Here is a 57,671-nt window from a genome sequence, read left to right as displayed (position 1 = left end):
AGTCTGGGGGACTGCACGCGTGGTTGAAGGAGACGAAGGACTAGAGCAGCTGCTGCGCGATCCGGCTTATCCCGGCAATGTCGAGCGAGCGATCTTATTTACCGTCGAAGCCTGGGACATCAACTGCCCTCAACATATTCATCCCCGGTTCTCGCAGCGTCAAATCAAACCGGTCGTAGAGCAATTACAGGCACGGATCGCCGAATTGGAATCCGAGGTCCAACGCCTAACAGCCAACCCTTCCGCGCACGATCAGCCGTAGTTGAAGTTCCGTTGACAGCCGATCTCAATCAACTATCCGTAGCTAGTTTTCCCCAAACCGCGGAATGACCGATTGAATCGACCAGAGATCAGAAGCGTGTTCTGAAACAAGCGAAGCGGCATGTTTCCCACCCCTGTTTCGGTAAGACATCGCACCTTGAGACGTCGCCCCAGCCTGTTGGAAGCGGATTGAGGAAAGCTCTTCTAGAATCGTTCTCGGTCGCAGCGGCGAGCCTCGACTAGAATTTTGGAAACCTAATCCAAGTTGCGGTGTTCAACCAGCACGGGGATCCCCGCGCTCTAGGCGAGGAAACCAGAATTGCCTTCCGCGTTCCGACAAGGAAATCATTGCATGAGATCGCTTGCTTTTTTACTGACACTGACGGTTTGCAGCTCGAATGTTTTTGCCGAAGCGGCCAAACCGTTTGATTGGCCGCAGTGGCAAGGCCCAAACCGAGACGCGATTTCCCAAGAAACCGGGTTGATGCAGCAGTGGCCCGCCGCAGGTCCGGCGTTGGCCTGGAAAGTGACCGGACTGGGAGGAGGAGACAGCACGCCGTCGATCGCCGCTGGACGGATCTTCGCGATGAGCATTCGCGGCGAGGACGAAGTGGTCTGGGCGTTGTCCGAAGCGGATGGCGAAGAATTGTGGGTGACGCGTCTAGGGCCCGCTTACGCACAGCGCATGCCGCAATCCAAAGAAGGCCCCGGCGCTTCTCCCACTGTCGACGGTAAGCTGCTCTATGTCATCGGCATGGCGGGGAACGTCGCTTGTCTGCAGGTCGACGATGGAAAGATCGTCTGGCAACGCGACTTGAAGACCGACTTCGGCGGAGCGATCCCGGCTTGGAGCTATCGCGAGTCGCCGCTAATCGACGGCGACAAACTGATCTGCACTCCTGGCGGCGACGAAGCGATGATCGTCGCGCTGAACAAAATGACCGGCGAGACCATCTGGAAAAGCAAGCTGCCGGAAGCGGTCGCAGCGCCGGCGCCGCGCGAACCAGAAAAGACAGAAGGCGAATCGGGCAGTCCCGGTCGCGGTCGGCGCGGCGGTTTTGGTCGAGGTCGCGGCGGCCCCAGCGCCGGAGCCGGCTACGCATCGGCGATCGCGATTGATGTAGCAGGCGTGCGCCAATACGTGCAATTCACCGCGAAGGCGCTGATCGGCGTTTCTGCAGACAACGGCAAACCGCTCTGGCGGTATGACCGGCCTGCCAATGGAATGGGAATCAACTGCTCTACGCCGATTTATCAAGACGGATTGCTGTTCGCATCTTCGGCCTACGGCACAGGCGGCGGCGCGGTGAAACTGCTCAAAAAAGAAGACGGCACGTTTGAACCGGAAGAAGTTTACTTCACAAGCAGCATGCAAAACCACCACGGCGGCATGATCGTCTATGACGGCTGTCTGTATGGAGGTAACGGCGGCAACGGCGGCGGATTCCTCGTTTGTCTTGACTTCGCGACCGGTGATATCCTGTGGCGCGAGCGGGATGCGCAAAAGGGATCTCTCACCATGGCCGGTGAGCGACTCTATCTTCGCACCGAAGATGGCGCCGTCGTCCTGATCGAGCCGAATCGCGAGAAGTACATCGAGCGCGGCCGCTTCCAACAGCCCGACCGCAGCGAGAGTCCCGCTTGGGCTCACCCAGTGATCGCCAACGGCAAGCTTTATATCCGCGATCATGACGTGCTGTTTTGCTATGACGTCAAAGCGCAGTAGATAGGCTGAAGCGCGAGGTTTTGAGGTTGTGCGATTGGAAGTCGCCGGCGCCTATCCCTCTTCGTAGCCCGAAGCGCGAACGAGGAAAGTTAACTTGCCGGCGACTTCACGGCGTCTGGGCCATTCTGGCTTCTAAAGCATCCATCCGTTGTTGCAGCGCGAGATCGAAAATCCGCGGAGCTGACTCCGGCCCTGCCGTTTGAGCCCGATCTGCACGTACTTGTTTCGAACCGCTTCAATCATCACTTCATGCGTCGCCGCGTGGGCCATATCGGGGCCTTGAAGGGAAAACGCGGCCGCGGCGAACTCTCGCCGGAGAAGCCTAGTGATGTTTGCAATCTTCATCGCGGTCCGTATTTCTCGAAACACGCAGTTCACCAACTGCTTTGGTAGCACATTGCTGATCGAAGCGCAACTCTTTTGAAGCACCGCGTATTTGCGGTGAATTGGTCGGTGCAGCGACGACTTTCGTTTCGACCCTGCGCGTACGGATTCCAGGAGATTGACCGGCAATCTAGAGAAAAACAGAAATTGATAACATTTTCTCGTTATGAATCGAGAATTTTAGCTAACTCCTAGTAGCGACTTTTATGATGAGCGGGGAATCGCATTCGATACACGGTCTTAGCTTCTGTTGCGCCCGTCCTGTCATTAGAAATTGGAGTATTCATCATTACCCAACATCGCGACCAACGATTGACGGAAGCGGGGACGGAGCTTCAGCCGCAACTCGCACCGACCAGCAGTGAGCGGGACGAAGAGTTCGTCGCGTTAATGGCGCGACATCAGCTCCCCCTGACCGCTTTTCTAAGGACGTTTCTCCGGTCGCCGGCGGATGTGGATGATGTGTTGCAAGAGACCAATCTGGTCTTGTGGCGCAAGCGGTGCGAATACGATCCGGATCGCCCTTTTGCAAGCTGGGCTTGCCGGATCGCCCAATTGCAAACCATGGCGTTTCTCAAATCGAAAGGTCGGAAATCGCTGATCTCGTTAAGTGAAAACGTCATCGAAGACTTGGCCAAACGGGCGACGCTGCAATTGAGTCAACTCGACCAGCGTGCAGAAGAGCTTCGAAATTGCGTCGCTAAATTGCCATCGGCGCAGCAGTCCATTCTGCAATCCCGATATCAACACAACGTCTCGGTCAACGAATTGGCGAAACGCTTAGGGCGCCAGCCTCAAGCGGTTGCGATGACGCTTTACCGGTTACGAAAGTCGCTAAAAGACTGCGTAGAGCGCGCTTTGAGTGCGGAGGCGCTGCAATGAGTGATCAAGTTCCAACAGAATTGCGGCTCGAATTCGAGCAACTGATCGTTCAACTATTTAACGAGAACTTGACGGCCAGCGAAGATGCTCGCTTGATGGAAATCGTCGAAAGTTCGCCTGAACTTCGCCAGCTGTATGTCGATCAAATCTTGTCCGACACGCTTCTTCAGTGGACGTACGCCGATTGCTCAGAAGCGGCCGCTGAATTGATTCCCGATTTTGTCTTCGAAGAGCCCGTCGAGTTGGCGCAGCGGCAAACGCTTGTTTCGGCCAATCAAGAATTCCGTCGCTGGTTTGGCCCCGTCGTTTCGATCGCCGCGTTGCTGGCGATTGCTTGTTGCGCAGTATTCCTATGGCCAACCGGGAATAAGCATCCTTCGACTCCTGACCTAGTGTCGGGATCTCCGCCGCCGGCAGTCGTGGCGATGCTGATCGATAGCGAAGACGCCGTCTGGGCTGATTCGATTGGTGAGCTGAAGTATGGCATGTCGTTTCGAGAGGGAGAGCGTCTCGCCTTAGATTCGGGGCTCGTGCGGCTCGCTTTTGAATGTGGGGCCGGAGTTACCCTGAAAGGCCCCGCAATTCTGGAACTCAGCTCCGCGTGGAAAGCGGTTCTCCATCGAGGCAAGCTGGCTGCGGTCGTTCCGGAAGATGCACGGGGATTCACCGTGCTGACGCCCGACATGAAGATCGTCGATCTCGGGACGAAGTTTGGAGCCGAAGTCGATTCGACTGGGCAAGCCAAGGTTCAAGTTTACGAAGGGGAAGTCACCGTCCGTTCCCGCAAAGCCCCTGCGGCCGAAGAGGCGCTGCTGCTTAGCTCCAAAGTCCGATCGCACTACTCTCAGTCGCCTGCTGACTTTACCGACATTCACTTGGCGAGCGTTGACTCTAGTGACGTCGTTTCTCTGCCATCGCTGGAGCAACTTCAGCTAGTGCGTACCGGTCAGTATCCTCCGGCGATCCAATCGATGCCGCTTTCCGAAGCGCTGTCACGCTTAGGCGCGTCGGCGACTGCGGATCGGCGCCCCAATTTTTCGCGAGCCTGGTTGGCGGAAGACTTTTCCCCCTTTCAACACGCCGATTCTGACCAAGCGGGTCTCCACCCTTGGATTGTCGACGGAAAATTTGCCCGCGTCACGGTCCTCGATACTCCCCTGCACTGGCAGTCGATCTCTGGCGATCCCTACGTGATTGAAATGGATGGTCGTGATCCTGCGTTTCCCTCGCTCTGCAATCGCTTAGAAACGCGGCTGCCGGGACGAATCTCGCAAGATTTTTACTTCAGTTTTCTCGGCAGATATCAGGGACTTGATCCGAACGATTTCTTCGCACTCTGGTTCGACAACTCACTCGACGTGGGAGTTAGCCACTCGGCGAAACCGAATGCGGGAATACGTTTCGGAGATTACTTTGCGCGAATCAAGTTGGACCATCAAGATACGCGTCCGGTGCTGGGGAACGACGTTCGCTTCTTTCTCGTGGGCCGCGTTCGCAAGTCCAATCAAGGAAAATTCAATCTCCTGGAGTTGTGGATCGATCCCGATGTTAAATCGATCGGTCCTCCTGATCTCCAGGTAAGCCTTCCTCCCGATCAGGGCGCAGAGTCGCTATCGACGCTGGGTTTCCGGATGGGAAAAGATACCGAACCGCAAGACAAACTCTGGATTGATCGTCTGCTGGTCGATTTCAGTCTGCAAAACGTTCTGTAGGCGAGACCAGCGACCGAAATTTCTCCCCCACAACCTGCGATCTCTCTTAGCAAGCGGAAAGACTTGGATCCATGAAATTGCTGAATTCACTTCCCCGAATTTTGCTCTCGTGTCTGCTGGGACTCGTTGGTCCAACGTTGCCGTTGGCGGAACTGTTAGCGGCGCCCTTTCCGGTCGTCTCCGATCGCTTTGCTCCCTCCACCGAGCTTGCTGTCGAAATCCTCGCCACAGAATTGGTCGATGGTTGGCGCGGCGGCTGGAAACTGTCGAATTTCTCTCCCGCAGCCTACGACCCCGCGGAGCCTGCCGATTGGCCGCCGGTTGTGATTCGCGGCACCGGCCAACGCAACAACCCGCTGCGTCGTCAGCTTAGCCGCGTTTACTCAGAGGACGAACTGTTTGTCGGGTTTCGCTTTGTTTACCAGCCCAATCCGTTGGCGACAAAGCAGGATCCAGAATTTTTCGTCCTCTGGCTCGATCGTACGGAAGGCAGCGATCATGCCGTCCACAATTTTGGGGTTCCCAACATCGGCATTCATCAAGCCGATCGTGGGGTCAGCAAAGGCCGAAACGTTTTTATGCTTCGGTTCGGTTCTGGGCAAACGGCCTGGAGTCAGCATGAATTGGAGCCGGGAAAAACCTATCGGTTGATCGCGCGTCTCTCCAAAGAAACCCCGGGTGAGCGCAACGACTACAGCCAAATGGAACTCTGGATCAATCCAGAACCAGAATCCCGAGAGCAGCCAAATCTAAAGATCAACCGTCAGGCCGGCGTGCATCAGATTCACTGGATCGGCTTTGCGACTGGCGCAAAAACCGAAGCCGAAGATCGAATTCGCGTTGGCGACCTGGTTCTCTCCTCGAGCTGGGAAGAAGCGTACCAGTTTCTCTACGCTACTCGGCCCAACGCGAACGATAAGCAGCAAAAGCCTAAATTCGCTTGGACAGAGACGGTCAGCTTCAAACGTGATATCTACCCGCTGCTGCAGGAAAATTGTTTCGAATGCCATGCGGGCGATTTTCCTGACTCGGGGTATCGACTGGACGTTCGTAGCGAACTGCTCGGCCACAGCACAGGGCATGCGTTGGCCGTCCCCGGCGACAGTCGCAATAACCCCTTACTGCACGTCCTCACCTCGAACTCTGATACCGAACGGATGCCGCCCGATCGAGAATCACTCTCGGAACAGCAGATCGCTTTGATCCGAGCTTGGATCGATCAGGGGCTAGACTGGGACGACAAGCTGCTTCCCGAACCGCGCGTCGAATCGCAGCACTGGGCCTTTCAACGGGTCGAACGCCCTGAAGTGCCGCAAACGGATGGAATAGCGCATCAAAATCCGATCGACGCCTTTGTCGCAGCTCGACAACAAGAGCTGGGACTGACCTCTTCCGAAACCGCAGATCGCCGAACCCAGATTCGCCGACTCTACCTTAGCGCGATCGGCTTGCCGCCGACGGAATCAGAGACGGAACAGTTTCTCAAGGATCAATCGCCAGAAGCTTACGCCCGACTCGTCGATAACGTGCTGGCTTCTCCGCATGCCGGCGAGCGCACCGCGCGGATGTGGCTCGACCTGGTTCGCTGGGGCGAGAGCGAAGGGCATCAACACGATATTCCGCGTCCCTTCGCTTGGCGGTATCGAGATTATGTCATTAACAGTTTCAACAGCGACAAGCCGTACGATCAATTCCTCCATGAGCAACTAGCCGGTGACGAACTGCAGCCCACTACCGACGAAGCGGTGATCGCGACCGGATTTCTCGCCGCGGCGCGGATCAGCGGCAACCAGATGGATAAGGGTCTGCAACGTTCGGATGTGTTGTTCGACATCGTCGATAACACGGCCAGCGCCTTGCTTGGTCTGACAATGGAATGCGCCCAATGCCATAACCACAAATTTGAGCCGATCACGCAGCGAGATTACTACCGCTTCTACGCTTTCTTCTCGCGCGGACAGATGGGAAATATTCGTCTGTTGAATACGGAGAACCCCGCGGCCCAGGAGATCCAAGAGTGGTTCACCAAGGGCTCTTACAAGTTCTATCTGAGCGAAGCCAGAAAGCTCAAGATTGATCCTGCCGAGTATCCTGCGCATACATGGGGCTATTACTCACCGGTGACCGGAAGCCAGGATCTGGAATACTTGCCGGTAGTGAATCGATCTCCCCTACCCTACTCGCCCGAATTTCTCAAACGTGTCGAAACCCATATTTTGATTCGCGGCGACGTGAGAAGCCCCGGTCTGCGCGTCGAACCTGGTTGGCCCGCGGTCTTGGGAACGATTCCTTCCGAACTGGTCCCCACTCCGCGCCAGGCGCTGGCCGAATGGCTGGGCAGTCGCGACAACCCGTTGGTCGCCCGGATTTGGGTTAATCGACTTTGGCAAATGTACTTCGGCCATGGAATCGTCGCGACCTCCAGCGATTTCGGAACCCATGGCTCTCCCCCCAGCAATCCCGAGTTGCTGGACTGGCTCGCCGTGGAATTGATGGAGAATTCGTGGAGCACCCGACATGTTCAACGGCTAATCCTCACCTCCAACGCCTATCGCCAAAGTGCGACGTTCAACGCCGAAAATTATGCCCTCGATCCCGAGAACATCCATCTCTGGCGCTGGCCGCAACATCGCCTCCAGGCCGAAGCGATTCGGGATTCTCTGCTGGTGGTCACCGGAGAGCTCAACCGGAAAGTTGGCGGACCCAGCGTCGCGCCTCATCATGACGAACAAGAGCTCCGCCGAACCATCTATCTTTCGCAGCGGCGGAGCGAACTGCCGGACGTGATGCGGATGTTTGACGGGCCGGAAGCGCTTCGCAGTTGTTCTCGCCGAGAAACTTCGACCGTCGCGTTGCAGCCGCTCTATTTGCTCAACAACCCCTTTGTCGTGAAACGAGCGACATTGCTGGCCGATCAGATCGGCGACAAAGCAGGCTCAGATCACCGCCGGCAGATCCAACTTGCCTTCTCACGAGTTCTGGGACGAGCGCCAACGCCGTCCGAAGTCAAACGTTCTCTGGCGATGCTTGATTCGCACGCAGCGGACGCAGAAAGCGAGCGACGAACGCTCACGCAGTTCCTGCACTCTCTGATGAACCTGAACGAATTTGTTTACTTGCCTTAGTTCTTCCGATTGAAAGCGCCGCCTGTGTTTGACATTTCCATGAATCGTCGAGTTCTGTTTCAGGACGCCGGTCTCGGATTCGCAGCCATGGCTCTGAATTTACTACTGCAACAAGATCACGCATGGGGATCCCCTTCCTCTTCTAGCGCCACGCTCAAGCCGCACTTTCCGCCGACCGCCAAGTCGGTGATCTTCCTGTTCATGTCAGGCGGGCCGGGCCATGTCGATACTTGGGACCCCAAGCCGCAGCTCTCGAAAATGGATGGAGAGCCGGTGCCGGACAGTATTGTCGCCAACGTTCCTAACATTCCCCGATCCGGCGTAAATTCGAAACTCATGGCCTCGCCGTTTGGCTTTCAGAAGTACGGCCAGAGCGGCATCGAAGTTTCGGAACTGTTGCCGCACACAGCGCAGCACGTCGATGATATCTGCGTATTTCGCTCGCTCAATCATCGCATTCCCGTGCATGGTCCAGGAGAATGCTTAACGCTAACCGGTTCGGGCTTGGGCGACCGCCCTAGCATGGGATCTTGGGTCACCTATGGACTGGGAAGTCCGGCGCAAAATCTGCCTGGATTTGTGATGCTCTCCTCGCAAGAGACCGGTCCGGCCGCCCAGCGCCCCGGCTGGGCGTCTGGATTTCTGCCGGCGCGATACCAGGGAACGGTGCTCGATAATCAGCAGGGAATTCCCTACTCCGAAATGCCGCCGCTCTATTCCGAGCGCGATCGTCGGAAGCAGCTTGATTTTATCAACTGGATGAATGAGCGGCATCTGGAAGAGCAAACGCAAAACTCCGAACTGCTAGCGCGTATCGAGTCGTACGAACTTGGTTTCCGCATGCAGATGGAAGCCCCGGAAGTGCTCGATCTTTCGACCGAATCGGCCCACCTGCAAAAGGCCTATGGGATCCACGAAAAAGCGACCGCGGCCTTTGGACGACAATGCCTGCTGGCGCGACGGCTCGTGGAACAAGGGGTTCGCTTCATCCAATTGCGCAATGGAGGCTGGGACGCGCATGGCGCTTTGAAATCGAATCACATCAGCCGCTGCAAGGCCACCGATCAGCCGGTGGCGGCGTTATTAGCCGACCTGAAGCAACGGGGACTCTTGGATGAAACGCTGGTCGTCTGGGGAGGTGAATTCGGTCGTACGCCCACCACCGAAGGGAGCCGCAAGGGAGATTCCCGCGGACGCGATCATTCGCCAGCCGGTTACACCATGTGGCTGGCCGGCGGAGGCATCCAAGGCGGACAAGTGATCGGTGCGACCGATGAACTTGGCTTCGTACCAGTCGAGCGCCCGCTCTCTCCGCACGATCTGCACGCGACAATTCTGCATACGCTGGGGATCGACCAACATCAATTGATCTATCTGCACAACAACCGTCAAGAAATCCCCACCGTCCTCGGCGGTGAAGTGATTCATGAAGCGCTGAAGTCCGGATGATTTTCGGACTTCGTTTTGATTCCTTTCCAGGCGTTCTGCCTGCTCCTTATCATTTTGTCTTTTCGAGGGTAAATACCAATGACAAGTCATATCGCGGAGAGCAAACGGCGCGGCGGATTCACGCTCGTCGAACTCCTTGTCGTGATCGCCATCATCGGCGTCTTAATCGCACTCTTATTGCCGGCGGTTCAACAAGCGCGCGAAGCGGCGCGGCGGATGAGTTGCGGGAATAATCTGAAGCAAATCGGCCTTGCTTTGCACAATTACCACGACGTCTACAACACGATGCCTCCCGGCGGATTTCGCTACATAAGCGACACGCCGTCCAGCACCAACGAAAACACCGCGTTCGGCGCGACGTCGCACAGCTATTTGGTTGCGATCTTGCCATATGTCGAATTCTCGGCGATGGCCGACCAGTTCAACGACATTCAGGGATGGCGCGGACAGCCGAATCGACGCGTCGTGATCGCCGTCCCCCAGTCGTATCAATGCCCTAGCTCCACACTGCCGCGTTCCGATCATGCCGACGAAACGCTGCTTGACTCCGGCAGCACCGTCATTGGTCAGATGTACGCCGGCCATTATGTGGGCAATATGGGGCCGATTGGATCGGGATACAAACTATTTTGCAAAAAGCCAGCCGACAGCGGATCGGCCCCAAACTGCAACTCTGGTAACGAAGTCTCGGATCAGGGGATTCTGGGTGCGAACAGCAAAATTGGATTTCGAGATATCACCGATGGGACGTCCAACACGATCATGGTCGGTGAACTTTCGACCAACAACTATCCAACCGGAGAAGCCGCGCCCCGCGCTTGGTCGCGCGGATGTCCTGACCACTCTTGCGGCATGGCCAAGAACGTCAAGTTCGGGATCAACATTCAGGGATTTGTTTCCGGCAACTTCAATAACATGAGTTTCAGCAGCATGCACAGCGGAGGCGCCCAAGTGCTGATGGCCGACGCCAGCGCGAGGTTCGTTTCGGAGAACGTCGACATGGACGCGTACCTGGCGACCGCTAGCCGTAATGGTGGTGAAGTCAGAACGGTCGAATAATCGCGCACTTCGTTTTCCGAGGAAAAATTTTCCCTCCATTTCTCTCGTTATTGCAGGATCATCGAATGCTTCGCATCCTCCCCCATGCGCCCCTGTTTTCGCTGCTCGCCGTCGCTCTGGCGCTCTCCATGAGCGGTTGCGGAAAAGTCGAAGGACCGCCCCGCTACCGAGTTTCCGGCCACGTGACTTTTCAGGGAAAACCGGTTCCAGGCGGTTCAATTATTTTCACTCCCGACACGCAGAAGGGGAACGCTGGCCCTCAAGGAACCGCTCGCATCATCAACGGCAGCTACGACACCACCGAGGCAGGACGCGGCACGGTGGGTGGCCCCCATCAAGTGCATGTCATTGCGACCGACTCGTCTCTCGCCGAAGACGCCGAGCTGGTCGGGCCCCTCGCGGAACACACCTTTGACATCGAGTTTCCACAGGAAGCGACGGTCCAGAATTTAGAAATCCCGAAATCCAAAAAGTAGAAACGCGGGCAATCATTGAAGTCGCTCCCACTAGCAGCGACTGCCAAGCCTCCGTACCAATCGAGAACAATCGGCCCCGCCAAATAGCAGACCTCGGCGCGGCTCTTTCTCGGTCAGCGTTGGCGGCGTTAGCCAAGCGGCTTTCGCTTTCCGCCGCATTTCAGAGGCAGATTTTCTCGCCCCCGTCGCCCCCAGGAATTGACTCTTGAAATCGGAGAGAAGAGACTGGGGAAGTGACCGCTGAGCCCCCGCCCTTCCAAGAAAGGGATTCGACATGAATCCATTCCCCCATCATCTAATACGCCGCATCAAAAAGCTCACATTCGCCGCTTGCGCCGTACTCGCCGCCCAACTTATTATTCCCACACAACTGCAGGCCGAGTCAGGCGAGCGTCCCAACGTCATCTTCATCTTGGCGGACGACATGGGCTATTCTGATCTTGGTTGCTACGGCGGCGAGATCGCGACGCCCAATCTAGACAAGCTGGCCGCTGGCGGATTGAAGTTTACGAACTTTTACAACACGGCTCGCTGCTGGCCGACGCGCGGGGCGCTGCTCAGCGGCTACTACGCGCAGCAAATTCATCGCGACACGTTGCCCGGTTTGGGCGGCGGCGGCAAAGGAGCGCGCCAAGCGTGGGCGCGACTGCTGCCTGACTTTCTTCGTCCGCACGGCTATCGCAACTATCACAGCGGCAAATGGCATATCGACGGCAAAGTGTTGGCCGCCGGATTCGATCGTTCGCTCGATCTGCGGAACCAAGGGAACTTCTTCACGGCCAAGGGAAACTTTGAAGATGACAAACCGGTCGTCCCGGCCGCCGACGAGTCGGACTATTACGCGACGACGGCCGTTGTCGATCATGCGGTCGATTGTCTGCAAGAGCATGCCGACAAATACGCCGATCAACCCTTCTTCCATTACGTCGCGTTCATTGCGCCCCATTTCCCGCTGCATGCGCCGCCAGCAGACATCACCAAGTACCGCGACGACTATCTGAAAGGTTGGGATAAACTGCGCGAAGAACGCTTCGCTCGTCAACAGAAACTCGGCTTGCTGCATACGACCTTGTCGGCGCTCGAGCCCGATGTCGGTCCTCCCTACGCGTTTCCCGACGCGATCAAAAAGTTAGGCCCCGGCGAGGTCAATCGCCCGCTTCCCTGGACCGATCTGACCGACGAGCAGCGCCGCTTTCAGGCGACCAAGATGGCGATCCACGCCGCGATGGTCGATCGCATGGACCAAGAGATCGGCCGCCTGATCGAGCAGTTAAAAGCGATGGGCGAGTACGACAACACGCTGATCTTCTTCGCCTCCGACAACGGCGCCAGCGCCGAGATCATGGTGCGGCACGGCGGACATGATCCCAGTGCGGCGCCCGGCAGCGCCGCATCTTATCTGTGTCTTGGCCCCGGTTTCTCCAGCGCCGCCAACACGCCGTTCCGCCGCCACAAGACATGGGTGCACGAAGGAGGAATCAGCACGCCGCTGATCGTCCATTGGCCCGCCGGAATCCAAGCGCAAGGAGAATATCGCCAAACCCCCGCCCACGTGATCGACATCGCGCCGACCATCTTCGCCGCGGTCGGCGTCGAAAAACCCAGCACCTGGCAAGGCGAACCAATTCCCGCGGCGCCCGGCAAGAGCTTGGTTCCCGCTTTCACGCAAGATGTAACGATCGATCGCGACATTCTCTGGTGGTTGCATGAAGGGAACCGCGCGATCCGTGTCGGCGACTGGAAACTGGTCGCCGCCCAAGGAGACTCGTGGGAACTGTACGACCTGAGCACCGATCGCGCCGAGGCGAACGACCTAGCGAAACAACAGCCCGAGAAGGTGAAAGAGCTAGCGACGCTGTGGAATCAGCAGCTCGATGCGGTCAGCGAGCTAGCGGAGAAAACGGTGAAGAAGAAGTAGCGTCGCTCCCACGCGAACCCCGCAATCGACCACGCGACGGGCTGGCTCACTCGGCGGAACTTGCGTTCGCCGAACGACTTACCTGCTTTTTGGCGGCGTTCCTGCGGGGGCGTTATCTCGACAAGGTGGAAAGCAAAAATTTGTCGGGAACTTGCCGGTTCGGTATCGGCGGAATATGCTTAGAGACGTCGTCCATCGGATTTTAATGGTTACCCATGCTCCGCTATACCCTGGCAATTTTGCTTTCGATGTCCATTACCCTCAATGGGTTTGCGGCGTCGCATTGCCATTCGGTCGCGGAACATGGCTCGAACAGTGATTCGTCGTCCCAGGCGCATCTACATCTGGGTGGGCATCATCATCAACATTCGGCGAATGCTCTTTCACACGCTCGAGCGACCGAAAATACCACTCGCGTCGAGAGCCAACTTACCGGCGAATCAGACGAAGAAATTGTCGTTTTCGTCTCGGGCGATTTTGCGACTGACGCAGGCGTTCAAGTCTCGCCTTCCCTGGACGCGACATCTTCTTCGCTTTGCCTAACGAGCGAGACGCCCCCCTCGCAGCCGGCGACAGGATCGGCGTTCAGGTCGTTTTCGCCTCGATTGCCGAGCCTTTCTCCGTTGCTTGCTGCGCATTCTCTGCGCCTCTAAATCTCCTTGCGCGACGTTCGCTGTTCGCGCCTGCGGTACGTTTACTGCGGTCGTTTTTGCTGATTGCTCTTCTCTCGAGCATGGCATGCGGTTGGAGATTCTCACGTGGTCAAGTATTTCAAAATCGTTTCGCTGCTCGTCATCATCGGCGGCATCATTGGGTTGGCCCTGACGCACGAGCGCTGGGTTCCGCTGCTTTCGTCCCCGCAAAACAAAGCGGAAATTGCTTCGGACGCGTCTGAAGCTTCGGCATCACCGCCGAATGAACAAGTGCTGCTGTCCAAGCAGGCGCAACAGAATCTTGGTCTAAAGTCAAAACCGCTGCGCCCGACCAGTTATTGGAAGACGATCGACGTGCCGGGGATGATCGTTGATCGACCGGGGATCAGCGACCGCGGGGTCGTCGCGCCGGTGACCGCGATCGTGACTGCGATTCATCACTATGCCGGCGATACGGTAGAGACGGGGGACGTGCTCTTCACGCTCAGACTGGTCGGCGAGTCCTTTCAGACTTCGCAAACCGAGCTCTTCAAGGCGATCAAAGATCGCGAAATCGCCCAGGAGCATATCGATCGATTGGACAGTCTAGTCAAAGCCGGAGGAGTCGCCGGAATACGGATTATCGACTTGAAAAACGAGATGCGCCGTCTGGACGTGACGATCAACGCCTATCGTCAAGACTTGCAAATTCGGGGTCTGACGCAAGCGCAAATCAATGCGGTGGCCAGCGGTGAGTTGATCTCCGATGTCGTGATACGCGTGCCGGCCGTCACATCGTCCGTCGACTCGCCAGATACGGCGACGCTTGAACCGGCAGTCGTCGAGCGATTGCCGTTCTTTGAGGTGCAGGATGTCAGCGCTCAACTAGGACAGCAAGTTCAAGCAGGCGAAATGCTCTGCACCTTATCGCATCATCAGTCGCTGTTCATCGAAGGACACGCGTTTCGGCGAGAATTGCCGCTCTTACAAAAAGCGGCCGAAGCGGCGCTGCCGATCACGCTGGAACTGACGGAAGACGCTCAGTCCGATTGGGACTCGCCCCTTCCCACGACCACGATACATCACATCTCCAACACGCTCGACACGAAAAATCGGACCGCGTCCTTCTATTTAACGCTCGAAAATCAATATCGAAATTATCAGCGGGACGGCAAGCATTTGTTCATCTGGCGATTTCGACCTGGCCAACGCGTGCGTCTGCGAATCAATACCGAGCAATTAGAAAACGTGTTTGTGTTGCCGGCCGACGCGGTTGTGCAAGAAGGCGCCGAGTCCTACGTATTTCGACACAACGGCGACTTGTTTGAGCGGCGGCCAGTGCGGGTCGTACAACAGACGCAAGACGAAATGGTGATCGCCAATGACGGCAGCGTGCCGCCTGGCGTCTACATCGCCCAGTCAGGAGCGGTGCAGTTAAATCGAGCGTTAAAATCGGCGAGCGGCTCGGCGCCAGCCGGCGTGCATGTGCACGCCGACGGTTCGGTCCATTCCAATCACTAAGGAGCCGCTATGTTAGACGCAGTCATTCGATTTTCGCTGCGGCATCGGCCGCTTATCTTGGTGCTGTCGATCGCCGTCATGATCTATGGCGGCTATTTGGCGACGACGATGCCGATCGACGTATTCCCCGATCTGGATCGCCCGCGTGTGGTGATTTTGACCGAGTGTCCCGGCCTCTCTCCGGAAGAAGTGGAAACGCTCGTGACGCAACCGATCGAGCAAGCCGTGCTCGGCGCTAACGGCGTCGTCTCGGTGCGCAGCCAGTCGAGTACGGGACTGGTCGTCATCTACATCGAATTCGCGTGGGATACCGAGATCCGTGCGGCTCGCCAGGTTGTTCAGGAACGCCTGGCGATGGTCGCCGGCGTCATGCCGCAGGGTATTCAACCGTTGCTCGCTCCGCCCACATCGATCATGGGGCAAATCATGCATGTCGGCGTGCATCGTCAAGTGGGACCCAGCGGCGGTAAATTGGCCCCGCTCGGCGAGACAAAGTTACTCGCCGAATTGCTCCCCAGTGGGCGACTGAAAGCTTGGCGCCCCGTCGATCGCCGCCAACCCCAGAACTGGGAAGAGTTGCCGATCGACTCTTGGGGAGAGGTCGATATTGCCTCGAACGTCCTGGGCGAAGAAACGACGCGCCGCTTTCGGGTTGTCGTCGCGGGAGAGACGTATAACGTTCCGTTCCTTTCCGACTTTGAACAAGCGATGCAATTGCGAACCATCGCCGATTGGGTCGTGCGGCCGCGGCTATTGCAAATATCAGGCATCGCCGAAGTAATCGTACTGGGAGGCGAGAAAAAGCAATATCAGGTCGCAGTCGATCCGACGGCGCTGCTCGATTTCGGCGTCAGCTTGAAGCAAGTGGAAGATGCGGTCCGTCGTAACAACTTAAACGCCAGCGGCGGCTATACGCTGGAAGGACAACAAGAGCGTCCGATTCGCGTGATCGGCCGGTTAGGACCAGAGCCGCCGCAAGTGTTGGCTGACTTGCGGAAGATCTCGGTTGACGCCAGCGGTCAGCGACCGGTATTGCTAGCGCAAGTCGCCGAAGTGGGAGAAGGTGCGCCCGCCAAACGGGGTGACGCCAGCATCGACGGGCACGGCGGCATCGTCATCACGCTGGTCAAGCAGCCGCACGTCGACACGCGCGGCTTGACCGATAACATCCACGCGGCGCTGGCCGACGTGGAAGCATCCTTCCCCGCAGATATTTTGATCAATCGCGACCTGTTTCAATTGAAGAACTTTATCGATCGCGGCATTTACTATGTCGGTGAAGCGCTCGTCATCGGGGCGGTTTTGGTCGTGATCGTGCTGGCGTTATTTCTATTGAATTTTCGCACCACGTTCATCACGTTGACGGCGATTCCGCTGTCGCTGGCGACGACGATCTTGGTCTTTCGCGCCATCAGCTTGCTGACAGGGCAAGAGCTTTCGATCAACGTCATGACCCTCGGCGGTCTGGCGGTTGCGATGGGTGAGCTGGTCGATGATGCGATCGTCGACGTCGAGAACATCTATCGCCGATTGAAAGAGAACGCCGCACTCACGTCGCCGCGGCCGGCGCTGCAAGTCGTTTATCAGGCAAGCCGCGAAATTCGCAGCGCCATCGTCTTTGGTACGGCGGTCGTGATTCTCGTCTTCATGCCGCTGTTCGCCATGTCAGGCGTCGAAGGCCGCTTGTTTACGCCGTTAGGGATTGCTTACATCGTCTCGATTTTGTCGTCGCTGGTCGTCTCGCTGACGGTGACGCCGGTCCTCTCTTACTATCTGTTGCCGCAGTCGAAGGCGACCCACGCGCATGAGGACGGTTGGATGCTGCGATCCTTAAAACATGGGGCCAGTTTTCTGATCCACGCAAGTCTGCGACTCGCGACGCCGCTGCTAATCACGACCTGGATATTGGTAGCGGTAAGCGGTTGGCTGCTGACGCAAATCGGCGCCGACTTCTTGCCCCAATTTGACGAAGGGAGCGTGCAGGTCAACTTGTCCCTGCCAGCAGGCTCGTCCCTACAAGCTTCGAGCGACGCCGCGGCGATCGTCGATCAAAAGCTGGCGCCGCTGCTGTTGTCAGACGCAAATCCCCATGGCGAACTGCGGCACTTCGTCCGTCGTACGGGCCGCGCCGAACTGGACGAGCACGCCCAACCGGTCAACATGAGCGAGTACATCCTGAGCATGAATCCCGAGGTCGAGCATTCTCGCGATGAATCGATCGAGCGGTTGCTGGAGGATTTGAAGAAAGAGTTGCCAGGCGTGGAGGTCGAAATCGATCAGCCGCTCGCACACTTGATCAGTCACATGCTCTCCGGCGTTTATGCGCATGTCGCGATCAAGATTTACGGTGATGACCTGAACGTTTTGCAGCGATTAGCTCGACAAGTGAAGGGAGAGATCAGCGACGTGCCCGGCATCACGACGCCGGTGATCGAATCGCAAGTTTTTGTCGACGAACTGCATATTGTGCTGCGGCCGGATGCGTTGGCGCTCTATGGTCTCGACCGGCAGGAAGTGGCCGATTTCGTCCAAACCGCTCTGCAAGGAGAAACCGTTTCCCAAGTGCTGGAAGGTTCGCGGCGTTTTGATCTGGTCGTCCGCCTACGAAAGGAGGAGCGGACCGACTATTTCAGCTTACAGAATCTGCGCATCGATCTTCCCAACGGCGACGGGCAGATCAAGCTGGCCGAGGTCGCCGATTTCACGACCGGCAAGACGGGGCCCAATCAGCTGATGCGAGAAAACGTCCGTCGCCGGATGGTCGTCCGTTGCAATACGCAAGGACGTGACCTGGGGAGCGTGGTCGCGGATATCGAACATCGCGTGCAAAGCCGCATCCGTCTCCCAGAAGGGTATTATGTCGAATATGGCGGGCAGTTTGAAAGTCAGCGCTCAGCGACGCTGATGATCGGTCTGATGGCCATCGTCTCGTTGGTCGGCGTCTTTGTCGTGCTGCTGATGCTGCATTCGTCGGTCCGGATCGTGCTGCAGATCTTGAATGCGATTCCAACCGCTTTTATCGGCGGCGTCGCGGCGCTGGTCATTACCGAGCAAACGCTGACCGTGGCCAGCTTGGTCGGTTTCGTCTCGCTGGGCGGAATTGCGGTTCGTAACGGCATCTTGCTGGTGACGCACTATTTTCACTTGATGGAGCAAGAGGGAGAGCAGTTCTCGGCAGCCATGATCATGCGCGGCAGTTTAGAACGCCTGGCCCCGGTGCTGATGACGGCGCTTACCGCCGGCATGGGACTATTGCCGATCGTTGCGGGAGGGCAAAAGCCGGGACTAGAAATCCTGTATCCTGTCGCCACGGTGATCATGGGCGGGTTGATTACTTCTACATTCTGCGAATTTTTGATTCATCCCGGTCTGTTCTGGAAGTTCAGCGGCCGGGATGCGATTCGTCTCGCTCAAGGAGAGCATGACGAAGAGGAGCTGCTGCAGTGACGCCGCGGTCGGCGTCGCCCAGAGATGTTTTTTTACAAAGGGAGTTTGCACATGATTCGTTACGCAACATTTTTCGTCTTGGCAAGTTTATGGGTCGGTGTTATCGGCTGCAAAAACGACGCCGCTACCGCACCTTCTAGTCCCGCCGCCAGCAGCGACGACGAGGATCATGGTCATAGCCATAGCGACGGACCCAACGGCGGCGTCGTCACCGATTGGGGCGGCGGTAAATACCACGTCGAGTTCACCGTCGATCACGACGCCAAAGAGTCAGCGGTATTCATCTTGGGTGGGGATGCCAAAACGCCGGAACCGATCGCCGCCGAGACGCTGTTGCTGAACATCAATGAGCCCTCTTTTCAGGTCGATCTGCAAGCCGCTCCGCTCGCTGGCGAAACCGCCGCCGCCAGCTCACGCTTCGTCGGCAAGCACGACAATCTAGGAATCGTCCGCGAATTCTCCGGCACCATTAGCGGCGAAGTCGACGGCACGCCGTACGCCGGGGACTTTAAAGAGGAAGCGCACGGGCACGAACACTAGGAAGCATGGTCGCCCTTGCCACGGGGCCTCGCGTGGCAAGGCTTGTGCGTGAGTGACAGGCGCACATAGGGCCCAATCCGTTGGTCAAATTTCCGTAGGATGCGCCAACCGGAAGCAGCAGCAAACTTTGTCGCTTGACAAAGCGCACAAATCCGGGGTCCATTGCCCAGGAAATTCCAAACCAAGATTTCTCGGCGGCCGAGAAGGCTGATTCGAGGTTGTGTTGCTGCGCGATGGCAATTTTCGGCGCCCAACTCGAGCCGACCGCTGGACGCCTCTTGGGCAGCTGTTTCCCTTCTGTTCCCAGGAGAGAATAAATGACTAATTTCTAAGGACGAATGTCTCATGCAGGACGATGCAGGCGCGTTCGATCCACTGGTCTGAAAAAAAACGAAGCAGTCCAGTCCACATTGTGAAACTAATCACGAAGATGGCATCAAGCACGAAGCACGCTAAGGCGTTCCCAGGTTTCGTCATGCGAGATAGAGACCGTTTTCCGTGGATCGCGTTTTTTGAAGTTGCTCCTTTTCGAACCACTCGAACACTAGCCAGAGGCGCAAGCCGATGGAATGCGGTCGGCGAACCTAACTGGGATTGAAGTGGCCAGCCGCATTCCATCGGCCTGCGACTCTGGTTGGTGTGACGATTTTTGGCTGATTCGGGCTACGAAAAAAAACGAAGCAGTCCAGTCCACATTGTGAAACCAGTCACAAAGTTCGAAATCCGAATGTCGAAGGCAGGGTGAATATCGAATCACCAACGGGATATTCGTCCTTTGGAATCGCGGCCGCCCTGGGCGATAAAAAAAACGGGGCGGTCCGGTCCCAGGTTCCGCTCGACGATTAGCCGAGCCAGTAGGCCTGGTGACCGCGCCCGCGGAGATCGTCGACAAACCGTTTGGGGCCATGCGTGCAGTAGATTCGCTGCGGCGCGACTTGCTCGATGGTTTCTAGCAGTTCGCCATAGTCGGCGTGGTCGGAGAGCGGCACGACATGATCGCAGCGGTAGCGAGCCGCGAGCTGCGGATTCCATCCCCAGCCGGTCATCGCGAAATGTTGGGCCAGGACGACTCCATGCACGTCGCTTCCGCGCTGCGAACGAGGGGGAGAGACAACCACATGCCGCTGTTTTGGCCGGCCATCGTAAAGTTCGTACGCGCCCAGATCGCAGCCGCACGCTTCGTAGATTTGACTGATCGCGAAGACGTCTTGCTGTTGCTGTACGCGAATGCCGTGGTGCGTCAGGATCTTGGTCACTTCCTGCGCCTTCCCCAGCACATAGGCGTGGACGATCGGCGTCGCTCCGATTCGAAACGCCTGATCGACCTGATCGAGAAACTTGGCGATCGTTTCGGCCCGCGGCGGGAGCCTGTAAAAGGGGTCGCCAAAGGTGCACTCCATCACCAGCACGTCGGCATGGGGGAGCTCGGCCTGGCCGGCGGTGTACGACTCGCCCAGTCGATAGTCGCCGGTGTAGAGCATCGACCCTTCGTCCTGTTCGGCCAGCAGCATCGCCGAGCCGAGGACGTGCCCGGCCGAAACGGTGGTGAGCCGGGATTGGCGAAACTCAATCGGCTCGCCCAGCGGCATCTCACGATACTGGGTTTCGCCAATACGATGCCGGACCAGCGCGGCGGTCTCCGGCGTGCAAAGGATCGTTTCGTGCCGCGCCGCATGATCCATATGCGCATGCGAAATGAAGCCAAACTGCTGCCGGCGGCGGACATCGACCCCCAGATGCCCCGGCAAAAGAAAGAGCCCGCGGTCGAAATAGAAGCTCTCGCGAGGCCTCGCGTCGAGGTCAAACAACGTTTTTTGCATGAGCAGCGAACTGTCTTGGCGGCGGGGCCGCTTTCTTTGGGGTTGAAAGCGAGTTATCATAACACTTTACGGCATTTGGGCGGAACATTTCTGCCGTGAGTGACGTAGAATAAGGAGGTTCGTCAGGCTGGCTCGGTTCAAGTTAACCGGGCCGAATGTCGAATATCAGGAAGCTGTCGCTGATCGTGCGGCGGCGACCAGTGCACTTTGGGGGGCGAATTGGAATCGACCGGATAGCCTGAAGTGTAAGTGGCGTGTCGAGGTTGGTCAGTGGGCCTCGTTAAAAGCTGACTACAACTATAATTGCCGAGAATAATACTCTCGTCCTTGCTGCCTAGTTAAATAGGTTAGCTTGCCGGTTGAAGGTCTTTGTCGGAGAGATCTGAAAACCGGTCGCCAATTCCGACTCGTCTTCAGTCACGCAAAGCACGCTGAAGACTAAATCAAGTTCCTTGCTAGTGGGCGGCGTATCTCGTCGATTGGAGACGTCGCCTGCAAAAATCAAATAATCGACTACACACGTAGATGCTTGCATGAAAATGTCGCGGGACGCGGGTTCAAATCCCGCCGCCTCCACTTCGAAGCCGCTTGCTTTTCCGAGCAAAGCGGCTATTTTTATGGGAAATCACGTGATTTTCGCCCCCGTTCATGACGCCGGGGACGCCGGAAACCTCTCCGATTTCCGATAAATGTTCTTATAACGGCCAGATTTCGGCACAGATGTTCCGATAAGAGCCCCGATTTCTGGTGTGCAAATGGCGACGCGATCACGGCGAACCTGGAAGCCGGATGCCCGCGGGTACTACTCTCGCCAGCTGGGCTGGGAGCGAACGCAATCCGGCAAATTGCAACAACACAAGTTCCTGCTCGGCACTGATCGCAAGGAAGCCGAGCATCGAGAACGGAAGCTGAAGGAGTTGTGGGACCGGTTCTGCGAGTCGTGTGATGAGCCTCGGCCCCTCTGGACCGATCATCTGCTGATGATCGCCAAGCGAATCGCGAAAGGTATTCCCAATGTGCCTGTTCGCCGTGGGGCCGACGAGTTGCAATATAACTACGCGGGCCGCATCCAGCGGATGCAGGCCAAGTATCCGGTGGTCTTGTTCCTTCCCGAGGATCAATACGCATTCGACGTGGGGCAAGCCGCGCTTGAGATGTTCGAGGCCATTCCTGGGGTGCCGCGCGACATGATTATCAAAACGCCCGACATCGAGGTTCTTCAAGCCGCAGAGGAAACGAAAGAGCGTCTCGCCGGCCTTGGCATCGACCTCCGCGGGGAAACAGGCTTGCTTGCAACGCCGGACATCGTGAAGCATGATCCGTATGAGGGAGTCCTCAAGCCAAGTGATCCCGTGCTACGCCGAGCCCGCGAGCAGAAAGTCCGTGAGACCGAGACGACGGAAAGGGCGCGAAGTGTCGGGAATGTTCCCAGTCCGGCTCCACTGAGAACGCTAGGGGCGACCCTTTATCAGGCGTTGACCGCCTACGAAAAATATTTGGAGAAGGAATACTTCGACCCCAATTCCGACCACATCTCGGCCTGGGGAAAGACCCAGGTTCGCCAGGTCAAAAATCTCAAGAATCACCATCCCGATCTGTTTCTCTCTCGGCTCGATTCGGACGCTCTGGGGGAGCTCGTCGGCTATTGGCGACGTCGCCCGTTCAAGACCGGCACCACCGTGCCGATGACGGCAAAGTCGGCTTCCAATTACTTGGGGACGCTCGTTCGATTTTTCAAATGGCTGGATAAGTCGAGTAAGTACCAATGGAACAAGCCGTTTGCCTTCAGTGACATGGATACCAAGATCCGGCGACTGGCGAGCGATCTCGCGAAGAAGAGCATCGAGCAGGTCGACACGTTTTCACTCGATGAGCTGCGTCTGTTGATGCGATACGGTAAGCCTTTCGATCGGATTCTTCTGCTACTTGGGTTGAACTGCGGCTTTGGACGTGCAGAAATTGGCTCTCTCCTAGTTGGTGAGGTTCACCTATTCAAAGGGCACACCGAACGAGAGCAGGAGATTCTTGACTTTCCGACGACCGACAAAGATTCGTTTATCAAGCGGATTCGACGGAAGAGCGGGGTATACGGAGAGCACATCCTGTTTCCGCAGACCGTCGAGGCGATCAAGTGGGCGATGGAGCATCGTCAACGCTTTCCGGATTTTTCGCCGGCGGCAAGATTGGTTGTCAGCGAGAACGGCAGCGCCATCGACAGGCCGACAAAAAGTAACAATGCCAACCAGCTAATTCCCAATCACTTCGATCGCCTCATCCAACGCATCCAGGATGACAAACAGCAGATCCGCAAGCTCTCGTTCGGGAAGCTGAGAAAGACAGCGACCGACCTGGTAAAGCGCTTCTCGAATGGTGAGATCGCCGGCGTTTTTGATTGTCACGGCTCGCCGGTGAAGACGGATTCGCTTTCCGATCAATACTCGAATCGACCGTTCGGGAAAGTGTTTCAGGCGATACGTGAAGTCGAGGCATATCTTGCGCCAGTGTTTGCTGAAGGGGAGCTTAACGCGGTTTGATGCGAAACCATGCTGAGAAGTGTTTGGGAAATCCTCAATGCGTTTGGCTAATTAGCCAATTTGGGGACAAGACTGATGTCGTGGCACATTCGACAACGCGCGCACATTGGCGTTTCCGCACGAAAGCTCGACGTTCAACAAGGAGGTGCGATGGCGGTATCCCTAGGAAATCGCCGCTCGGCGAGATTCTCCATTCCGATTCTCCAAAGTTCAACTATTCGGAGTGAACGAAGTCTCCTCCAATGCACGATTCTATCGAGCAGATCGTCCTCAGTCGTGAAGAACTTTACGAACTAGTCTGGGCAACGCCCATGCGAAGGCTCGTCGCTGAGTTTGCAATATCCGACGTCGGTCTGGCCAAAATCTGCAAGCGTCACAAGATCCCTCGACCGACACGCGGTTACTGGGCGAAGCTTCAATACGGTAAGAGCGTTCATAAGCACCCGCTGAGTTCCATCTCAGACAAATCACTGCAAGAGATTCGGCTGCAAAAATACGTCGGGACTCCAACGTCGCTCGACGCCGATGCTCCGGTCGCCGCAGACACCAAAATCGTTGCACTCATCAACGCTGAGTCAGATCCGTCGAAAAAGATCCCAATTGCGACCAGCCTTCAAGCAGCAGATCCGTATATCATGGCAACGAACGTAGCGTTGCTCCAAGGTCGAGCGGACGAATTCGGTCGCGTCTATCCCTCCAACAAAATAGATCAACCAATCTTTGGCGTTCGAGTCTCCAGCCAAAGTCTTCGTCGTGCTCTTCTATTGCTGCATTCGATTGTGAGGGCGCTGCACAAACGCGGCTATTCTTTCGGGCCTGGAGAAGACCGAAAGGAGCCAGAGGTCGATATTCTCGGAATTCGATTTCAGTTCGGTCTTTGGGAGCCAGTAAATCAAAAGAAGGCGGATAAATATTACGTCGCTGGCGTTACTTACAATCGATTCGGCTATGAGTACTCCCCCTCGGGTCGTCTGGAATTGTCAATTCGAGCCAGAGAAGCAAATTTCTACATGAGGCTCCGCGACACCAAAATCAACCGATTGGAGGATCGCCTGAATTACATGCTGGTCCAAATTCTGAAAGGCGTAGATCAGCACTTTGTAGCGACGGAAATCGCCAAACAAAAAGCAGAAATACAAGCGGACCGCAAAACCACGGCGATCGATGCCGAGGTGGAACGGCGTAAAGATGGTGTCCGGGAAACTAACTTGCTACGGACCGCTCGCAAGTGGAGACACGCAGTCAGGGCACGGGAATTTGTGGAAGCGGTTCGCAGTGAGGCGATCCATCGAAACGGCGCAATTAACGAGGAGAGCGAAATTGGTCTGTGGCTAGGATGGGCCGACGACTACTTGGAAAAGATAGATCCATTGTCCGAACAACACATATTACCCCAATTTTCTTTAACGGAGGGTGAGTTAAGTGAACTTCGCAAAAAGTGCGCTGCGGATTGGTGCGACTATCGAGAAGACTTTTCGTTACGTAAGTCGTGTTGAATCCAAGATCCAACTTCATCGAATCCTAAGTAAACCGAGATCGGTTCGCCGCCACGATGACCTTGGAGATCCTGTTCCGGTTTTACGTCAGTCTTCACACTTGCGGTTGGCGGGACTCTGCCCCAGAATTCGTCGTTGCAAAACGGGCTGAGATAGGGGATTACGAAAAGAGCAATTTGCCGATAGCCGTCAAGTTCAGCCAGGCGGTCCAGTCGCCCCTGGGCATCAATTGACAACGTTCTGGGTAGCGGCGGCATAGAGGAGCCATGTTCGGGAACTACTATTGATGCTCAGGACACGCCCTGCTAAGCAGTGAACGTCCCGCATCACGGGGCGGCGGAAGTTGACGTTGATTATAAAATACGCCGGCCACCGCCGCTTCCGTGCATGCGATGGTTCGCCGAACCTCTCGGCTTACTCAAATGACATCGATCTTCGGAATGAAGTCCTCAGGCACATTCGTGCCCCAAAATAGAAAACTCCCATGTAGGAAGCTGGAGTCTTCGCAGTAATTCGCAATACCAACATTCGCCTGCCACTTTCCAAGAATCGTTTTCACGCCCTGGTCATTCAACTCCGGCTTAAACTGATAAATCATCTGGTGCTCGACACAACGCAACAGTAACTTGGCTTCCGCTCTATCCTGTAGCCACTCGAGGGGCAGACGCTTTCCGTTTTTCGTCTGAACTGTCACTCGGGCCTCGTAAACCCACTTCTCCCATCCATCATATTTTGGGTGGGTCAGCTTCGTAATTGCGGCATGTCCACCGCGGAAGCGGCTTCCTTTTGCCTTTTGACCGACGTAAACCAACTTCTCGTCCGGATTGAGAATGATCTTGGCAAACTCCCCGTGCGCTGCAACCAGCTTTTTGCTCAACTCCTCGACCCCAGGATCATTGACGCCCTCTTTGCGAATCGACATGTAGTACAGGGGAAAGGACCACGGGGGCGGTACATCCAGCTTCGCGTCGGCCAGTTTCTTGACGTCTGATGGCTCAAGCTTGGTCTTTATGCTGCCAAGGGTTTTTTCGACTTGGTCGAGGTACTGACGGACGCAACTCCAAGCCGTCGGAAACACAGATTTTCCGATGTCCAAAGTCTCGTGGACGGGCCGGCGCTTCTCGATCACGACAAGGACGCCCTTGGTCAGATCGATAACTTCGTCGGCGAGTTCCACAAAGGAAACATATTCATCTTGGCCTTTGAGCCACTGGTCGAGAGGAGAAGGTTCATTTATCACTTGGTACCATGTTGGGGTGTTTAGTCAACGGGAACGCGTCCTATCGGATAACGGTGGTCGTCAGCGGGCACGGCCAGTGTGGCTTCCACTTGTAAACGTCTTATGCCGTGCTCCGTTGCACGACATTGTTATCCGAAGTTGTGACGTCCGCGAACATCTGATTAATGCCAAGCATGTCACGAAAGAGATTTTCTAAGGATTCCATGATTGGAAGAATCTCGTCTTTCATTCGATTGTACGTCGCAGTCCACTCCTTTGTGCTTTCAACTTCTGATCTCCCGTGCTCGACCTTCATTGAGAAGCTGTTAGCGGTGTCGAAAAGCTGTTTCTCAACATTCTTAACTCTCTTTGCGAGGGCTGTGGGTAAGTAGATGCGTCTTTCACGATACACGGAGCGAAGTTCCATGATTGTGTCATTGACCGCATTTCGCCTTTCTTCCTTGGATCCCATGGAAGGCGTTTCCAAAATTGCTGTGTATGCTGCGACGGCATTGAATGCCGCGTCGAGACTGTGATGGGTCTTCACAATTGCCTCTGCCGCTTTCTCGTACTGCGTTGAGAAGCGAATTTGGGCTATAGCGGCATCAGCACCTAACGCGGCCTTTAGGCGTTCAAGAGCGATCTCTCCATCCGTCTGAAGAGACGATTTGAGGTGTGCGAGCGTCGTTTCACTCTCGGTACGCAAATCCGATTTGTGCGATTCCAGCTCCTTCGCATACATTTGGCGAATTGAACCGATCAACCATTCACCAAGCGTAGCACGAAAGATATATCCAATTGCCGCGAGAATCGCGGTGACACATGTGGTCGAGGCGAGAATAACGAGTAAGAATTCCATCAAGATTCATTCAGTCGGATAACGTTCAGGATCACCGAGCCCGGACGATAATCGTTGCTTCAAAAAAACGGCTGCAAGCTGGGCTTCGCATGCATCCGTTTGTTATGCGGCGTTCTCGATTAGTCCCAGAAGTTGAAAATTATTTCGCCAACTGTTGACGGTTTGTGAATCAGGATTTGGTCGTATTCGGTATCGGAGATGTCCGATGCATCGACATCATGGGGTGGTATTGCCAGTTCATCTATCGTGAGTATTTGGAACTCGCCAAGTTCCTGCCATCGTTTTCCGAATTCTGGTCGATCAATGAATTCAATCGTCAGCGAATCAAATTGAATCGGTTGGGAAAAGGCAATGAGCGGATAGTGTCCGTTCATCAAAGTCGCAAATGATTCGTTGTCGGTTTTAAATTCGATTGCGGTGAAGTTTCTATCAGGTGCGGACGCGATTTTGTGCGTAAGTGTCAGCTGAGCGCCGATCAACTGCGCAAATGAATGGGCAAGCGCAATGAATGTGTTTTCGTCTGTGATTGGTGGCGGAGGTTCAAGATAGTAGTGAAATCCGGTAATGCCATACGGAAGCCGTTTCACTTAAGTCTCCAAAGCCGCCTAACTAGTGTTTATTCAGAACCTTTCCGAATAACGTGCGCACGTTAATCGGAATCAGCCGGGATGCGGACGCCACGGCTTCCCTGGTTCAAAACAGGAGTATAAATCATCGTCGTCCTAAAGTCTCTGTGAACAAGGAGTTCCTGTACCGTGCGGATGTCATAGGCCACCTCGATCAGATGGGTTGCGAACGAGTGACGGAATGTATGAGCCGTCACTCGTTTCGTGATATGCGCTCGACAAGCCAACGCATCAGTCCGATCGCGTCGGTTCCAAGGCTTCTCGATGAGCATTAGAACCCTCCTATGGTGTGGATTCAATACTCTTCGAGCACAATCTTTGTTCACCCAAGACGAACCGTCCTGGGTCACTACCTCCATTAATAACAAATGCCGACGGATTTCGTGGAAGCTTGTCGTGGCAAGACACGCCAGCGGCAGGACGGAAATGACTCAGGCAATCGGCCTCATTTAGGCGTTTGTGACCCCCTTCACTCGGTTTTGTTTGCCGCTTAGTAAACGGAATCTCGACGATCCGATTTGTCACAGGAACATCTACGTGCGAGCTGCACAATATCCTTTCGCGGTCTTCTCCCGAATTAACCGCTGGTAATCTTTAGCAGCCGACGAATAATCGACAAACGACTTCGTACGCGACTGACCAGAAGTCCCAATCCTCCCAAAACGAACAGTATGGGAATTCCCGCTCAAAGTGATCTCCCAAAACTTCTGGGAGCGATCGTCCTTCAGTTCCAAGTAGGTCTTTTCAATCGCTGCCGGCTCTTCCGCATGGATCGTTAAAGGTTCAATCGAGGATCGCGATAAATCCAAAGGTGGAGCGTCGAGATCGTTCTCGCTTGCGGCTTCAGGCAATGTTGCAACGGAAGTAGGCTCCTCAGCGGTGGATTCGGTTTCAGACAGCTCCTCTGATTCATCCTCACGTAAGGCAAGCCAGGGATCTTCCTCCCCCGCAAGGATATTCAGAAGGCGATCCAGCTCCTTCGCAGGATCGCCAAACCAATCCTTCGCCAGGACCTGGGTCACGCGCCAGCCGAAGTTACGAAGCAGTCTCGGCCGCATCATATCTCGCTCCAGCAGGTCAGCCTGTTCGTAGTGCTCCGGTGTATCGAGAAATATTCCCAAGCGATACGCTTCGTCTTCCGGGCGGCGAATAGCCAAGTCGCAGCGGAAATACGAATGCCCTACGTTGGCGTCGACGATGTAGCCTCGCTCTCGCAGCGCTGTGCAGAGGATCTCGGCCAGGGCCGATTGTTTGGGCTTCGCTTCTGCCTGGTCCATCCAGCGGGACAGCCCGCGTAGAACGCTATGGATGGTGGTGTTGTCGCTCGCGGAAGCTGCTTCGGCGTAGCGGAGATATTGTTTCAGGCAGTTGGCCCCGTCGTTGTAGTCGTTGGTGATCTCGGCATGTTTGATGGAACTGACCAGGGCCATATGCTCTTTGGCTCGGGAGAACGCGACGTTTAGCCGCTTTTCGCCTCCGCTCTTGTTGATCGGGCCGAAGTTCATTCGCATCTTGCCTTGGCGATCTCTGCCGTAGCAAACGCTCAGGATGATGATGTCGCGTTCGTCTCCTTGGATGTTTTCCAGGTTCTTCACCAGCAGGCCGACAAACTGGCCGTCGTCTTCTCGTTCGTATTCGGCGTCCAGCCGGCTGGCGAACTCGGCGTCTTCGCCGGCCAGGCGTAAAAGGGCGTCTTGGATTTCGCCTTGTTGAGCTTCGGAGAAGGCGACCACGCCAACTGTTTTCCCTCCTGGCTCGCGGATCAACTCGCGAACCATGCCGGCGATATATTCGGCCTCGGCGGTGTTGCGGCGATTTTCATAGTTGGCCGTGGGCAGGTAGTGAAAGCTGACGGCTCGCTCCAGTAACGTCTGGGCACCCTGCGATGGCGAGAAATCTTGTTTGACGGAGATCGCCGGACGCAACTTGTCCGAAATTCGATCTTCGGGAACGGTCAACAAGCGACCGTCGTAGAACTTCCAATTGGAGAAGCTGATCAGCGATTCGCTGCGGCTGCGGTAATGCCAACCCAGCATGGTGGAAGGAAGATTTTTGGCCGCGTGATTCAGGAAGCTGTCGCTCTCCAGGTCGTACTGGACGAGTTCCCCTTCTTCTTCGATCAGAAGTTCGTCATCTTCGTCTTCACTCCGCTTGGTCGAGAAGAAGTCAGTCGGAGGGAGTTGCATTTCGTCTCCCACCACAATGCACTGCGTCGCCCGAAAGATGGAGGGGATCGATTCTTCGAGCGTTAGTTGGCTCGCTTCGTCGAAGATCACGACATCGAAGTGTTTCGTATCCAGCGGCAGCGTGTCGGAAACGCTCAGCGGGCTCATCAGCCAGACCGGCTTCAGGTCTTTGATCACATCGCCCGACTCGCCGGAAACAAGCTCGCGGATCGGCTTGTACCGCATTGACTTGCCAAACTCATGCTCCAATTCACGTCGCCCGCGGCTGTACGATTTTTTGTGCTCCTTTTCGTCCGCCGATAGTTTGGCGGCAGGCAGCTCGCAGAGACGAACATGGTCATAGAATCGCTTTTCGACGCCTCGCAGAATCTCCCGGGCGTTCGCTCCCAACCAGCGATCGTATTGTCGTTGTAGTCCCAAGGCATGCTTGGCACGCTCACCGCCGTCGAACGTCTCTAGCAAACTGGCTTGTCGATAGCAGAGATCCACCGTGTGGGCGGCCGACGCCGCTTCCAACTGAGCGGGCGAAAGAGGGAGCGTGCGCAGGGCACGGCGAATCGTTGGCGGAAGCTCTGCAAGTTCTTCCAAGGCCTCCAGGAAGTCAGGCAAGTCTTCGAGCGAATCGTCGGCACTGGACAGCGCCCCGTCCAGCTGGCTAAGCGGTAACGCGTCTACGTCTTCGGCAAATCGCCCTAGCTCTTCCTCCAGGCGGGCAAGCGACTTATCGGCTGCCATCAATCGATCGACGATCGGTTGTGCCTGCGGAGATTTTAGCATCGCTTGGTGCACTCGCGTCAATTCGGCGGGCAACGTCCGTAGGTCAGCTTTGAGCCGGTCGAGGCTCGTCAGGAACGATTCAACTTCGGCCGGTGCGCCGAACTCCTGGGACATCAACGCCGCACATGCCTGAACTCCCTTTTGCCGTGCATACTCATCGCGAAGCCCCTCCAGCACCTGACGCCAGCTTGGCCGAACGACGTGCGACGAAAAGTCATAGGATCGGTTCAAGATCCCACGCAGTCGCCACCACTGCGGGCTCAGCCAGGCGAGCCATTTCCCCTCGAACCCGCGTGCCTGGTCGATCGCTGTTTCGACTTCCTCTTCCGGTAGCCGACTGCGCCAGGCTTTCGTCTTATTGGCGGCGTCGGCGACTTCCTGCTGCTTCTGCGAAAACTCGTGCGTGCGTGCGGCCCAGCGTTTCGCGATATCAGACTGCTCGTCTAGCAGCGGCGTGAGGCCCAGCGAGCTGACAGGCTGCAATTTTCGGGCATAGTCGACCAATGCGCGAGCCTTGGTCAAGTTCTCCCATTGATTGGCGGGAATGCCCGACTTGCCCAGTTGCTGCTGCAACGCGTCCAAGTGAGCACGGGCGTTCTCGATCGCCGAAGTAATCAGTTCGATCGGACTTTCTTGCCGGGCCATCTGAGGCGAAACGAGAAATAGCGGATGCCGAGAGGCAATCGCGTCTGGCTGAACGCGAATAAGGGCCGTCGAATATCGATCGATCGCCGCACGTGAGCCGGGCCAAAGCGAGTAGTCCGGCAAACGCTCCTTTTCTGCTGGGGTAACTTCTGTAAGTTGCGGATGCAGCGAAATGCCGTGATCCAGCAGCTCTCGCAGCGACATGCCAGCTTGTTCGCGGTGGCAGGTCATCTCTTCGTCGTAGTTTTCCAACGGCGACAACTCGGCCGCCATGCGCCGCAGTACGGTATCGCGACGGACAAGCTTTGTTTTGGAATGCTCTTCCTGAAGAAAACGCTCGTAGGTTTCCTTCAGGTCCATCACAAACTCTTTTTTATCCGTTTGTGAATCGTGGATCAGGCAGCAGAGAGGCTTCAAACCGCAGTGACGGAGCCGGGCGAACACCACATCGATCGCCGCCCGCTTTTCGCAGACGAAGAGGACCCGCTTTCCCCGAGCGACGTAGTCGGCGATCAGATTGGTAATCGTTTGCGACTTGCCAGTTCCCGGCGGCCCCTGAATGATGTAGCTCTTGCCGGTCCGGGCTTCCTCGACGGCGGTTGCTTGAGTCGGATCGCACGGCACAACGTCAAAGCGATCGTCTAAGGCCGGCGTCTGCGGCAGAGTTCGCTGGGCCGCTCTCGGCGTCAAAGAGAAGATCGACTCGAACGGAACACTGGCCGGCTGTTCCCCCACCAGGCTATCGTAGTCGCGAACCAGCGACATCTTGCGATACTTGAAGTTCGCCAGCGTCACACTGCACAGATCAAACGTCCATGTATACGGATTCTCCTCTCCGCCTTCATGCAAACTGTAGAACGATTTTTCTTTGACCGCTTCGGCGGGCGATTCCGGCTCGACCATGAAGGTTCGCGGCCGCGGCTTCTCTTCCACGATCGAACGCAAGTGCGTCTCGGGAACGCGAACACGATCGGCGAACAGCTTGATCCCCAGCGGATGGTAGTTGGCCGGATCGTAGCTGTAGTCGAGTTCGAGAAACTTGCGGACGCCGCGTCCCGCCAGGCGGGCTCGCCGGCGATATTGATCCAGCCGGCGTTTGGCACGCTCGTGGATGAGTGAGATACGCGGGCGATCGACCTTCTTTAGCGTTACCGAAACATCGCTCGACTCAATTCGTTTGGCCAGCAGCGTGAAGAACTCATCTAGGCTAGTCTTCGTCAGGTCAATGCTAATAGGCAGTTCGATGTTGTAGAGTTGCTTGAATTGATGCCGGACGACCGGATTGATTTCCGCGTCCGATTCGAGCACCTCCAGTTGGAACGTATCGCGGATTCCCTTCTTTTTGCTCAGCTTGACTGGTAGCAGCACAAACGGCGAATCGTATTGCTCGATCGGTTTCTCTTTCAGGTTCGCCCAGTGCAAAAAGCAAACGACCAGTCGCAACTGAGCAAAGCCATACTCGGCCTGATCGCGGCTGGCTTCAGCGATGGTGCGATCGAGCAGGCTAGGCAGGTAAATCGCCTCCGCAAAGTTCAGATATTTGTTTAGCGAAACAGGTTTGCCGCTGACAAATTCCCGCTGCGTCGCATCGTTCCAGATCAAAATCTGGTCGGGACGAACATTCTTGACGTCAAAGGAGAGAGGAACCGATGCCTGGGTCAGATTGACGCTTTGCATCGTCGCTTTGAAGTGCAGCAAACGATTCCGTCGCGTTAAATCGAATAGTCGCTCTCGCAATCGCGTCAGCACAACGGCTTGCTTCGTTTTGGAATCCTTCTCCTTCAAGCCTTCAATTCGTGCAAGGTCGATTTCAAAGTCGATCCCTTGGTCGCGGTAATTTTCTAGCGTAGAAAGCAGCGCCGGGAGGTCTTGAGCGCGACGATGCCGATCGACCTCCGTCATTTTGACAATTGCCCGGGCCAAGACCGGATGCAAGGCCGGCTGAATGCGGAAGAGATTGTCGCGTGAGCTGGCGAAGCGTTCCAGATCGTCCTGCTCGGTAAAATCGAGCCCGCACCCCAGACTTGCGAGAATCATCCCTAGGCTAAAGATGTCGGTCAGCGGATCGTGATGCTCGCACTCATGCTCCCAGGCGACGTAGCCCGGCAGAAATACGGGCCGAGTAACTTTCTCTCCCCGTTCCCCGAGCGAAAGATAGGTCGTCTTTTCCTCTCCTTCATCGATCGACGAGGTTCGTTTGATCTCGTTGACGATTTCGACGCCGGCAGGATTCAACGCCTGAATCTGTTGCAGTTCGCTTTGGTTGCGACGAAAGGGAAGCCGCTTCGCCTCTTCAAACCAAATGCGATTGCCTTCTACATTCAAATCGTCAAGGCCGACTAATGGAGCGACAAGCTCTACGGCGTGCGCTTCGATTGTTTCGCGTACCAGCGGCAAGAACGCCGCAAGTGCATCCTCGGTCGAGAAGCCATCGGTCTCTAGTCGCTGCGTTAGGTAGGTTTGAAATTTCATGGCTTCGGCGCGAACTCCTTCGCGGCGTTTTCCACCACTTTGGTCTTCTCGCGATCGATCCGTTCCAGTTGGTTCTTCCGCAGCTTGAGTTCCTTACGGACGATCTCCACAAAACGTGACTGAAGCTTCAATTGCTCCGCCAAAATCAGGGCGACCGCCAACGGTGCTTCTTCCAGATCGCGATCGACCGTCACAAAGTCGAGCAGCACATAGCAATAGTAGTTGATCAGCGGTTGATCCTTGGTCAGCAGATCAGCGGCCAAAGATTCGTCGGCATAATTGGCCGCTGGCGGCGTGTATGTATCAAAGAAGCGTCGGGCATGTCCCAGCATCGTATCGGTCTGCATCCAACTAGGAGCGAGCAGCAGATCAATCATCCGCCGCGTCTTGGCGGTGATGATGCTTTGAGCGAGCAGGTCAAGTTCGTTTAAAGCGAGAGGGCCTTGAATCATCTCTGTAATCTTCGCCTCGGCGTCCACATCCTGCTGGTGCCAAAATTGAACAGCCCGGGCTCGGATGTAGCTTTCCGGATGCGAAATACTTTGTGATGGCCCCGATGCCCGCTCGACAATCTCAGCCGCCTGCTTGAGATAGCTTTCAGCGTTCACCGAATCGAGCCCCGAAGAAATCTTCACCAGGGACGAGACGACCACGTTCGGATCGTTGGCGACGAAGAGCGAGCCGCGATCGCAAAAGATTTCGTTGTAAAGATAGAATAGCCGCATGCTCTCCAGATGGGCCGGATGCGCCTTCCGGTCATTCGCTAAAGCGGCCAAGATTTGGTCAACAATCAGAAACTCGCCGTCCCATTGCCGCCACAGCAGCAAGTGCGCAAGTTCATGGGCAAAGACCGAAAGCAATTCCTCTCGACTCAGCGTCGACGCGACCGGGCCCGAGAGGATGATATGAGCCTCACTCGGCAAATAAGCCAAGCCGGCGTTCATCTCCTTCGCGTTCTGTGCCTGGTAGATCGTCACAGGCACATCCAGATTCAGCCGCTCCCTCGCCTGATCGGCAATCTCATACCAATCGGGCTGCGAATCCCGATCAATTCGATAAGTCGACTTGAGCAACTCAAAACGAACCGTTTCCGCCTGGTCCTCTTGCACGCGATTCGAGCGATACCAATTCCAGATTTCCGCTTCTTCCTCCTTCAAATAGTCCCGAATCTGCCGGTGATACGGCAGCGGCTCCAAGGGAGGAAGGGATTCGACGGACGTTGCGCTCACGAGGTTTCTCGGTGATGAGACAAGAAGTGACGGGTGACAATGCGACCTGCAATTTTCCGCACTCGAGAGGCTGGCTCAAGTAGCTGATGGAGAATTCCAGACAGCTCACTTGCACAGGGAATCGCCCTATTTCGTTTCGCCTTTCAACCTAAATGCTTGGCTCTTAACAACTATTGTACTAATCCGACCCCGAGACTAGAAAATCCTGTTCAACGCAAACTCCCGATTGGATTCGCCTGTTTGTCTCCGCGACTGTGATTTGCTTTTCGTAGCTCCAAAATGGCTTCCAGTCCACAAGTCCTGGTCCATTGAATTGGAGCGGGTAAAGTGGGCTGGCCACATTCTATTTCCCTTAGATTGGCAAACCTTCTCAAGACCTGTTAAGCTTGCCAGCCTGGGGGGCAACGGTACTACACAGCCCGGGGGCCGCAAAGGTTAGCATTCCTTAATCACTTTCAATACGATCGGCTACAGCCGATGCATTTTTAAAGTGCGGACGCTTGGTGGAGCAAATCTAAACGGCGGCCTTTTTATAACAGCGGTAAACTATTCGGGAGACCGTAGCTGATGCTGGTCAAGATGAACTGCACTGAGACTCTATCAGTCTGGTTTCGAAAGAAAGTGAAGCCCTTTCTGCTAAGTGAGGCACCAGATCGAGTTGTAGAGCTCGAACAAGAGCTATGCAAGCTCGAAGAATGGGAAAAAGAGCTCCATGAACCAATTGGCATTTGTTTCGTAGGTGGGGCTGGCGTTGGGAAGAGTACGCTTATCAATGCGATAGTCGCGGGCAGTGAGACTGTTGTTCCTAGCGGTGGAGTCGGCCCCTTAACGGCTCAAGCGATCCAAATCTCTTACGCCGATTCGCCATCATTCGAGGCCATTTATCATTCTCCCGCAAATTTGTGGAAGATAGGCTTTGCAATAGAGGGGGCAATCCGTCGTGAAGAAGACCACGCCGCTGTGATCGGTGATGATGCTGATCTGAAAGGATTGCTAGATGCGGAAGCGGTGGAAGAAATTGAACTCGCGGGAAAAGGAGGTGGCGATCAAAACAAAACGGAGGTCTTTAAAAAGCAAGCACAGCTTTTACTGACTGGTAATCAGGATAAGACATCCGATCTGAAGTACTTGGCGGACGGTGTACGCGAAGCAATCGGCAAACCTCGAAAATGGAACACTTCCTTGTTGTTAGAGGACGAGGAGAGACTGAATCGCTTGAAGACTATTTTTAATACCGAACACAAGACAAGTGAATCGGTGTTCGAACGCGACCATAGCTCGGAGCACTTTACAAAAGAACTCCACGATCATGCCGCTGGCTACCTCTCCCCGATTATTAGAGAACTGGAAGTCAGATGGAATTCGCCGCTACTAAGGGATGGAGTCCAATTAGTCGACTTACCTGGGCTTGGTATTGCCGGAGACGTATTCCGAGAAGTCGCTGATAAGTGGGTTCGCAATATCGCGAAGGCTGTGGTATTAGTTGTTGGCCATCGAGGAATCACCGATCCAGATGCCGACTTGCTTCGAACAAGCGGTTACCTGACACGTTTATTGCATTCTGCCGACGATCCAAATGCCGATCCAGTCAGTTTAGTTATTGCCGTGGTACGTGCAGACGAAATTGCAAGCTCCCGAAGACAGAATGACAAGTCAAAGAAGAAATTAGAGCACTTAAAGGATGTAATGATCGAGTGCTCTGATCTTGTGAGAAGCCAGTTGCATTCCTGCATCAGCAAAGCCTGGACACACGATGGGGAGGAGTTGGGAGGAGGAAAGCATGCGACGATAGAGCGGATTGCGCGCATGCTACGCGTTTTTCCATTGTCCACCGTCGAATATCGAAAGTTGCTCCTTGACGACGAGGATGAACAACCATTCATACGCGACGAAATAGACAGCGGGGTGCCCGACATCATTCAGGGCATTGGTGAGTTAGCCAAAGCATCTCAGGCCAAGACACACGATCGATTCGCCGAAGGATTAGCTTCGCTGCATCAACGATTATTGAGTCAACTGGAACTAATAAAGGCCAAGTGGGAAGAGAAAACTCGGGCGAAGGAAGAGGCTGAAGCACTCAAGGCTGAGCTTGATGTTTTTATCAAGCCGCTGCGCGAAGAATTTCGAGCAAGGCAAGGCGGCTTTAGAGCTTTCTTAAAGGAGACGATTCCTGCAAATATTGAGACCGTCGTGGTCGACGCCAGTTTGTCTGCGACCAAATCAATTCGGGGTTACCTACGGAGGCTTCGTGATGCAAATTGGCGTACGCTGCAAGCAGCGGTAAAGAGAGATGGGACGTTCTATGGCGCTAGGCATATTAACTTGCCGACGGATTTCGCCATGGCATTCGAGGATCCGGTTGCAGAGTCTTGGGGGAAACTGATCCTGAGTGAGCTCCGAAAGAGAACCAAAGAGTTTTCCGATGACTGCCTGGGTTTCGTTGATCAAATTGTTGAATGGTCCAAGCAGCAAGGTGGACGAGTTCAACCACGCCTAATTGAGGCACAGCGGGAGGCGATCGCTGCCGACACAAAGCACTTAGCGACTGTCGGAAAAAACGCAGTGGACGGGCTTCGTGAAAATGTGAGAGCGGAGCTCTGTAAGGCGATCGAGGGCCCAATCAGACGCAAATGCCAAGCGTTTGTTCGCAATGATGAACACTTTGGTACAGGCGTGCGCAACCGAATTCTCGAGTTATTTGATGAGTTGGCAGATGTTTCAATCGATGCGGCTAAGAAGCCGGCAAAAAAAGTCCTGCTGGAGAACTATGGAACCGTAGAGCAGGAAATCGTTGAAGCCTGGCGCATCCACACTGATCCGCTCAAGGCTGCCGCCGACGCCATTGTTTCAAGTCACGAAGATAGCCTGAAGCGGAGCGACGCACAGAAGCGAAAGAAGGTGCTTGAGCTTGTGCAAGATATTTTTGACTCTGCTCCGGCAATCAAGGGCTGCATCCAATGAAAACTCATTGCTTTTATCGAAATCCGGAATGGGATTTTCCAAGGTTAATTCTAAAGGTCACTGAAGAGTGGGGGATCGTCACCGCTGACCTCTGTCGCCCTCCACAGCGCCTATTGTCAACGGATCAGTACCGCCATGCTCCTGTTGAGAACGGGATGGATAGCAATCGCTTAACCCCTGATGAATCGCCCGTTGAAGTGCTCGCTAAAATCAGCGCGGATTCGAATGTCTCGTCACTAGGCAAGCGAAGCATTGCGCGATTACTCAGTTATTTTCTTATTTGCGAAGATCCGCAGAGAAGATTCGATGTTCGTGAGGTATCTACACTCGCTCACCAAGTCAGTTTAGTCCGGCACGTACTCGACAACGATAGTCTACGAAGAGTGCTAATCGCTGATGAAGTAGGACTCGGTAAGACCGTAGAGGCTGGTCTGATTATCAAAGAGTTGCTTGAACAGCGTCCTTCAACAAGAATTATTTATTTCGCGCCGGCGCGGCTTGTTTCGAATGTGCGGAAGGAATTCGATCGACTTGGTCTTAGCTTTCGCCAATGGTCGTCGCAGCAAGCTGATGCTCGCTTGGATGATCCATGTATAGTCGCGAGCATACATCGGGCAGTTCATCCAGCACATCGAGCTTCGATTCTTGGTGGGGCAGCATGGGATGTTGTTGTCGTCGACGAGTGCCATCATCTCTCTGACTGGGCGGAAGGTGGAGGGGATCCTCGCGAAAAATTTCGATTGGTTCGCGATCTGATTCGAAAGCAAGCACCCAATGGTCGTGTAATCTTTCTGAGCGGGACACCACACCAAGGCCACTCCAGTCGTTTCGAAAATCTCGTCGGATTACTGCGCGGGCCAGACGAACCTTCCAACGCAATTGAAGGACGTGTGATATTTCGAATCAAAGATGACGTCGTTGATTGGAATGGAAATCTACTGTTTCCACGTCGGACCGTTAATTCTCCCTTGGTGATTGACCTGGGAGATCGTTACCGACGATGGATATCTGCGATTCATGATCACTTTTGTCCTCCTCGGATTGATGAAAACGGAGAACCGACGGCGAAACAACGTGCCGCGGGGTGGCGCTGTGCGCAAGCCATGCAGTGGGCAGCGTCCAGTCCTCAGGCAGGGCTAGGCTATTTAGTACGGCAGGCTATTCGTTTGGGAGCAACTCCAGAGGATGCTTCCTTTGCGGAGACCATCGCAATTCTACGGCCATATCGCAATGGGCCCGCGGATGAGAATATAAATTCGCTGTTTCAACGAATGGAAAAGGAGATTCACCGGCAAAGTGCTGATAGTGACGTCGACGATATTGAGGATGAAGCTTACGGTGCGGATGAACAACAAACACTTGAGGATTTGTATGCCTTGCTTGGCGAGGGGCTTTTGATCGTGCGAGAGTGCCCTGATCTGAAGTGGGAATTCATCAAAGAAAAGGTTGTCGATCTTGCGGGTGAAGAGAAGATTGTCTTCTTCGCTCAACCCATCGAAACGGTAACTACCTTCGTGAATTTCCTGAAGCGGGAATACGGTGAGGATGTCTCTGTAATCATCGGAGGCCAAAGTGACGCGGAACGTTCTGCGGAAGTCGAAAAATTTCTCAAGCCAGACGGCGCGCGATTCCTTGTTTCCTCGAAAGCAGGTGGCGAAGGTATAAATCTTCAAGTAGCTCGCCGTCTAGTCCATATCGACGTTCCGTGGAATCCAATGGATATGGAGCAGCGTGTTGGGCGAGTTCATCGATTCGGATCCAGGCGAAATATAGTTGTCGACACAATTGTTGTTAAGGACAGTCGCGAAGAACACGCTTATCGTGCAGCCCGCGAGAAGTTGCGGCTAATAGCCTCTACCTTAGTAACGCCTGAACGTTTCGAAGCTCTTTTCTCCCGGGTGATTTGTTTGTTGCCATCTGAGGAGTTGCAACATCTCCTAATTGCGGATGACCTTGGGCCGCTTTCACATCAAAATGAACAGCAACTTGCGCAAATGGTCCGTGAGGGCTACGAGAGATGGCAGGCTTTCGATTCAAAGTACGCTGAACAGCAAAGGCAAATTCGCGCGCAAAATCCGGGAATCGCGGCGTGGGACGATTTGAGACATTTTATGCTTGGCTATAGTAAGACAATCGTCGAAGAGGGATTTTTTGCTGAACGATTTGAACTGGACGGAGATTGCACAAAGGCGGTGCAGACCGCGTCGCCTGTTCTTAAATTGAGTGATGATTCGCTTGTTGCATGTCAAGATCTCGGAGGATTGCCTGCATACGGACCGAACGGACAAATCGCGTGGCAGTTCGGAATTAATCATCCGCTTGCTATGAGCGCGCTCGTAAAGGCGGCGTTTGAAAAGGAGAAGGTTGGACCAGCGTTCATAAGATGGAGCCGCGATCGCGAATTTTTTGACAAGAATGTTCATGTCACTGTCCTGGCATTTTTAAGACTCACGCTGCGGGCCGACGAAAATCGAGGCTGGCAAGAATATGCTACGGCCCTAAGGCTGTTCGCTGTCAACTCCAGCGGTGAGAGTCGCGGATTGAGCAGTGAGGAATCCCGAGTCTTCTTTTCGGGTCTCTACCATGCAACAGTCCGCAGTAAGGTGCCTGGTGAGGCACCGTCATGCGAAGAGCTCTGCAGGCTTGAACAAGAAATTGCTGAACAACTTAGACGTCCAAGTACGGAAGACATTCAGGAGCGAAAGCGGCATGCCGTCGCGTCAATCTTTGTCGGAATAGTCGAGAAACAATGATGCATCGAATCGACAGCAATTCACTCAGGGAAGTTGCATTCGCTGGATAAAAATCACAGTCGAGCCGATCATCCAGCGTCGCTGCAAAGTTTAGCTGCTGATTTCTCCGAACAAACCGTATTTCTAGCACAATTCAACAGGTACTGTCGGATCAACTACTATAGGCTTTAGCTCAAAACGAATTCATGCTAATGGGACATGCTTAGGTTGGTCAGTGATGCATTAGTAAACTGTTTTTTGGGGCTGCCAATATTCTATTTCGCATCGAGTTCTCCAATGCCTTACCACTTGCTTCCGCACGGCGAGTAATCGATCGTGAAATAACCACATTTCAGCCAACTCGCCATCCTCCTTCAGCTTTCCGGTTGCGCGCATGGCGTCATCGCCGTTTCTTCGGATATCTCCAGGTAGTGTCCGTCAAGTTGCGCACATTTGATTTTCAGCCTGGCTCTGGAAAAATGTTTTTGCCGCGCGCGGCAAAAACATTTTTTTACTCTGCGTGATCTTCCCTCTCCTCCGGTTCGTGCAGGCGGTCCATGTCCAGGTAACGCCTTGTGCCCCAGTGTGTGCCCGCGATGTGACGCAGCCCGGCGGCGACCAACATCAGGGCGCTTTGGCCGTCGGGGAACGCTCCGACGACTCGCGTGCGACGGCGGATCTCTTTCATGATTCGCTCCAGCATGTTGTTGCTTCGCAGTCTTGTCCAGTGCTCGCGGGGGAAGTTCATGTACGCCAGCGTTTCCTGGACGCCTGCTCGGAAGCATTTTGCTGCGTTTCCCAGCCGTAACGCGGCCAGTTTCTCGGCCACTTGCTCCGCTTTTTCACTCGCTGCAGTTCTGGCGTGCACCGCCTTCAGCATCGCCGCTACGTCGCGTGACTTGCCGCGCGGCACATCCTTCAGCACGTTGCGATAGAAGTGCACGATGCAGCGCTGCCAAGCCGCCTCGGGAAAAAACTCGCCGAGTGCTTCGACCAGGCCGAGACACTTGTCGCTGGTGATCAGCCGCACGCCTTGCAGGCCACGCTCTTTGAGATGGCGTAGGAACGTTCGCCAGCTCTCGCTGTCATCGCCGCCTGGCGACAAACCTACAACCACCGTCGCCCTCATAGCAGTCTGGGCGGCCAAACCCCCGCAGATTTCGCATCGCAGTGGCCTGCTTCCGTTCCGGCTGCGCCTGCACTCCAGCAGTCCACTGCGATACCTTTTACCCAACCCGAACTCTCATAACGAGTGGACCAGAAAATGGGGGCATTCCAGGTGCTCGAACTGACCCGCGTGCCCCACAACGCCTCGGTGATGTCTTCCACGCGGCGGACCGAGACGCCGGCCAAGTACATCTCGACCAACGCCTCTTCGACGCTCGATTCGCGACGTTTGTAACGTTCGATAATCTGCGTCTCCAGCGGCAGGCTTCGCAGCCGAGGAACCTTTAGCGAGACCTCGCCCGCCTTGGTCTGCAGCTTCCGCGAGTACGACCCGGCTCGCGAGTCGACGCGGTCCGCCGTCCGCTCGTAACGCTTGGCGTTGCAAATCTGATCCGCTTCAGCGTCCAGCATCTTGTTCAACGTCTCCTCGACGGTCGAGCGGACCAGTTCATCAAGATGCCCCCGCACCGCTTCGCCGTCAATTTTAATCGCATCCCGGATCTCTTCGCCGGTCCGATCTTCTGGTAAATTCGTCATGGTCAGTCCTTGGTTCTGGTGGTGGTTGATGTTGCTAATCAAATCCATACCAGAGCCAGGGCTGGCTCTCAAATGTGCGCAGTAATTAGGACGTTATCTATCTCCAAACGACTGGATCGCATCAAATGCGGTAGCCTATGCAATATTTGATGGCTTCCCGGTCAGCCCGGGACGCGCGTTGGTAATTACGCGGCGGGTGGTGCCGACTTGGTTTGAAGCGTCTGCGGCGGAGCAGGCCGGCTTGATGGAGCTGGTAAATGCGGTCAAGTCTAAGCTGGACGAATTGCTTGATCAGAAGCCGGATGGGTACAACGTCGGCTTTAACGCCGGCGATGCAGCAGGTCAGACGGTGCCGCATGTTCATATCCATGTCATTCCGCGGTACCGGGGCGACACGGCCGATCCACGGGGCGGCGTTCGGCATGTGATTCCTGGCAAGGGAAATTATCTGGTGAAGTCGCCAGAGTCGACTACGCATCTGACGAAGCCGGTTGGACTGCAACAACTTAGCGCGGGACATCCGCGCTCGCCGCTGTGGGATCATCTGTCATCGCGGATTGCTGGAGCGAGGTTCGTGGACGTGCTGGCGTCGTTTGTGCAACTCTCGGGGCTCGACGTCATTGAAGAGCGGCTCTTCGAAGCGATTCGGAACGAGGCCCAAGTGCGGATCTTAGTCAGCGACTATCTTTACATCTCTGATGCCGAGGCCCTGCGGCGTCTGCTGGGGTGGTGCGACTCGGCGGTGAAAGAGTTTCAAGCCGAGCGACTGCTCGTGAAATTGATTGAGATCGCTAAGCTGCCGTCTGGGCCAGCCTCCTTTCATCCGAAGGCCTGGCGTATTGCCGACGAACATCAGGGCTTCCTCTCGGTCGGCAGTAGTAATCTGTCGAAGCCGGCGTTGCAGACAGGAATTGAGTGGAACTTGCTTTCAACGCGGGAAGCAGATGGCCTGCCCCAATTTTCTGTACCAAGCGTTATGAAAGATTGGTTTGGGAAACAGGTAACGATTCAATGGAGTCGCTGTGCTGCTGGAACGGAAGGAGCGCAGCGACTGAAGTGGAAGCAGCACAGCGGCGCGCGAACTCGGCCGGGTCAGGTAGCCGAGCGAGCTGTGCGGGCGGTTGTGGTTGAAGTCCTCGCGCCAGGCCCGGGCCTTGATCCTTGCGTCCTCCAAGCTCAGCAGGTCAGTCTGGTGCAGGTATTCGTCGCGAAGGCGGCTGTTGAAGCTTTTGCACAAGCCGTTTTGCCAGGGCGATCCTGGTTCGATGTAGAGTACTTCGACGCCGATCAGGTCCAGCCAGGTCTTGATCGCGCAGGAGATAAACTCTGGGCCGTTGTCGCAGCGAATCCGCTTCGGCGCGCCATGCATCGCGAACAGCTCGGCGAGCGTATCGATCGCGTCTTCGCTGGTAATGCTGCGGCCAACCTTGATCGCCAGGCACTGCCGCGTGTACTCATCCACGATGTTCAAAAAGCGGATCGTCCTGCCATCGATCGTCGATGACTGAATGAAATCCCATGTCCACACGTCGTGCATGAACCCGGCCGGCTGCACGTGGCAAGCGTTCGTCGAGACGCCTGTCGCCCGCTTTTTACGGCGTTTTTGCGGAACTTTCAGCCCGGCCGCTTTCCAAAGTCGGTACATCTTTTTCATGTTCAAGGTCTCCCCCTCGCGCCGCAATAACTGACAGATCTGACGATAACCCCAGCGCGGTCGCTGCCGTACAAGCTCTAAAATCCGCTTGGTCAGACGCACGTCTTCGTCCTTCGGCTTCCCCTCAAATCGCTGGCTCGATCGAGGCTGATCGAGCCAGCGACAGGCCCGCCTTTCGGAGACTGAAAACTTCTCCTGAAGCTGCTTGACCGCCGCGCGTCGCGACTGAGGGGTGGTCAGTTTCCCTTGGCGATCTCCTTCAGCATCGAGATATCCAAGGCCTGATCGGCGACGATCTTTTTCAGTCGATTGTTCTCTTCTTCGAGCGACTTGAGACGCTTCGCCTCTTCGCTCTTCATCCCGCCATACTGCGATCGCCAGCGGCTCAAAGTGGCCTCGCTGACTTCCAGCGCCTGCAGCACTTCTCCGACGCTCTTGCCAGCCGCCACCATGGCGTCCGCGTCCCGCAACTTCTTGATGATCTGTTCGGCAGAATGCCGTCGTCGCTTCTTGCTCATGAAAAATCCTTCGCCGAAAGTGGCTCTAGACTTTCATAACATCTGGATCAGGATTTGGGGAGCATTCCACAGAGCCAGAGGCCCACTCGCAAATCGTCTCCGAGTTTGAATCGCTGTGGAAAGTCGCTTCGCCGCTGACTCCAGAGCTTGTTGATAACTACTCGCAACTCGCAGCCAGGTACCCGGCGGCTCATTTTGAACCGGAGTCGGACGACCTTCGCGTAGTCACCTTATCGCCACGCCCCTGGCAGGCAGAGGCACTTGCTGCTCTTGACCGATTACGGACAGCTGGATACCCGCGGGCTCTGTTCGCTGTGGCGACCGGCATGAGAAATACTTGGCTGCGGGATCTCTGCGACTGCCTAAAATACGCCGAAAAAGCAGGCGACGGCACGCTCGATATCTCAGATGAACCGCGTTACCCACGCCGATCGGTGGGGAGTGTAGTTGACCGTGCGATCACGTTTCGATAAATTTCCGCTCGGCAAAAGCCTCGTTTTAGTTGTACGGAGGGTGTGTGCTATCCCATCATGTATAAGCAATTGAAATGCAAATTCCAGTTAGTCCTTCGGTGCAATCTACAGCAATCTTAAATCAAGGCTTTGCATGACTGACCCGCTCGTTTTAACAAAGGAAATCGTCCGACAATTCCTGGCAGATCACGACTCAGTGGACCTGGATGAGTATTCCGAAATCAACGCTGATGCAGCGAAGCTACTTCGAAAGAAAGACGGTTCCCTTTCACTTGAGATCACGAGACTTTCGGATGAGGCCGCCGGTCATTTAAGCAAGCACATCGGAGGGTTATGTCTGGGTTCATTGTCATTTGCAACGGATAATTCGATAAAATCGCTTTCTCGGCATTGTGGCGAGCTTAGCTTCGGAGCACTTAAAGAGATTTCCGACTCCGCCGCAAAGTATGCAAGTCGACATGTCGGTGAACTCCGGTTTGCGGGCCTTACAAAGCTATCCGCAACAAGCGCATCGTGGCTTGGTAAGCACTGCGGAGAACTTGTCATCGAGGTGACTTCTGAGGCAGAGCTTAACCCCGAGGTTGCTGCAGGCCTATCAAAACACCGGGGAAACTTATTCTTATCGTTTCCTGAACTTTCGCTCGAAGCCGCTCTGCACCTACAATCGCATTTCGATGGCGAGTTGACACTGGCTTGTGGTAATCTTTCTGATGCAGTGATTGAGGCATTAGCAAATCGAGTCGGTGAGCTTAGCCTTATGATATCGGAACTGTCAGACGAAGGGGCTCGTCTTCTTAAGCAGCATACCGGTGATCTTGCCATACATGCTTCCGATGGTCTCGCTTTTTCCGCCACGGCGATTGCGCCATGATGGGCAACCTGCGACAATCCGGCAAGTGCGTCTTGGCGGTTTCGTGATTGCTTGATCGCGGCCAAGCGTTTGTCTTGCCGAGAGTTGTTCAGCATGTCGTCTTCATCGCGCGCTTCGATTCAAGAACACTTCGCCGATCTGACGGATCCGCGGACTCGCAAGGTAACTTATCCGCTAGTCAACATCGTCACGATGTCGCTCTGTGCGGTGCTAGGTGGAGCAGATGATTTCGTTGCGATCACTGACTGGGCCGAAGACAAGAAAGAGTGGCTTTCGCAGTTCCTCGACATGAGCACCGGCGTTCCTTCGCATGATCGCTTCAACGCGATTCTCGGCGCTTTGAAGCCGGCTGAATTTGAGAAGTGTTTGCTTAGCTGGATCACTTCGTTGCAAGAGATTACCGATGGGCAGATTATCGCGATCGACGGCAAAACTTTGCGGCGCAGCTTTGACGCCGCCAGCAGCAAGGCCGCGATTCATATGGTCAGCGCCTGGGCGACCGCCAATCATGTGAGTCTCGGGCAAGTCGCGACTGACGCGAAGAGTAATGAGATCACGGCGATTCCGAAATTGCTCGAAATCATCGAGGTTTCCGGCTGTTTGGTGACGATCGACGCGATGGGTTGTCAGAAAGAGATCGCCGCCAAGATCGTTAACGCAGGCGGTGATTACTGTCTGGCGATTAAAGGGAATCAGCGTTATCTGCATCAAGCGATTCGCGATCACTTCGCCGCTGCGATGGAAATCGACTTTGCGAAAATGAAAGTTCACCGCCACGAGACGCACGAGAAAGGGCATGGCCGCGAAGAGTCGCGTTACTACTATCTCTGTCCAATCGACGCCGATGATTTTCCGTACGCCTCGCGTTGGACGAAGCTGAAGGCGATCGGAATGACGATCAATATCGTCAAGCAAAACGGCAAAGAGACGAGTGAAGTACGCTACTACATCGTGAGCAAATATCTCACCGGCAAACGCTTCGCCGAAGCGGTCCGAGGGCACTGGAGCATTGAGAATTCGCTCCACTGGCAACTCGACGTAACGTTCGGCGAAGACCAAAGTCGAATCCGCAAAGGCCACGCCGACGTCAACTTCAGTCTGCTAAGAAGAACAAGCCTGAGCTTGTTGAAGAACAACAAAACGGCGAAGGTGGGCGTGAAGAACAAGCGGCTAAAAGCTGGAAGGAACGACGCCTACTTGTTGGAAGTGTTGCTGGGGACGTGATTTATGGTGCGATCGCCGTGCTTTTTCCGCGGAGGCGGCATGTAATTTGGCACAGCATAGGGACTATATCTACCTAGATACCAGTGCGTGTCTCCCTGAAGTAGTCGAGGCCTTCGAGGCTAAGCGGTTGGAAATTGAAGCCCACGAAGCGGATCTAGCTGTACTAACTGCAGAAGACCGCCGCTTGGCAATCATTAGCTTTGTAAGGGAACCCGTAAGTTTCGATCTATCTGAAGTGAGAGAGATAACAACTGATGACGCCAAGCTCTTAGCGTCTACTGGCTGGTACCTCCCGCTTGATGCCATCCAGGAATTGACTCCAAGGGCTGCTTATGAGCTGTCGAACCACTCAGGGACACTCTCGCTAACAGGTCTAAAAGATATTGATGAAGAATCTGCTACTCTGCTTTCTCGCCATCGTGGGCCACTTTTAGTCGATGTGAATCTCCTTTCACCAAACATTTCGAAGATTCTAAGTCGGAATTCATAACACAAACTAATTGCCCGCAACCATTACATTGGACAGCAAAATGGATACGTGGTCTCACAAGGGTTACCTGTTGGCGTTTTCTGAATTCCTCGAACTACTGACTCCTGAGCACCAACAGGGAGTACAGCGAGATGCTGCTTTGCTCTGCTACCGGATAGGATCAAGCGAAAGCCGTTTATTGGGCAGGGTGCGGCATGCCAAGTCAATTCATCAGATAAAGCAGATTTTGTCGGATTCCATTCAAGCTAAAATCGAGGAATATGAAAGTGAAGGAGATGAAGGAAGTGACTACTGGCCTCTTTTTTCAGAGGATAGTGATGGCACAGATCAAACAACCTTGGCTTTGATTCAAGCAGTTTCTCGAGTTCTGCTACCAATCGAGCCTGAAAGAGTGACAATGATGCGAAATGGCCGGACGTCTGGCTGGGACGTGCCTCTAAATGAGGTTGTTCTCGAGTTCTCTTTCGACGCGTGTTTTGAAATTGAACCATCTGAAATAGGCAAGGCATTGGCCCGCGCAATAGGAATTGATGAGCTGAAGCCGAGTGAATGGACCAGCGTTGACTTTTAACTAGCGACGATGTAGGCATAACGACCAGCCTAGAATTTTGCACCACTCACTGCGAAGTTCGGATCTATTGTCAAACGTCGTGTTCTGAATTCCTGAACTGAGCTGCTTTTTCCCGCAGGATTCCGTCGTGGCAGGAAGGTCCTCCCACGAGGAGGTATATCTTTTAGCTGCAGTTCAATTTTCTCCATTTCTTCGGGACGGATTTGGCGTGCTCCCCAAAAACTGGTCCATGTGTTATGAGAGTCTAGAGGCCGATTTTGGCCAAGGAGACTCCGATGACGAAGAAGCGAAAACGACGTAGTCCCGAGCAGATTGTGAAGGCCTTGCAGGAAGGCGAGGCGATGTTGGCGGCGGGCAAGTCTTCAGCCGAAGTTTTTCAGGCTTTGGCGATCAGCGAAGCGACCTGGATGCGGTGGAAGAAGCAGTTTGGCGGGATGAAGTCGGATGAAGCGCGGCGACTGCGAGAACTGAAGCTGGAGAATCAGCGATTGAAAGAGTTGCTCGCCGAAGCGGAGCTCGACAAGCGGATTCTGCGAGAGGCGGCGGAGGGAAACTTCTGAGCCCGGCTCGGCGGCGCGAGACGGTTCGGCATGTTCGCCAATCGTGCGACGTATCGGAACGGCGAGCCTGCCAGACGCTGGGCGTCGCTCGCAGTTCGCACCGTTATAAGCCTCGCGACGACGCGGAAGAACGACGCTTGGTCGGGCGAATTTCCTCGCTACGGTTATCGCATGATCACGCGGCTTTTGCGGCAGGAAGGTTGGCAGGTGAACTTCAAACGCGTCTATCGTCTGTGGCGTCGAGAAGGGCTGAAAGTGCCTGTAAAACAAGCGAAAAAGCGACGACTTGGAACGGTGGATGGCGGTATCACTCGCCGTCAGGCCGAGCGGCCGAACCATGTCTGGTCAATCGATTTCATCTTCGATCGCACCGAGAACGGTCGTCCGCTGAAGATCCTTTCGCTGGTCGATGAATTCACGCGAGAATGCATTGCTTTAGAAGTGAATCGCAAATTTACCGGCGATCACTTGGTGGAACTGCTTGCCGACTTGTTCGCGATCCGCGGCGTGCCCGAGTTTATTCGCTCGGACAATGGACCGGAGTTCATCAGTCGTCGCGTGCAGAAGTTCTTGGAGAAGATCGATGTCGGCATGTCGTACATCGAACCAGGCAGTCCTTGGCAGAACGGTTACGTCGAGAGATTCCACAGTCGTCTCCGCGACGAATGCCTGGCTTGTGAACTGTTCACCACGTTGGCCGAAGCTCGCACTGTCATCGCTGCCTGGCGACAAACCTACAACCACCGCCGCCCTCACAGCAGTCTGGGCGGCCAAACCCCCGCAGATTTCGCGTCGCAGTGGCCTGCTTCCGTTCCGGCTGCGCCTGCACTCCAGCAGTCCACTGCGATACCTTTTACCCAGCCCGAACTCTCATAACGAGTGGACCAGAAAATGGGGGCATTCCAGATTGAGATAGCTTAAACATCATCGTCAGGCTCGCTCGCCTGGTTCCGTTGCTTTTTTCGCGGCGATGGCGTAGTCGAATCGTGGCGAACGTCGATTCGATTGGGTGGGTCGCAAGTGGCCTCAGCGCTCGGCCGGGAAGTCGTAGAACGCCAGTAAGACGTCGCGATCTTTCTGAAGGCACACGCACGCCGCGGGATGCTTCGCTCGATATTTCTCCAAGATCTCGTTGAACGACCTGCCGGCGGTCTCCCTCGTTTCTGCCTGCCAGATTCCACCGATAGAATTCTCCAGGAGTTGCCGGCAGTGCCTCCAAAGCCACCAGGTCCTCCGCCGCGATCTTGAAAGCGACTGCCATGCGATCGATCACGACAACGTTGACGACAATGCCTGGGCGAAGTGGTGGATCAAATGGCCGATCGATCGCTGGCTCGCTGTCCAAGGTGGCCAAACATGGTTCACGCAGGCAGGCGATCGCTTCAAGCTGGCTTTCGACGTCCCCGATCGTTTCCAGCCGGCCCTGGAATTCATGGCAGAGGAGATCGTCGACTGGCGACTAGCGTCGCATGCGAAGAGTCGGCGACTGGTTGAGTTCGAGTCGGGCGAAGTCACGTTTGTAGCTAGAGTCTCCTATGAAAATGGCCGACGGAAACTCTCTATTCCTGACAAAGCGAAGGTGTCTGGTCGGCCCATTGGCGTTACTCCAGTGCGACTCCCAGGCGGCGAACTTTGGGAATTCAAGTTTGTGAAGGTAGCCTGCACTGTGGCGAAGCCTCTAGGAGAGACCGCCAATCAACTCGGCAAGCTTCTCCAAGAGTGGTTCGGACCGAATGCCGGTTTGCCCGGCTCGAACTGCAAGGTGCAATTCGAGACGCAGAATGGAGAATGGCAGGTGAAACCACAATTAGCTAATAAGATATCCTTGGGCGCAGTTGCGATGCTGGCCGACGGAACGGATGCTGTGGAAATCGTGGACATTGTCACGACACAAGAAGAGTATTCTGCACATGTCCCCGTCTACGACCTTTTTGTCGCAGTTGGGGACTGGGGTATCGAAGGAAGCCCGTCTGCGATCGGATGGATACCTGCCCCCAATTATCGCCTGCGGAAAGGAATGTTCGCGGCCCAGGTCACTGGTCACTCGATGGAACCCTTAATTTTCTCCGGTTCTTGGTGCCTGTTTCAACCTTGTCCTGCAGGCACTCGAGGGGGGCCGACTCCTGCTTGTACAGGTCAATACGCATCTCGATCCCGAAGACGGCGGGCGCTATACGATAAAGCGATATCACTCCACTACGCAAGCTCACGAAGATGGTTGGAGCCACCAAACAATCGAACCACAGCCCTTAAATCCGGACCCCAGTTGTCAACCAATCCCGATCACCGAGGAGGACGCGGAATCGATTCGCGTAGTGGGAGAGTTTGTTGGGGTTATCGGGTAGCTTCGTGGACGCTCGGGAGCGAAATAGTCAATTTAAGCAGGAGTATGAGTTGCCCGATGGCAAGCGTTTTCAGGCAGTTTTCGAATGACATCCACACGTCATAGCTACAGCAACCGTGTCAAATTGCCCAGGTCTTGTTCGCACCATCGGCTGCCCTGCAGGAATTTGGCGTTGTGACTAGCAATGACACTTTCACTTTTGATACAATCCTTCCGAGGGGGTGGCGACGCATGTAAATATGTTTATTTTACACTCCCCTGAAATGCAGGACTAGCAACGAGAATTGGGAGCAGGAGCATTGCAAAAGGGAAAAACGAATAATCCTTTTGTTGAGTCATCGGAGAACGGGTTAGGTATCGGCAAGGCGGCGGAGATAGACGAAGAAACGGCAACAGTCGAATACTTTCGCTCGCCGTTAGATGACGAACCTATTCGTATGCAAGTTGCCACGCGCAGCCTGTCCCGCAAGGTGTTGCATGCGGAAACTCGTGCATGCTATTTCAATCCGGAAACTGGCGAAATCGAGGTCGGTCGTGTCTTGCATTACCAGAGAGACGACCAGCTATATCTTGTAAGGCTTTCGAACGATCAATCGCGGATGCTTTCGAGCGGCGACTTTCACGTTCGATGTCTATTTCAATTCGCGGAACCTACGGAACACTTAACTATTCAAAACAACGAAACGGAATTTTGGCATTCGGCCAGATCAAGTTTCGTGCGGCACATTTTGAAAAAGCACGGAACCAATGGCGAACCGAATTCTTGGACGGCACCGCATCGATTCGCGAAGAAGGATCGCTCGGTAGCGGGGCGATCCGTACTGCCACTGCGAAAAATACCGTTATGATTAATTGCTGCGTATCTCAACAGTGTGCTCGTTCCGTCATCGCCACCATGCCTGCGTTTCTCTGATATGATTCTTTCCATTGGGCAGTTTGCCATTACCAGTAGAAACATGCTTGGAATTGGTACAGTAGTCGATGTCGATATTGATACCGTTTCAATTCAGTACTTCGATTCGCCAGCTCCCGAGGCTGTAAAAATTGTTGAGGTCTGCGTTGACTCTGTGAGGCCGATCCAACTAAGCAACGAGACCCGAGTATTTTATCGGGATCCCACAACCTTCCGATGGAGCGTTGGACGCGTTCTCGACTTCCAAAAAGATACGCGAAAGTACTTGGTTTGTTTTCCGAATGGACACAGAGAGCTACTGAAAGAATCAACGCTGTTCACGCGTTGGGCAATGCCAATCGCTGATCCAATCGAATTACTGGCGTACCAGCTAAACGAAACACCGTTTTGGCATGAAGGCCGAACAAGTTTCATCCAAAACATCTACTCCCAACGCAGGCTTAGCCTTGGGATGCCGAGCCTACTTTCGTCGTCAATCGACTTGGTCGAACATCAATTCTCTGTTGCCAGAAAAGTTCTATGTGATCCTTTTCAGAGGTACTTGCTGGCGGACGAAGTCGGTCTTGGGAAGACTATCGAAACGGGAATTCTCATCCGTCAGTATGTACTGGATGAGCCAACAGAACATAAAGTGCTACTGATCGTCCCATCGGTGTTGATTACGCAATGGAAACTCGAACTTAAACTTCGGTTTGATCTTAGTGACCAACTTGGCGAATCCATTCACGTTGTTTCGCGCGACGACATCGAAGCGATTTTACAGCTAGGCCCAGTCGCTGGAATGGTGGTGATTGATGAAGCGCACCACCTCGCTGCTTGGGCTGTATCCTTAGATCCTAGCGAACGTTCTCGCTACAACACGGTAGCCGCATTCACAGCAGATATGCAAAAGCGAGTTCTGCTTTTATCGGCAACGCCAGTGCTCAACAACGAGCGTGCTTTTTTGGCGATGTTGCACCTGATTGATCCGGTCCTATACCCACTAGATGAATTCACTGCGTTCAAAGAAAGAGTGGAAAATCGACAGAAGGTTGCCGAAGTCCTTCTTTCGCTGCAAGAAGATGAGTCGAACTACTTTCTAAAGCAATCGCTGGAAAGTCTTGATGCATTCTTTATCAAAGACAGGCGTTTCTCTGCGCTTTGTCAAGAGTTGCTTGCTTTGATCGACGAAGACGTTGAGGAGGAGCATCCGCGACGTTCTGAGCTGATTCGCTCGTTGCGACTGCACGTCAGCGAGGCATGGCGTTTGCATCGTCGAATGATCCGAAATCGACGTGGTACAACGACACAAGGCTTGATTCCGGGGCGTCAAGGGTGTGAAGTATGCGAGTGGCAATCGGCCCAGCAGGAGAAACTCGAATCCCTTTTTCATGAATGGCGGATTGGTTTAGCAGCGCACGTTTTCGACAATCCCGAATTCCGCGAGTCTGGCGCTAACTTCGCCAAAGAACTGATGCAGGCGGTCGTAAGCAATCCGAAGTCTGTTGCACGGTTAGTCGATTTTCGTTTGAGAGCGGACAATGACCAATCAGACTGCTTTCCGATGTTCTCGACGGAACCAGAAACCCTTATTGCGCTGGCGAACCACGCGAGACGCTGTAATCTGGCGGATAAGCACCGAGTCTTGCTTGAGTTGATACAGCAACTGGAAACTGTATCCCGATCTAAGATGTCGATCGTCGTTTTCGCAAACGATGCCGAGACGGCAGATGATATCTTTGATTTTCTCAGAGTTTCTCTTCCCGGTCGAATCTGGAGGCATAGCCGTGAGAACTCTGGATGGACTCAGGCATTGGCTTTCAGTGCAAGCAGTGTATTGCTTTGTGATGCGACTGCTGAGGAAGGGTTGAACCTGCAAAAGCGTTCGGCTTGCATCGTGAATTTTGATCTCCCTCTTTCGCCCAATCGAATCGAGCAGCGGATAGGGAGACTCGATCGTTTTGGAACAGGTAAGGCCATCAAGTGTTACAACTTAGTCCTCGCATCATCACTAATTGAAATCCAATGGAACCATCTACTTGATCGCGGACTGGGTGTTTTCGACCAGTCGATCGCCAGTTTGCAGTATTTGGTAGAGGACCAACTGGCACGGGTCTGGGATGAGTTTATCGATGCGGGCCATGAAGCTTTTGAAGAAGCGACAGATCGTCTAGGTGGTGACGACGGTTTGGTAAAAAGAGAGCGGCGTATAGTGCTGGCTCAAGACGAACTCGACTCGGATGGTTTCTCTGCAAAGTGCGACTTGGAAGCATTTAATGCCTTAGCTCAACTCGATGTGAAAGCTTCGGCATTGTGTGAGGCAATAGATGGCTGGATGGTTAAGCGATTGCATTTCCGCAAGTCTGGTGAAAAGGGGCGGCACGATCAAGTTGTTAAATACGAGATGTGTGTCCGAGATGACTTTAAACCTTGGAAGAAAGATCGCACTTCATTGATGCCATACCACGAGTGGGATCACTTTTTTCGCAAATCACTGGACACCGACGTTCGTCCTAGAGAACCTGTGATTTCGCAAACTCACCTAATGACGTTTGATCGACAAGAGGCTCAGGCACGAGAAGTTCCGCTTGCAAGGATTGGTCACCCATTCGTGGACGCAATTACGCATCAAATCCGACTTGACGACCGAGGCGTTTGTTTCGCGATGTGGCGTTACTGCCCTGAGCTAGTGCTTGATGAACCAGCGACGATCTTCTTTCAAATTTATTTCTTGATCGAAGCTGATGAGGCTGTGTTTCGCGACCTGAAGGAGCGTTGGCCATCAGCTTCTATTACTGCATTGCGGAGGCGAGCAGATGACCTCTTTCCGCCAATTGCCTTTCGCATGTTGCTTGATTCAGACCTAAATCGAATTACGGACACCGGTTTACTAAAAACCTTGCTTCAACCCTATTCGAGTAAGGGGCCCGGGCAACCAGGGCCGCAAGATTTCAACCTGAACTTCGACCGTTGGAAAACAGTTGAACCTTACTGCGACAGCAATGTTTGGCGGGAGTTGTGCTATGCAGCAGGCGAGCGAGCCAAGGCCGGTCTCCTTGAACAAACTAAGTTGCCGCAAAAGATTAAGGAAACTGTTTCGCGAGCACAACGAATGTTCGCATTGAGACGGGATCAATTCCAGAGCCGAATCGTTAGGAGCACGCGGGAACGTGAAGTGTTGGTGTCAGAAATGAGTTTTGAGAAGGCATTTCATGAGGCTTTGATACGCTCGATTGAATCTCCAAGTATTCGCGTTGACTCTGCTGGCGGCATTTTCCTTTCCAACGTGAATCCCTTCGCGGATGAGCGACCGAGAGAGGATGACGAATGAATGGCTTCAGTGAACTTCAATCAGTGTTGGCGGAATGGCCCGAAAGATTCATTCCTGACGGCATCGACTTGAAAGACAACAGTATTCGTCGATTGTTTCGCTTTTTGAAATGCCTTCAAACAGATCCGCTCTACGCGTCCTCCGGCGATATTGCTGGGCTGATTCGTCATGTGCTGTGCCGTTACCGCAGTGTCAACCAGAGCATACCGATGTTGCGAGTGCCCACAACGACTGGTTGGCCTGATAAGGCACTGTGGCAGCAATCGCATGTTGATGCGGTTCCGCTTGGAAAAGTTCTGCAACTGTCAGTAAGTAAAGATTGGTCCACCGATTGGCTGCAAGACAGTACCGAACATCCGCCCCTGCGAGGCGCTTTCCGAGAAGAGGAACGAAGGAAGACTTGGCCGCGATCTGTTAAGTACCCGCTTGATCCAGCACTAACCGACGGGCTCGAGCTAGAATTCGAAAACTACTCCTCACCGGGTCAGCGACAAGCCATTCATTCCGCATTCTTAATGAAACCCGGCGGCACTCTGGTAGTGAATCTCCCGACCGGTACTGGTAAAAGTCTGGTCGCTTGGGCTCCAGCCTTGCAACATCCGCAAGTTGACGCGCTAACGGTAATGGTGACGCCCACTATCGCGCTAGCGATAGATCAAGAACGGCAACTGAAAAACGGCTACCCTAAGAAAGCTGTCGCGAAACTGCCTCAGAGGCTGGCTTGGCACAGTGGTCTTGATGAAGCAGACCGAAAGCTGATCCGCCAAAACTTAAAGAACGGAACTCAGCGTGTTCTGATCGCTTCACCTGAAAGCCTGATGACTTCACTTGCTCGTCCGCTGTACGAAGCAGCTGAACGAGGCTGCCTGAAGTACTTCGTCGTTGATGAAGCCCATTTGGTTGCCCAGTGGGGTGCGGAGTTTCGTCCTCAATTTCAATCAATTAGCGGTCTAAGACGCGAGTTGCTTTCTCAGTGCCCAGAGGATGATCAATTCAAAACGCTGTTACTATCGGCGACCCTTTCCCAAGACAGCGTCGACATGCTGCGGAAATTATTCGCGGAAGTCGAAATCGACCACGTTTCAGCAGTCACCCTGCGCCCAGAGCCCGAGTATTGGATCAGCAGTGCTCCGAACGAAAATGAGCGTAAACGACGAATTGCGGAGCTAGTACGAGTCGTACCGCGTCCATTTCTTCTCTACGTGACCAAGCAAGACGATGCGGAGAATTGGTTTCAAGAACTTCGTCGCATGGGATTAAAGCGTATCGGGTGTGTGCACGGCAGTTCCTCAGCGGAGATTCGAGAAACGGCTATCGAGCAATGGCGTGATGGAAGTCTGGACGCAGTTGTGGCGACTTCTGCGTTTGGGCTAGGGATGGACAAGCAGGATGTTCGCACAATTATTCATGCTTGCATCCCGGAAACGGTTGACCGGTACTACCAAGAGGTAGGCCGCGGAGGACGTGATGGAAATGCCTGTGTTTCATTTTTGGTTCACACGAATACGGACCTCGGTACAGCCAGTGGTTTGGCTCGCAATCGAATTATCACGCTTGAAAAAGGATTGCCGCGATGGGAGGCAATGGTTGACAATGGTCGCTCAATAGCGGGACATCCCGGTCGATTGCAAGTTGACCTTCGCCAACAGACAAGTGGCGTGGCCGGCGACTCGGATGAAAATAATCGCTGGAATTTGCGAACGCTGGTTTTACTTAACCGTGCTGGCATTATTCGTATTGAATCACATGAACCTCCGGAAGTAGCGAAAAACCCGGAAGAAACAAATGAGCAATTTGAGCGTCGTCGCCAGGAATCTTGGGAAGAGTATTCGATGTCGAGTTTCGTCAGAATAGAGGACGACGATCATCGTGAATTGGCAACATGGATACAGAAAGTCGAACCAGTACGGCAGCAGATGTTGCGGACTGCCAATCAAAACTTCGATTTGGTTCACGATGTTCTTCGCGGTCGCCGAAAGATAAGCGAGGTTTTGGCTTCGGCCTATCGACTCGATAGTAATGGTTTTTTCGTTGAACCTGTTCTTGTTTGCGGTGGATGTCCGGGTTGCCGTAGCGAGCCAGATGAATCCAAATCCAGTTTTCGCCTTCCCCACCCCGACGCGATAATGAATCTAGGCATTGCTGTTAGTCACGAATTGCGTAAAGCGCTACCGGAGATAAACGAGTTGGTTCTTGTTTCTTGTCCAAAGGTTGCATCTCGACGTGACCTGCGGAAATTCATGCAAAAGTTAAAACCAATTTTGATTCGCCTAGTCCAATGGGGAGTGCAGGAGGTCGCCGCCTGTTCCCCCTATGCAGAACTAACGGAGATTAGGGAGCTTTACAGAAGC

General features: G+C 54.5%; 33 protein-coding genes, 1 other RNA gene and 6 pseudogenes (2 of these 40 cut by a window edge). 27 read left to right on the top strand and 13 right to left on the bottom strand.

The window, feature by feature from the left end; all coding sequences use genetic code 11:
- A protein-coding gene (locus tag DSM3645_RS04560; protein WP_050769301.1) for a pyridoxamine 5'-phosphate oxidase family protein crosses the window boundary here: on the top strand, window positions 1–262 show its 3' portion. Its footprint begins 389 nt before the window's first position; only the last 262 of its 651 coding nucleotides appear in the window; its start codon lies beyond the left edge, outside the window; it ends in the stop codon at window positions 260–262.
- 351 nt (window positions 263–613) lie between these two features.
- Window positions 614–1,987 carry an outer membrane protein assembly factor BamB family protein gene (locus tag DSM3645_RS04555; RefSeq protein WP_002650859.1) on the top strand — a complete coding sequence of 458 codons (1,374 nt, stop codon included), beginning with the start codon at window positions 614–616 and terminating at the stop codon, window positions 1,985–1,987.
- A 132-nt stretch (window positions 1,988–2,119) separates the two neighbouring features.
- Here the strand turns inward: DSM3645_RS04555 and DSM3645_RS30160 are convergent, their stop codons facing one another.
- Window positions 2,120–2,332: a hypothetical protein gene (locus DSM3645_RS30160; RefSeq protein WP_131282214.1), complete on the bottom strand. Its 213-nt coding sequence runs from the start codon at window positions 2,330–2,332 to the stop codon at window positions 2,120–2,122.
- 351 nt (window positions 2,333–2,683) lie between these two features.
- Here DSM3645_RS30160 and DSM3645_RS04545 point away from each other — a divergent pair, with 351 nt between their 5' ends.
- From DSM3645_RS04545 to DSM3645_RS04495, 10 genes are all read left to right on the top strand, one after another.
- Window positions 2,684–3,253: a sigma-70 family RNA polymerase sigma factor gene (locus DSM3645_RS04545; protein ID WP_002650857.1), complete on the top strand. Its 570-nt coding sequence runs from the start codon at window positions 2,684–2,686 to the stop codon at window positions 3,251–3,253.
- Window positions 3,250–4,965: a FecR domain-containing protein gene (locus tag DSM3645_RS27670; RefSeq protein ID WP_002650856.1), complete on the top strand. Its 1,716-nt coding sequence runs from the start codon at window positions 3,250–3,252 to the stop codon at window positions 4,963–4,965. Before DSM3645_RS04545 ends, DSM3645_RS27670 begins: the two co-directional genes overlap by 4 nt.
- Before the next feature lie 71 nt (window positions 4,966–5,036).
- Window positions 5,037–8,090, top strand: coding sequence for a PSD1 and planctomycete cytochrome C domain-containing protein (locus tag DSM3645_RS04535; RefSeq protein WP_002650855.1), 3,054 nt, complete (start codon window positions 5,037–5,039; stop codon window positions 8,088–8,090).
- Window positions 8,091–8,177: 87 nt separating this feature from the next.
- Window positions 8,178–9,539: a DUF1501 domain-containing protein gene (locus tag DSM3645_RS04530; RefSeq protein ID WP_237564754.1), complete on the top strand. Its 1,362-nt coding sequence runs from the start codon at window positions 8,178–8,180 to the stop codon at window positions 9,537–9,539.
- Window positions 9,540–9,617: 78 nt separating this feature from the next.
- A complete protein-coding gene (locus DSM3645_RS04525; protein ID WP_002650853.1) occupies window positions 9,618–10,598 on the top strand; it encodes a DUF1559 domain-containing protein in 981 nt (326 codons plus the stop codon).
- Between the two features lie 65 nt (window positions 10,599–10,663).
- Complete coding sequence (locus DSM3645_RS04520) at window positions 10,664–11,074, top strand: hypothetical protein (protein ID WP_002650852.1); 411 nt, start codon at window positions 10,664–10,666, stop codon at window positions 11,072–11,074.
- A gap of 274 nt (window positions 11,075–11,348) precedes the next feature.
- Entirely contained in the window at window positions 11,349–12,992 is a 1,644-nt protein-coding gene (locus DSM3645_RS04515) for an arylsulfatase (RefSeq protein ID WP_002650851.1), read from the top strand.
- A gap of 758 nt (window positions 12,993–13,750) precedes the next feature.
- Complete coding sequence (locus tag DSM3645_RS04505) at window positions 13,751–15,145, top strand: efflux RND transporter periplasmic adaptor subunit (RefSeq protein ID WP_002650849.1); 1,395 nt, start codon at window positions 13,751–13,753, stop codon at window positions 15,143–15,145.
- A gap of 9 nt (window positions 15,146–15,154) precedes the next feature.
- Window positions 15,155–18,592, top strand: coding sequence for an efflux RND transporter permease subunit (locus DSM3645_RS04500; protein WP_002650848.1), 3,438 nt, complete (start codon window positions 15,155–15,157; stop codon window positions 18,590–18,592).
- Window positions 18,593–18,643: 51 nt separating this feature from the next.
- On the top strand, window positions 18,644–19,132 hold the full coding sequence (locus DSM3645_RS04495; RefSeq protein WP_002650847.1) for a hypothetical protein: 489 nt from the start codon (window positions 18,644–18,646) through the stop codon (window positions 19,130–19,132).
- Between the two features lie 842 nt (window positions 19,133–19,974).
- On the opposite strand, the gene DSM3645_RS04490 is transcribed toward DSM3645_RS04495, so the two are convergent.
- A complete protein-coding gene (locus DSM3645_RS04490) occupies window positions 19,975–20,952 on the bottom strand; it encodes an MBL fold metallo-hydrolase RNA specificity domain-containing protein (protein WP_161603290.1) in 978 nt (325 codons plus the stop codon).
- 210 nt (window positions 20,953–21,162) lie between these two features.
- Between DSM3645_RS04490 and ssrA the strand changes: the two genes are divergently transcribed.
- The 3 genes from ssrA to DSM3645_RS04470 all read left to right on the top strand — a co-directional run bounded on the left by ssrA (window position 21,163) and on the right by DSM3645_RS04470 (window position 24,982).
- Window positions 21,163–21,531, top strand: a transfer-messenger RNA (tmRNA) gene (ssrA, locus tag DSM3645_RS29245).
- 176 nt (window positions 21,532–21,707) lie between these two features.
- Window positions 21,708–23,486 carry a hypothetical protein gene (locus DSM3645_RS04475; protein ID WP_002650843.1) on the top strand — a complete coding sequence of 593 codons (1,779 nt, stop codon included), beginning with the start codon at window positions 21,708–21,710 and terminating at the stop codon, window positions 23,484–23,486.
- A 242-nt stretch (window positions 23,487–23,728) separates the two neighbouring features.
- Window positions 23,729–24,982, top strand: a complete 1,254-nt coding sequence (locus tag DSM3645_RS04470) for a hypothetical protein (RefSeq protein ID WP_002650842.1) — start codon at window positions 23,729–23,731, stop codon at window positions 24,980–24,982.
- A gap of 418 nt (window positions 24,983–25,400) precedes the next feature.
- Here DSM3645_RS04470 and DSM3645_RS27665 read toward each other — a convergent pair whose 3' ends face one another.
- The 6 genes from DSM3645_RS27665 to DSM3645_RS04440 all read right to left on the bottom strand — a co-directional run bounded on the left by DSM3645_RS27665 (window position 25,401) and on the right by DSM3645_RS04440 (window position 34,995).
- Window positions 25,401–26,222 (bottom strand): hypothetical protein, encoded by an 822-nt coding sequence (locus tag DSM3645_RS27665; protein WP_002650840.1) that lies wholly within the window; start codon window positions 26,220–26,222, stop codon window positions 25,401–25,403.
- A 100-nt stretch (window positions 26,223–26,322) separates the two neighbouring features.
- Window positions 26,323–27,060 (bottom strand): hypothetical protein, encoded by a 738-nt coding sequence (locus DSM3645_RS04460; protein WP_002650839.1) that lies wholly within the window; start codon window positions 27,058–27,060, stop codon window positions 26,323–26,325.
- Window positions 27,061–27,179: 119 nt separating this feature from the next.
- Window positions 27,180–27,647 carry a hypothetical protein gene (locus DSM3645_RS04455; protein WP_002650838.1) on the bottom strand — a complete coding sequence of 156 codons (468 nt, stop codon included), beginning with the start codon at window positions 27,645–27,647 and terminating at the stop codon, window positions 27,180–27,182.
- A gap of 62 nt (window positions 27,648–27,709) precedes the next feature.
- On the bottom strand, window positions 27,710–27,958 hold the full coding sequence (locus DSM3645_RS31605; RefSeq protein WP_040351605.1) for a tyrosine-type recombinase/integrase: 249 nt from the start codon (window positions 27,956–27,958) through the stop codon (window positions 27,710–27,712).
- 261 nt (window positions 27,959–28,219) lie between these two features.
- Window positions 28,220–33,766 carry an AAA domain-containing protein gene (locus DSM3645_RS04445; protein ID WP_002650836.1) on the bottom strand — a complete coding sequence of 1,849 codons (5,547 nt, stop codon included), beginning with the start codon at window positions 33,764–33,766 and terminating at the stop codon, window positions 28,220–28,222.
- Window positions 33,763–34,995 carry a SprT-like domain-containing protein gene (locus DSM3645_RS04440; protein ID WP_116344365.1) on the bottom strand — a complete coding sequence of 411 codons (1,233 nt, stop codon included), beginning with the start codon at window positions 34,993–34,995 and terminating at the stop codon, window positions 33,763–33,765. Before DSM3645_RS04440 ends, DSM3645_RS04445 begins: the two co-directional genes overlap by 4 nt.
- Window positions 34,996–35,562: 567 nt before the next feature.
- Here DSM3645_RS04440 and DSM3645_RS04435 point away from each other — a divergent pair.
- Both DSM3645_RS04435 and DSM3645_RS29240 read left to right on the top strand, forming a co-directional pair.
- Window positions 35,563–37,956 carry a dynamin family protein gene (locus DSM3645_RS04435; protein WP_002650834.1) on the top strand — a complete coding sequence of 798 codons (2,394 nt, stop codon included), beginning with the start codon at window positions 35,563–35,565 and terminating at the stop codon, window positions 37,954–37,956.
- Window positions 37,953–40,709, top strand: a complete 2,757-nt coding sequence (locus DSM3645_RS29240) for a helicase-related protein (protein WP_081444716.1) — start codon at window positions 37,953–37,955, stop codon at window positions 40,707–40,709. The genes DSM3645_RS04435 and DSM3645_RS29240 overlap by 4 nt, the downstream gene beginning before the upstream one ends.
- Window positions 40,710–41,199: 490 nt before the next feature.
- On the opposite strand, the pseudogene DSM3645_RS04420 reads toward DSM3645_RS29240, so the two are convergent.
- Window positions 41,200–41,781: pseudogene (locus DSM3645_RS04420) on the bottom strand (IS256 family transposase); the annotation flags it as partial.
- On the opposite strand from DSM3645_RS04420, the gene DSM3645_RS29235 reads away from it, so the two are divergent.
- On the top strand, window positions 41,776–41,937 hold the full coding sequence (locus tag DSM3645_RS29235) for an integrase core domain-containing protein (RefSeq protein ID WP_081444903.1): 162 nt from the start codon (window positions 41,776–41,778) through the stop codon (window positions 41,935–41,937). The pseudogene DSM3645_RS04420 and the gene DSM3645_RS29235 overlap by 6 nt on opposite strands.
- Before the next feature lie 29 nt (window positions 41,938–41,966).
- Here the strand turns inward: DSM3645_RS29235 and DSM3645_RS31905 are convergent.
- Window positions 41,967–42,392 (bottom strand): annotated as a pseudogene (locus DSM3645_RS31905) (transposase); the annotation flags it as partial.
- 115 nt (window positions 42,393–42,507) lie between these two features.
- On the opposite strand from DSM3645_RS31905, the pseudogene DSM3645_RS31155 reads away from it, so the two are divergent.
- Window positions 42,508–42,768 (top strand): annotated as a pseudogene (locus DSM3645_RS31155) (HIT family protein); the annotation flags it as partial.
- A gap of 552 nt (window positions 42,769–43,320) precedes the next feature.
- Here DSM3645_RS31155 and DSM3645_RS29225 read toward each other — a convergent pair.
- Complete coding sequence (locus DSM3645_RS29225; protein WP_390072387.1) at window positions 43,321–44,421, bottom strand: IS3 family transposase; 1,101 nt, start codon at window positions 44,419–44,421, stop codon at window positions 43,321–43,323.
- Window positions 44,397–44,498: pseudogene (locus DSM3645_RS31745) on the bottom strand (transposase); the annotation flags it as partial. The gene DSM3645_RS29225 and the pseudogene DSM3645_RS31745, both read right to left, overlap by 25 nt.
- 672 nt (window positions 44,499–45,170) lie before the next feature.
- On the opposite strand from DSM3645_RS31745, the gene DSM3645_RS30385 reads away from it, so the two are divergent.
- The 5 genes and pseudogenes from DSM3645_RS30385 to DSM3645_RS29940 all read left to right on the top strand — a co-directional run bounded on the left by DSM3645_RS30385 (window position 45,171) and on the right by DSM3645_RS29940 (window position 49,629).
- The gene (locus DSM3645_RS30385; protein WP_002650826.1) at window positions 45,171–45,908 is read left to right on the top strand and encodes a hypothetical protein; all 738 of its coding nucleotides are present in this window, start codon (window positions 45,171–45,173) and stop codon (window positions 45,906–45,908) included.
- A 93-nt stretch (window positions 45,909–46,001) separates the two neighbouring features.
- A complete protein-coding gene (locus DSM3645_RS04395) occupies window positions 46,002–47,132 on the top strand; it encodes an ISAs1-like element ISBlma8 family transposase (protein WP_002652115.1) in 1,131 nt (376 codons plus the stop codon).
- Window positions 47,133–47,259: 127 nt separating this feature from the next.
- Entirely contained in the window at window positions 47,260–47,622 is a 363-nt protein-coding gene (locus tag DSM3645_RS04390; RefSeq protein WP_131282208.1) for a hypothetical protein, read from the top strand.
- Between the two features lie 40 nt (window positions 47,623–47,662).
- Window positions 47,663–48,193, top strand: a complete 531-nt coding sequence (locus tag DSM3645_RS04385) for a hypothetical protein (RefSeq protein WP_131282205.1) — start codon at window positions 47,663–47,665, stop codon at window positions 48,191–48,193.
- A gap of 275 nt (window positions 48,194–48,468) precedes the next feature.
- Window positions 48,469–49,629, top strand: a pseudogene (locus tag DSM3645_RS29940) (IS3 family transposase).
- 28 nt (window positions 49,630–49,657) lie between these two features.
- Here the strand turns inward: DSM3645_RS29940 and DSM3645_RS31900 are convergent.
- Window positions 49,658–49,929: pseudogene (locus tag DSM3645_RS31900) on the bottom strand (transposase); the annotation flags it as partial.
- A gap of 1,467 nt (window positions 49,930–51,396) precedes the next feature.
- Here DSM3645_RS31900 and DSM3645_RS30150 point away from each other — a divergent pair.
- The 3 genes from DSM3645_RS30150 to dpdF form a co-directional block, all read left to right on the top strand.
- Window positions 51,397–51,945 (top strand): hypothetical protein, encoded by a 549-nt coding sequence (locus DSM3645_RS30150; RefSeq protein WP_131282202.1) that lies wholly within the window; start codon window positions 51,397–51,399, stop codon window positions 51,943–51,945.
- A gap of 66 nt (window positions 51,946–52,011) precedes the next feature.
- Window positions 52,012–55,320, top strand: coding sequence for a protein DpdE (gene dpdE / locus DSM3645_RS04360; RefSeq protein WP_002650819.1), 3,309 nt, complete (start codon window positions 52,012–52,014; stop codon window positions 55,318–55,320).
- Window positions 55,317–57,671, top strand: partial view of a protein DpdF gene (gene dpdF, locus DSM3645_RS04355; RefSeq protein WP_002650818.1) — the 5' portion only. 258 nt of this gene lie beyond the right edge of the window; 2,355 of the gene's 2,613 nt are visible here — the first part of the coding sequence; its start codon is at window positions 55,317–55,319; its stop codon lies beyond the right edge, outside the window. The genes dpdE and dpdF overlap by 4 nt, the downstream gene beginning before the upstream one ends.

The organism is Blastopirellula marina DSM 3645 (assembly GCF_000153105.1).
Taxonomy (GTDB): Bacteria; Planctomycetota; Planctomycetia; order Pirellulales; family Pirellulaceae; genus Blastopirellula; species Blastopirellula marina.
The sequence above is the reverse complement of the archived record's forward strand: the minus strand, read 5'-3'. Positions and strand labels throughout refer to the sequence as shown.

What these genes read in the sequence shown, in the direction of transcription:
- DSM3645_RS27670 (WP_002650856.1), top strand. Translation starts at nt 3,250, where the DNA reads ATGAGTGATCAAGTTCCAACAGAATTGCGGCTCGAATTCGAGCAACTG.
- DSM3645_RS04395 (WP_002652115.1), top strand. Translation starts at nt 46,002, where the DNA reads ATGTCGTCTTCATCGCGCGCTTCGATTCAAGAACACTTCGCCGATCTG.
- DSM3645_RS04535 (WP_002650855.1), top strand. Translation starts at nt 5,037, where the DNA reads ATGAAATTGCTGAATTCACTTCCCCGAATTTTGCTCTCGTGTCTGCTG.
- DSM3645_RS04475 (WP_002650843.1), top strand. Translation starts at nt 21,708, where the DNA reads ATGGCGACGCGATCACGGCGAACCTGGAAGCCGGATGCCCGCGGGTAC.
- DSM3645_RS04500 (WP_002650848.1), top strand. Translation starts at nt 15,155, where the DNA reads ATGTTAGACGCAGTCATTCGATTTTCGCTGCGGCATCGGCCGCTTATC.
- DSM3645_RS04525 (WP_002650853.1), top strand. Translation starts at nt 9,618, where the DNA reads ATGACAAGTCATATCGCGGAGAGCAAACGGCGCGGCGGATTCACGCTC.
- DSM3645_RS04530 (WP_237564754.1), top strand. Translation starts at nt 8,178, where the DNA reads ATGGCTCTGAATTTACTACTGCAACAAGATCACGCATGGGGATCCCCT.
- dpdE (WP_002650819.1), top strand. Translation starts at nt 52,012, where the DNA reads ATGATTCTTTCCATTGGGCAGTTTGCCATTACCAGTAGAAACATGCTT.
- DSM3645_RS04385 (WP_131282205.1), top strand. Translation starts at nt 47,663, where the DNA reads ATGGATACGTGGTCTCACAAGGGTTACCTGTTGGCGTTTTCTGAATTC.
- DSM3645_RS04445 (WP_002650836.1), bottom strand. Translation starts at nt 33,766, where the DNA reads ATGAAATTTCAAACCTACCTAACGCAGCGACTAGAGACCGATGGCTTC.
- DSM3645_RS04460 (WP_002650839.1), bottom strand. Translation starts at nt 27,060, where the DNA reads ATGGAATTCTTACTCGTTATTCTCGCCTCGACCACATGTGTCACCGCG.
- DSM3645_RS04435 (WP_002650834.1), top strand. Translation starts at nt 35,563, where the DNA reads ATGCTGGTCAAGATGAACTGCACTGAGACTCTATCAGTCTGGTTTCGA.
- DSM3645_RS04555 (WP_002650859.1), top strand. Translation starts at nt 614, where the DNA reads ATGAGATCGCTTGCTTTTTTACTGACACTGACGGTTTGCAGCTCGAAT.
- DSM3645_RS04495 (WP_002650847.1), top strand. Translation starts at nt 18,644, where the DNA reads ATGATTCGTTACGCAACATTTTTCGTCTTGGCAAGTTTATGGGTCGGT.
- DSM3645_RS04515 (WP_002650851.1), top strand. Translation starts at nt 11,349, where the DNA reads ATGAATCCATTCCCCCATCATCTAATACGCCGCATCAAAAAGCTCACA.
- DSM3645_RS30385 (WP_002650826.1), top strand. Translation starts at nt 45,171, where the DNA reads ATGACTGACCCGCTCGTTTTAACAAAGGAAATCGTCCGACAATTCCTG.
- DSM3645_RS29240 (WP_081444716.1), top strand. Translation starts at nt 37,953, where the DNA reads ATGAAAACTCATTGCTTTTATCGAAATCCGGAATGGGATTTTCCAAGG.
- DSM3645_RS04490 (WP_161603290.1), bottom strand. Translation starts at nt 20,952, where the DNA reads ATGCAAAAAACGTTGTTTGACCTCGACGCGAGGCCTCGCGAGAGCTTC.
- DSM3645_RS30160 (WP_131282214.1), bottom strand. Translation starts at nt 2,332, where the DNA reads ATGAAGATTGCAAACATCACTAGGCTTCTCCGGCGAGAGTTCGCCGCG.
- DSM3645_RS04470 (WP_002650842.1), top strand. Translation starts at nt 23,729, where the DNA reads ATGCACGATTCTATCGAGCAGATCGTCCTCAGTCGTGAAGAACTTTAC.
- DSM3645_RS04520 (WP_002650852.1), top strand. Translation starts at nt 10,664, where the DNA reads ATGCTTCGCATCCTCCCCCATGCGCCCCTGTTTTCGCTGCTCGCCGTC.
- DSM3645_RS31605 (WP_040351605.1), bottom strand. Translation starts at nt 27,958, where the DNA reads ATGCTCATCGAGAAGCCTTGGAACCGACGCGATCGGACTGATGCGTTG.